This is a genomic window from Thalassospira sp. MCCC 1A01148, assembly GCF_001613795.1.
Lineage (GTDB): Bacteria > Pseudomonadota > Alphaproteobacteria > Rhodospirillales > Thalassospiraceae > Thalassospira.
Window position 1 is genome coordinate 691,156 of record NZ_LPVZ01000020.1, and the last position, 57,671, is coordinate 748,826.

Below are 57,671 nucleotides of genomic sequence, written 5' to 3' on the forward strand. Positions count from 1 at the left end.
GGCAGCGAAGAAGACGACTTCGACTGGAAGAAACGCATCAAGTCGCGTGAAGGCTGGCAGCAGGTCGGCAACCGCTTTGTCATGGAATGGCAGATGGTCTGGCGTGAAATCCTGATTGGTTTCACGATTGCCGGCTTTATTGCGGTCTTTGTGCCTGCCGAATTCTGGCAGACCCTGTTCCTTGCCGGGGACGGCACCGGTAAAGCCGCAGACCTGCCGTTCGTGACCGTTCTCGAAAACGCTCTTGTCGCGCCATTTGTCGCCGCCGCGACCTTTATCGGCTCAATGGGTAACATTCCGTTGGCCACTGTTCTGAGCGCCGGGGGTGTCAGCTTTGCCGGGATTATGGGCTTTATCTATTCGGACCTGATGGTCCCGCCACTGGTCAAGGTTAATGCCCGGTATTATGGCTGGAAAACCGCGCTTTATATCGCGGGGGTCATGTATGCCAGTATCGTCGCGACGGCTCTTATCCTGCACTATGCCTTTGTCGCAATTGGTGCCCTGCCTGAAAGCAGCCGTGACATCGCCGAGGTCAGTGCCTTTGGCGTCAATTATACACTGTTCCTCAACATCGCGGCCTTTGGGCTGATTGGCATCCTGCTGTGGCTTCGTCGCGAAGGTCAGAAAGCAGCACAGCACGACCACGAGCATGATCATGGTGGCCACGACCACGGTCACGATCATGATCACGACCATGGCGACGGGTCTGTGCTTTCCCTGAAAAACGTGATCGTCGGAACGGCACTCACGCTGCTTGCAGGTGGTCTGGTGCTTAAAGCAGCCAGCTTGCTCTAGAAGAAAAAAAGTGCCGCCGGCAAAGCCGAGCGGCACAGGTTTCCCGAGCGGGAATGAAATACTAAGTCAGTGAACTTAATCAGGTCAGATCACGCTGATCATCAATCACCTTGCCGTCATTGGGCAAACTGCCGACCTCTGTGGCCAAAACCGTCCCACGCAGTTTGCAAACACTGGCAAGCGTGTCGGCAATCGCTTCAATCTGGCCGTCATTAATACCCTCGCAGGTCAGGGTCATGATGTCGTTATCGTTTTCCCGGCTAACGACCAGGCGCGCCTTGGCAATATCGCCATGACGTTTGACGATTTCGCCGATCTGTTGCGGATGAACAAACATGCCCTTGATCTTGGTGGTTTGATCGGCACGCCCCATCCAGCCCTTGATACGATGGTTTGTGCGACCACAGGCACTTTCGCCTTCGGCAATTGCCGACAAGTCGCCGGTAGCGAACCGGATCAGCGGATAGTCCATGTTAAGCGTGGTAACGACGACTTCGCCAACCTCGCCCTCTGCCACCGGCTCACCGGTGCCCGGACGGACGATTTCAAGAATGATGTCTTCGGCAACAATCATGCCGTCCTTGGCATCGCTTTCATACGCAATCAGGCCAAGATCGGCACTGGCGTAACATTGCAGCATGGCGATATCGCGTTCGGCAAACCACGACCGCAGACTTTCAGGCAGGGCTTCGCCCGATACCAGTGCGCGCTTGATGGATGAAATATCCGCACCAAGTTCCTCGGCCTTTTCGATCAGGATTTTCAGGAAGGATGGCGTACCGCTATATCCGGTTGGTTTAAGATCGCTGATTGCCTTGACCTGCGCTTCGCTTTGCCCAACTCCGGCCGGAACGACAACACACCCACAGGCACGGGCACCACTGTCAAAAATGAACCCACCCGGTGTCAGGTGATAGGACAGGCAGTTATGAACAATATCGCCGGGGCGGAAGCCAGCCGCAAAGAACGCACGGCCCATCCGCCACCAGTCATCGCCTTTTCCTTGCGGATCGTAAATCGGTCCGGGGCTTTGGAACAGGCGCGCCATCGCCGGGACCGGCGTCGCGTTCAGGCCTGCAAGCGGCGGCTCCTTGGCCTGCGCGTCAATCAGATCCGACTTGCGCGTAAGCGGCAGTTTCGCCAGCGCCTTGCGGGTGGTGACTGTTTGCGGCTCGACATCGGCCAACAGCCGACCATAAGCCAGAGATTGTGACTTGGCATGATGCAAGATACGCGGCAGTGCGGCCATCAGCCCGGCTTCGCGAGTTGCCGGGGTTCGCGTTTCGCGTTCGTCAAAATAAGTCTTTAGCATCATACCCGTCTTTCATTCAAAGGCCGCCAACCACGGACATGGGTGTGGTTGGCGCATTCATCCTAGAGCCAACGTTTGCGGCGCTTATAGGACTTGATGTTCTTGAAGCTTTTGCGTTCTTCAGAACCGCCGCCCAGATAGAACTCCTTGACGTCCTCGTTATTAAGAAGCTCGTCACGGGTACCATCCAGAACAACCTTACCGCTTTCCATGATGTAGCCATAGTCGGCAACCTTGAGCGCAAAGTTGGCGTTCTGTTCAACGATGAGCATGGTGATGCCCTGTTCACGATTGATCTTTTCGATGATCCCGAACACTTCCTTGACCAGAAGCGGCGAAAGCCCCATCGACGGTTCATCAAGCAGGATCATTTTGGGTCGCGCCATCAATGCACGCCCGATGGCCAGCATCTGCTGCTCCCCGCCAGAAAGGTAACCGGCAAGGCCTGTTCGCTCCTTAAGACGCGGGAAGTATTCAAAGACCATCTCGATATCTTCTTTGACCTTGTTGTCCTTGCGCGTATAGGCGCCAAGACGCAGGTTTTCGATACAGGTCATGTCCTCGATGATACGGCGACCTTCCATGACCTGGAACAGGCCAGAGCGCACGATATCCTCGGGATTTCCGTTGGCAATCTGGTTGCCCATGAAACTGATGTCACCACGGGTGACTTCACCGTCTTCGGTTTTCAGCAAACCCGATATCGCCTTGAGCGTTGTGGATTTACCAGCACCGTTCGGGCCAAGAAGGGTCACGATTTTGCCTTGCGGCACTTCCAGCGATACCCCGCGCAGGACAAGGATCACCTCGTCATAAACAACTTCGATGTTATTGACCGACAACATCGGCTCGGCGGTTTCAATTTTGCGGGCGGGCTCAGCCATGGTGTCCCTTTCGAATGTTCGTCTTGTGATCTCCAGCTGCCGGGGGCAAGGCATTTCGCGTCTTTTGCCCTGCCCCCGAACAGTCTGGGAGACATTCGTCTTACTGGATGGTCTTAGTAACCAAGCCAGTCGTCACGACGCGGCAGCGTTACAGTCGTTACTTTTTCGACCGTTGCTTCACCGCCCTTGGCACTACCGTTATAGATATTGACGGTATTGATGCCGCGATGGTCTTCGGCGGTCCAGGTTGCTTCCATGCACACGCCTTCCAGACCGGCAGGTACCCAGTTCTGGCGGGCATACATGCCTGCCTTGATGTTTTCACCGGTGATCCCGCCATTGGCTTTTGCCCATTCCATCGCTTCTTTCATGTAATAGGCAGAGCAAATGCCACGGATATAGTGATGGGTGCGGAACTCTTCGCCAGAACTGTCTGACATCTTGGAGATTTCACGCACCAGTTCCATGCCCGGAACGCCTTCGTCCGTCCAGAAGCTGGTCATCGCCGGGAAGACATAGTTTTCAACATCGCCGATGGTTTTAAGCGTCTCGTAGTCACCCGCCCAAATGTTGGCGAGCCATTTCGGCGTGGCACCAACCGTGTCACAGGATTTCACCAGCGACACAACCGACGGACCAAGGTTGCCAAGGTAACCATAGTTGGTCCCGGCTTCCTTAAGGGTCAGGCACTGTGCCTTGAAATCACCCGGCTTCATCGAAACCACGACCGGCGCGGTTACCTCAAAGCCAAGCTCGGTTGCATATTCCGCACAGGCTTCCTTTGGTGCGTTCGGATACGGATGGTTATCCCCGATATGCGAGAAGATCGGTTTGCCGGAACCGCCCGTGGACTTCCAGTCTTCTGCCGCCCACTGAACCAGTGCACGACATGCATCGGAATAGGATGCACCATAGAAGAAGTTATACGGTGCCGGTTTTGCGGTTTTCGGGTTTTTGCCGGTCGGATCGGTCAGATGACCGGAATAGGACGCGGAATAGACCGGGACCTTGTCCTTGGCAACGAAGCTGATAAGGGCTTCGGTATCACCCGTGCCCCAACCCTGCATCGCAACCATTTCATTGCGCGAACGCCATTTCTTGTAGTTGGCAATCGCCTGCGGAACCTTATAGGCATAGTCAACGGACTCTGAATCCATCACCGTGCCATCGATACCGCCATGGGTGTTGATGTATGACAGCGCATCGCGCACACCATCTGCATAGAATTTGCCGATGAAGCCGGTCGGGCCGGTGATATCCATCAAATGGCCGACAAAGACCATATCGTCATCTGCTTGTGCTGCCGAGAATGACAGGCCGGTCGCAACCATCGCGGTTGCAGCAATTAGTCTCTTCATAACGACGTCTCCCTTGGACGTTTTCATCAAAGATAGCCTCCCGGTCGCCCCGTTTTATCCCCGGCCCTTTTGGTTTTTATAAGCGGGCCGGGTTCGGGGTTTTGATCAGTACGAGAAGGGATAAAGCTTCCAGTACGCCCTGATCTGTTGCCAGCGATGGGCAAGCCCATCCGGCTCAAAGATCAGGAAAAGGATGATGGCCAGACCAATTGCCATCTCCTTGATGTAAGCCAGTCCGTCGGTCACAGCCGTCGAGCTGGCCCATTCAAATACGCTAAGCGCGCTGACACCGCTTTCCATAACTTCGGGCAACAGAACCATGAATACCGTGCCCATCAGGGTTCCTTTGACCGACCCAAGCCCCCCGATGATGATCATGCCCAGGAACTGGATCGACAGCAGAATGGTAAAGCCCTCCGCCGAGACAAAGCCCAGATAATGGCCATACATCGCCCCGCCGACACCGGCATAGAAAGACGAAATCGCAAAGCTCATCAGACGGTATTTCGTCAGGTTGATGCCCATGATTTCAGCCGAAAGGTAATGGTCACGCACCGCGACAAAGGCACGACCATCACGGGTCCGCATCAGGTTGGTGCCCAGCAGATACATCACCACCAGGAAGAACAGCGCGACATAGAAGAAGCTGAAATCATCGTAGATTTCATAGCCAAACACATTGATCGGATTGGCTGCCGCCCCATAGGAACCACCGGTAAACCATTCGGCACGGGCAAAGAAATCTTCAAGAATGAACTGCGCGGCCAATGTCGCAATTGCCAGATAAAGCCCCTTGATCCGTGCCGCTGGCAATCCAAACAGCATACCGACCGCCGCCGTCATCAAACCCGCCAGCGGGATCGACAGCAAAACCGGAATGCCCGTGGTGTTGTTGATCCAGGCCGATGCAAAGGCACCAAAGCCAAAGAACGCGGCATGGCCGAGCGAAATCTGTCCGGTAAAACCAACCAGAATATTCAGACCAAGTGCGGCAATCGCGAAATACGAGATCTGAATGAACAGGTTGACGTAATAGCCATCAAGAACAAACGGGATCATGGCAACGGCAAAGATGCCAAGGATCGCGGCGTTGCGGATATAGGTCGTATCAAAGATGCGGGTATCCTGCCGATAGGTCGTTCGGAAGTCACCGCAAGGACGTATAGAAAATCCAGCCATAGTACTTTTCCTCGTCCCCTAAATCCGTTCGATGTCTTTGGTGCCAAACAGGCCATACGGCTTGATGCACAGGATAATGATCAGCACGTAGAATGGTGCGATCGAGAACAGGTTGCCCCAGTGCAGATACTGGCCATCGACAAACTCTGCGGTGTTTTCCAGAAGGCCGATAATCACGCCACCGACAATCGCACCAACGATCGAATCAAGCCCGCCCAGGATCACCGCCGGGAACACCTTGATCCCGATGACCGAAAGCGCCGATGAAACCCCGTTGACCATGCCGATCACGATACCGGCAACGCCCGATACAAGCGCGGAAATCGCCCAGGACATCGCAAATACGGTTTTGACGGAAATACCAAGACTTTGGGCAACCTGCTGATCAAAGGCGGTTGCGCGCATGGCAAGACCAAGCTTGGAATATTTAAAGAACCAATAGAACCCGGCCATGATGAACAACGAGATCACGAAGCTCATGATATAGGCCGTCTCAATTTGCATGCCGAGCAGGTTAACCGACCGGGTTTCAAACACCTGCGGATAGGTTGCTGTGGTCGCCCCGAAAATCCATTTGGTTGCGGCCTGGAAGAAGATCGAAAGCCCGATGGTCACCATGATGACCGAAATGATCGGCTCGCCAATCATCGGTCGCAACACGACCATCTGCAAGACGACGCCAAACGCCATCATGAACAGCAAGGTAAACAGGAAACCCAGCCAGAAGGGCATTTGCATCTCGACAAGGAATGCATAACACACCCATGCCCCGATCAGCAGGAACTCACCCTGGGCAAAGTTGACGATCTGGGTCGATTTGTAGATCAGGACAAAGCACATGGCGACAACGCCATAGAGTGTCCCGACAATCAAACCGTTCAGCAGAAGCTGGAACAGAAGTTCGAAATTCATGTTGCCATCCCTGTAATGGCGACCCAGGCCTTGGCCCGGGTCACAGTTATGCTGCTGCCTTATTCGGCGGCTTTCGGGGCCGTCTGTGCGGCCTTGTCATTATCAAGATCGACGACCTTCACACTCGTCTGGATGCGGGTTTTTGACCCGTCCTGGAAGGTGATCATGGTGTCGATATCAACCTTGTCATTCCCGGCATAAACCGCATCAATGATGTCGGCATACTTTTCGGCAACCACCCCACGACGCACTTTGCGCGTGCGGGTCAGCTCGCCGTCATCGGCATCCAGTTCCTTGTAAAGAAGCAGGAACCGCTTGATCCGCTGGGCTTCGGGAAGTGTCTTGTTCACTTCGCGAATTTCCTCGGTGATCATGTCATAGACCTGCGGCTGGGCTGACAGGTTGGTATAGTTGGTAAAGGCAATCCCGCGCTGCTCGGCCCATTTTGCCATGATCGAATAGCGGATACAGATCATGGTCGACAGGAACGGCAGGTCCTTGCCAAGAATCACGGCCTCGGCAATGAAGGGCGAGAATTTCAGTTTGTTTTCAATAAACTGCGGCGAATAACGCACCCCGGTCGAGGTTTCCGCCAGGTCCTTCATACGGTCAATCACCACAAGGTGCTTGTTCTCGTCCTTGAAGTATCCGGCATCACCGGTATGCATCCAGCCATCCCGGACATCCTCGTCATAGGCGGACTGGTTTTTGAAGTATCCGGTAAACATGCCCGACGTGCGGGCCACGATTTCACCAACCCCGTTTTCATCCGTGTTGATCACCTTGATCTCGGAATTATCAAAGGCAACGCCAACCGTATCGAAGTCGATGTCTTCGGGCTGATGGATGGTATAGGCCCCGCAAAGCTCGGTCTGGCCATAAAGCTGACGCAGTGGCACGCCCATCGCGTGGAAGAACTTGAAGGTTTCCGGCCCAATCGCCGCGCCACCGGTTGCGGCCGAACGCAGATTGGAAAAGCCAAGCCGGTCTTTCAGCGCATTCATCAGGACGATGTCGGCCATTTTTGAACGACCACCATTGTCCATGGCGGTACGTGCCAGCGCCATTCCGAAATCAAACATCTTTTGCTTGAACGGTGTGGAATCCATCATCCGTGCGCGAACGTCTGCAGCAATGGTTTCCCATACGCGCGGCGCCAGAAGGACAAAGTTCGGGCCAATCTCGCGCAGGTCGGCCATCATGGTTTCCTGCTCTTCAACGAAATTGACGATCTGGCGACTGATCAGCGACTGACCAACGACATAGACCTGCTCCATAATCCACGGCAACGGCAGGACAGAGACATAGTTGTCACCCGGATATTTCGGGTCGGCGCGAAGGTAGGCCGCACAGTGATCAAGGAAATCACCGGAATTAAGCATCGCCATTTTCGGCTTGGATGTCGTCCCTGACGTAGTGCAGAGGATGGCGCATTCATCACCACGGGTGTCGGCGACCATCTGGTCATAAGAACCCGCGTTCTGTTCCTCGAATTTCCGGCCCAGCTCGTAAAGCTTTTCGACATCCATCAAACGCGGATCGTCATATTTGCGCATCCCGCGCGGGTCACAATAAACAATGTGCTCCACGGTCGGAATATCATCGCCAAGCTCAAGAAGCTTGTCGCACTGTTCCTCGTCTTCGGCGATCAGGATACGCGCCCCTGAATAGGTAATCAGATAGGCGACCTCTTCGTGCAGGCTGTCCTGATAAAGGCCAACCGACATACCGCGCAGTGCGTGGGCCGCAATTTCGGCCCAGACCCATTCCGGGCGGTTTTCGCCGATGATGCCGACAACATCACCCTGCCCAAGGCCAAGGGCCCGCATGCCAAGCGTCATCCATTTGACGCGGTCGTTATAGTCCTGCCAGGTAAATTCCTGCCAGATACCGAATTCCTTTTCGCGCATGGCGACTTCTTTGGGCCAGTTGCGCGCGTTATAGGCCAGTACTTTCGGGAAGGTATCAAGCGACTTGATGTCGGCATATTCCGGGATATTGCTGCTCATGCTCAGGCCACCTGCTCGTCTTCGTCCGTTTCGTCGTCTTCTTCGCCGAGATAGGCTTTCTTCACATGCTTGTTGGCCATCACCTCATCTGGCAGGCCTTCGGCAATCTTGCGACCGAAATCAAGGACCATCACCCGGTTTGAGATATCCATGACCACACCCATGTCATGCTCGATCATGACAACGGTCATGCCCCACTCTTCATTGAGATCGATTATAAAGCGCGCCATGTCCTCTTTTTCTTCGAGGTTCATGCCCGCCATCGGCTCATCCAGCAGGATCAGATCGGGGCGCAACGCAACCGCGCGCGCAAGCTCAACTCGCTTGCGCAGACCATATGAAAGCGTTCCGGCTGTTGCCTTGCGGATGTGGGAAATTTCAAGAAAATCGATAACATCTTCGCAGAAGCGACGGTGTTCCAGCTCTTCCTTCTGCGCCCCGCCAAGCCAGTAAAGCGGCCCGTTCACGAAGTTGTTCTTTAGCAGGTGGTGACGGCCAACCATGATGTTATCAAGCACATTCATGTGACCGAAAAGTGCAAGGTTCTGGAAGGTACGACCAATGCCCAGCTCGGCGCGATCATTGGGTTTAAGCCCGGTAACATCCTGCCCCTTGAAGGACACCGAACCCATCGTCGGGGTGTAACGCCCCGATACGCAGTTCAACATGGACGTCTTGCCAGCGCCATTCGGGCCAATGATCGAAAAAAGCTCGCCCGGTTGAACGGAAAAGCTGACATCACTCAGCGCACGCACACCGCCGAAAACAAGCGACACGTCGCTGATCTGTAAAATAGGACCCTGTGACGTCATGCCGTCGCATTCCTCCCTGACTTGGGCCGCAAATACCGCAGAACCGCATTTCGGGTTCTTTCGCGTCAAAATTTGCAAACCGCTGTTCAGTTTCCCTGATGATGTGTCGTTTTATTTTATGACCCTGACCTTACGGAAACCGGGCCTGACACATTTAATAGGCATTTAAGTACCAATTTCAGCATATCGCGTCAATGCAATGATTCTCAACGGGTTGGGACTTTTCTACAAATTTGCAGCGCACAATTATTTGCCTGTATATTAAACCGGTCATTCTACCCTTGATTACGTAGCGTTATCTGGCGGCCTGACCAATTCGGGGCATTTTCAATCGCCGCGTTGCAAAAAATTTTGGCAATCATGCACCGCACAATCCGGACCGGCCCAACATCATCACTTCTTGCTTGATTCGAGTCTTGGCATTCCCAAACGCAGCCGGAGTCGCAACAGCACGCAAATGGGCGGCACCCGAGGTGACGCACTTTGCCTTGTCGCCATCGGCGATCATCAACATGTCATGAAGGACAGACTCCGTGTTGCCGACCATCCTATTGAAAGGTCAAATGCCACGGCACATATCGTTTACAGCTGCTTTAGTGCTTGTTGGACTTTGCCAATACACTGTGATCAACGGGTTTTCCCCAATACCCCTTTTCGGGGTCTGGACTTTCACAGGGAATTGTGGTGTAACCCCGTTGCACATAGATATGTAGCCGTGACCCGCGTCACGCAACACAGATAGCCCACCGCTCGGCGCTCCGACGGTCGGGGTGTCTTGTCACGACAAGCCCTTTAAACCACCTTGAGGAGGGTCTGATGTCCATTTGTGGCAAAGACAACCTGAAAACGCGCCGTACGCTGAAAGTCGGGGACAAGTCCGTCGACTATTACAGCCTCAAAGTTGCTTCCGAGAAATTCGGCGACGTTTCAAAACTTCCGTTCACGCTGAAAGTCGTTCTTGAGAACCTTCTGCGTTACGAAGACGATTTCACTGTTAAAACCGACGATGTCAAAGCTGTTGTTGACTGGCTCAAAGAGCACAAGAGCAGCCACGAGATCAACTATCGTCCGGCCCGCGTTCTGATGCAGGACTTCACCGGCGTTCCCGCCGTCGTTGACCTTGCTGCCATGCGCGATGCCGTCGTCAACATGGGTGGCGACGCCCAGAAGGTGAACCCGCTTTCACCGGTTGACCTCGTCATTGACCACTCGGTCATGATCGACTTCTTTGGCACCGACGACGCACTCGACAAAAACATGGAAGTCGAGTTCGAACGTAACGGCGAACGCTACGAATTCCTGCGTTGGGGCCAGAACGCCTTCAACAATTTCCGTATTGTTCCGCCGGGCGCAGGTATCTGCCACCAGGTCAATGTCGAGCATCTTGCCAAGGTCGTCTGGACCGGCGAAGACGCAGACGGCAAAACCGTTGCATATCCGGACACGCTGGTTGGTACGGACTCCCACACCACCATGGTGAACGGCCTTGCCGTTCTGGGTTGGGGTGTTGGCGGTCTGGAAGCCGAAGCAGCAATGCTTGGTCAGCCGATCTCGATGCTGATCCCGGAAGTCGTTGGCTTCAAGCTGACCGGTTCCATGAAAGAAGGCATCACCGCAACTGACCTTGTTCTGCGCGTCGTTCAGATGCTGCGTGAAAAAGGCGTTGTCGGCAAATTCGTCGAATTCTATGGCGATGCGCTTGACCACATGAGCCTGCCGGACCGTGCGACCATCGGTAACATGGCACCGGAATATGGTGCGACCTGTGGCTTCTTCCCGATCGATGACGAAACGCTGAACTACATGCGTTCGACCGGCCGTGACGAAGACCAGATTGCTCTGGTCGAGGCATATGCCAAAGAACAGGGCATGTGGCGTGACCCGGCACATGAAGCCGAATACACCGCAACGCTTGAGCTTGACATTTCGACCGTCGAGCCGGCCCTTTCGGGTCCGAAGCGTCCGCAGGACCGTGTTCTGCTCAAAGATGCCGTTTCAAGCTTCAACAACACCTTTGCCGAAATGGCACCGGGTGTTGATGCCGATCGTTCCGTCCCGGTTTCGAACGAAAACTTCGAAATGAAAGACGGTAACGTCGTCATCGCCGCGATCACCTCTTGCACCAACACCTCGAACCCGAGCGTTTTGATCGCAGCAGGTCTTCTGGCGAAAAAAGCTGTCGAACTCGGCCTTCAGAGCAAGCCGTGGGTGAAAACCTCGCTTGCACCGGGTTCTCTGGTTGTTGCCGACTATCTCGAAAAAGCAGGCCTTCAGGATTACCTGGATCAGCTTGGCTTTAACGTTGCCGGTTTCGGTTGCACCACGTGCATCGGTAACTCCGGTCCGCTGGCGGCACCGATCATCGACGCGATCGATGGTAACGACATGCTCGTCACCGCCGTTCTGTCGGGTAACCGTAACTTCGAAGGCCGTATCAGCCCGCAGGTCAAGGCAAACTACCTTGCCTCCCCGCCGCTGGTTGTTGCCTATGCGCTTGCCGGTAACCTGAAGATCGACCTCGACAAGGATCCGATCGGCAAGGACAAGGACGGCAATGACGTCTTCATGAAAGACATCTGGCCGACCAACAAAGAGATCGCTGACACCATCGCGTCCTCGATCTCGGCGTCAATGTACAAAGATCGTTACGACAACATCTTTGCCGGTCCGAAACCGTGGCAGGAAATCGAAGTCACCGAAGGCGAAACCTTCGCGTGGGACAACAAGTCCACCTACGTGCAGAACCCGCCTTACTTCGTCAACATGGCGAAAGAGCCGGGTGACTTCGCTGAAGTTCACGGCGCACGTCCGCTCCTGATCCTCGGTGACTCTGTCACCACCGACCACATTTCCCCGGCCGGTTCGATCAAGGAAGAAAGCCCGGCAGGTGAATACCTCAAGGCGAATGGTGTCGCGGTTCGTGACTTCAACTCCTATGGCGCACGTCGTGGCAACCACGAAGTCATGATGCGCGGTACCTTTGCCAACATTCGTATCCGTAACGAAATGGCACCGGGCACCGAAGGTGGTGTTTCGGTTCATTATCCGTCGGGCGAACAGGGCTGGGTCTATGACGTTGCAATGCGTTATCAGGCCGAAGGCACCCCGCTGGTCGTCGTGGCCGGTAAGGAATACGGCACCGGTTCTTCGCGTGACTGGGCAGCCAAAGGCACCAACCTGCTTGGCGTCAAAGCTGTTATCGCCGAAAGCTTCGAGCGTATCCACCGCACCAACCTGGTCTGCATGGGCGTTCTGCCGCTGCAGTTCAAGGATGGCGAAGGTCGTGAGACCTATAAGCTGGATGGCTCGGAAACCTTTGATGTTCTGGGCATTGGTGATGGCATCACCCCGCTGCAGGATGTCACGGTTCGCATCACGCGCAAGGATGGCAGCACCGAAGAATGCATCGCCACCTGCCGTATCGATACCGAGAACGAAGTTCTCTACTACCAGAATGGCGGCATCCTGCAGTTCGTTCTGCGTAACATGATGAAAGCTGCCTGATTTCTTCCTGAAATCTTTGGCAGAGATATTGACACCCCACCGGTTTTCCGGTGGGGTGTTGTTGTTTGGGATGGTTCTTACTGAACAATGCTCAACTGAAAATTGCCAAGTTGATCCAGAACAATTCTTAAGAACGCCGAACCTGCTAGGAAAGGCGCGCACGAGTCACCCTTAAGAATAATAGCGAACAAGAACAATCCAACAGAGCAAACCTGTATGATACGCCCTTCATCCTCAGACGGACGTCCATTTGGGCTGACGGTCGGCACACTTTCACCGGGAACAGTTTTAAGCTGTGATCCGCAGGAGACGCTTGGCGAGGCCATCGCCAAGATGCGACGTGCCAACAGCAGTTCGGTTGTTGTTGTCGTCGCCAACAAACCTGTGGGAATTGTTACCGAGCATGATTTGCTCTCGTTGCCAGCCACGACTGCGGCGGCACTTTCGGAACCGGTTGCGACACAGATGTCAGCACCGGTTCATACGATTTCGGTTCATGCCACGCCGCAATCGGCCATCGTTCGCATGCGTGATCGCGGTGTTCGCCACCTTGTCACCATCGACGCAGACGGCTGTTTGGTCGGCATTATCAGCCAAACAGACCTGATCCGTCATGTCGGCGACAAAAAGCCGTTTATCGCCAATGACGTTGCTGATGCCGTTCGTCAATCCACCGTATTTGCGCACAAGGACATTCGTGTCTGGGAATTGCGTCAACGCATGCATTCCGAGAAATGCGACAGCGCCATCATTTCGGGCTTTGCCGAAGATCTGCCAGCAGAACTAAAAACCGGCATCATCACCGAACGCGATATTCTGCGCCATCTGGCCACTGAGCATGAAAACCTGACAGCCGGTGACATTGCCTCCCGCCCGGTAAAGTTTATCCGTCAGGACATGAACCTTGATGACGCGCGCAACATGATGATGCGCGACAATTTCCGTCATCTTGTCGTTCACAACCACCATGACGAGACCATCGGGGTTTTGTCATTTGCCGACCTTCTGGAATTTATCGAACAGGATTATCTGGTTCATCTCAGCAATCTGGCCGAGGACGGCGGCAGTGAACTGACCAAGGCACGCCAGTCACTGGCACTTGCCAACAAACTGATCGAAAATTCACCCGATTGCGTGATGATTTGCAACGCGCAGTCGGAAATCGAGGCCGTCAATCCGGCCTTCACCCGCGTGACCGGTTATCAAGCCGAAGAAGTCATCGGCAAGACACCCAGCATTTTGAAGTCCGGGCGTCAAAGCAAGGAATTCTATGACAAGCTCTGGGCGGACCTTGCCCGCACGGGGAAATGGGAAGGCGAAATCTGGAACCGCCGGAAATCTGGCGAGATTTATGCCGAATGGCTTTCGATCATGGCCGTGCGCGATGGCGATGGCAATGTGACGCATTACGCATCGATTTTCACCGACATCAGCGGTCGGAAAAAAAACCGCGAAGACGTGCTGCGCATTGCCTTTACCGACGAACTTACCGGCATGCCAAACCGCCGCCGGTTTTCGGAACTGTTGTCTCTTCATATCGGGCGCGCCCGCCGGGTCGGGCGCCCATTAAGCATTGCCATGCTTGATATTGATAACTTCCAGCGTGTGAACAATGCCCTTGGTCACAGCACCGGGGATGACGTTCTTGTTGAAGTCGCGCGCAGGATCAGCCGCGAGCTTGGGCATGATGCGGTTGTTGCCCGTGTTGGCGCCGACGAATTCGCGGCCATTCTGCCACACGTGAAAACCGAACAGGAAGCTGTCAATATTGCCGAAAAATTGCTCAGCCGGCTGGATGAAGCACACCAGACCCGTAAGGGCGAAGATGTCTATCTTTCTGCCAGCGTCGGCATTGCCTCCTTCCCCGAAGATGCCAACGACACCAGCAATATCATTCGCTGTGCCGAACTTGCGATGGCCCAGGCCAAGGAAAAGACAAAGGAACAGGGCAGAAATCGCGTCGGGCTTTATAGTGTCAATCTGCACAGTCAAAAGGGTGCAGACCTTGCCCTTGAAACCGCCTTGCGGCGCGCAATTGACAACCAGGAACTCCACCTTGTCTACCAGCCACAGTTTGACGCAAAGACAGGTGACATAACCGGCGTCGAAGCCTTGTTGCGCTGGACCACGGCCGAAGGCAAAACCATCCCGCCCTCGACTTTTGTGCCGGTTGCCGAGGAAATGGGAGTCATTGGCGAACTGGGCCGGTGGGTCATCCGCACCGCCTGTGACCAGCTGATCGCCTGGCGGCAGGAAGGTCTGTTCAATCTGGGCCTTGCGGTGAATGTATCGGTTCAGCAATTCTATGGCTCGATGGATTTTGCCGATCAACTTCGCGCAATCCTCGTCGAAAAGGGTGTCGCCGCCGAAAGACTGGAGATCGAGGTCACCGAAAGCCTGTTCATGCGCAATATCGACGATATGCGCACCAAACTGCAGCGCCTGCGCAATCTTGGCGTAAGGATCGCCCTTGATGATTTCGGAACCGGTTTTTCCAGCCTAAGTTACCTGCGCACATTGCCGTTTGATGTGATCAAACTCGATCGCAGTTTTGTGCGGGATATCGAAGATGGCCCGGATGGCGCAACGCTTCCGATCACGATTATCAATATGGCGCGCAACCTTGGCAAAACCTGCGTTGCCGAAGGCGTTGAAAACGAAAAACAGCTTGAAGTGCTGCGAAATGCCGGTTGTGACCTTATACAGGGCTACCTGCTTGGCCAGCCGATGCCCGCCAGCCAGGTTTCGGAACTTGCCAAGGCAAAAAACGCCCGCACGTCTTAAAAAAAAGCACAACGGAATCATCGCGCTTTACAGGGTCGCGTGGCTTTCAACGCCTTGTGATTGGCCGGTGAAGACTGTTTTCAGGCATCATCAATGTCATGAAAAACACTCGCCCCCTTTTATGTACCCTTGCACTGACCATTATGATGGTTGCTGGCCCTGCGACTGCGGCTGAAAGTGTATTGCCGCGCGCCGTGGTGGAACTTTACACGTCACAAGGCTGCAACTCCTGTCCGCCTGCCGACAAGGTTCTTTACAACCTTGCCCAGCAGCATGACGACCTGCTGTTGCTGTCCTATCATGTCGACTACTGGAACTATCTTGGATGGACCGATCCATTTTCTGATGCCCGATATAGCCAGCGCCAGCGCGAATACGCCGATCGCATGCGCGAACGCTATGTGTACACGCCACAGGTCATCATCAATGGGGATCACGTCGTCCGCGCAACGGCCCAACAGCAGATTCGGGCAGCCAGCAGCGACCTTGCACCATTGCGTGACGTTGCCGATATCAAGCTGGCCACATCCGACACCGGCCAGGCGGCACGCGGAACTGTTTCCCTGCGCGGCGTTGGCAAACAGGCCGCAGGAAATGGTGGCCAAATCTGGCTGATCGGCTTTGACCGCGAACATGCGCGCGATGTTCTGTCAGGCGAAAACGCCGGCAAACGTCTGGTGCATGCCAATGTCGTGCGTGAAATGATCAGTCTCGGTCAGTGGGATGGCACCACCCGCCAAATTCCGTTTGCCATGTCAGAACCCTATGACGGGGGCATTGCCATTCTGGTCCAGAATGGCCGCGGCGGCCCGATCAGCGGCGCTGCGATGATCCGCTTCGATGACTGACTTCACCGTGCAAGGGTGAATTTGGATTGATTTGAAACAATGCCTTTAAGCCCATTGTCGGTTATTGCATGAATAATGCACTGTAACGCGCTATATCATGACGTGTTGCAGAATGAATTTCAGACAATCTAACGGGTTATATGGCTGATTTTAGCGGTTCTGATCTGACCTGCCTGCGCGGCGAAAGACTGGTGTTTGGTGGCCTGTCCTTTTCGGCCACTTCCGGTGACGCCATCATGCTGCGTGGTCGAAACGGCGCTGGCAAATCAAGCCTGTTGCGCCTGATGGCGGGTCTTCTGGCACCGCGATCCGGCACACTGTACTGGAACGGTGAAAACATTGCCGATGACCGGATCGCGCATCATGGCCGCACCCAGTATCTGGGCCATCAGGATGCCATCAAACCCGTCCTGACAGTCCGTGACAATCTTCGCCTTTGGGGACAGCTGCGCGGAGTCCGTGATCTTGACGCCGCCATTGACCGGGCATTGGATGCGCTTGATATCCATCACCTGGCTAGTGTCACCGGGCGATACCTTTCAAGCGGGCAAAAGCGACGCAGTGCCCTTGCCCGCGTTCTGATCGGGCAAAGTGATCTGTGGCTCCTTGATGAGCCAACCGTCGGTCTGGACCGTGAAAGCTGCGCTGAATTGGCGCAATTGATTGCCAGTTTCCGCAAGGATGGCGGGATCGTGATCTATTCCACCCATATCGATCTTGATGTCAAAAACCCGACCATTCTGGATCTTGATGATTTTGCCGTTCCGATGGTCGAGTGGCTGGCCGAACAAGACGAAATGGATGACGATCAATCGGACAACGCAACAAGCCAGTCATCGCCGGAGGCCGCGCAATGAACGGCTTTTGGGCGATCCTGCAACGTGACCTGCGTCTGGCCATGCGCCAAGGGGCCGATTCCGTGATGGTGGTTGCGTTCTTTATTGTCACGACCACCCTGTTTCCGTTCGGTGTCGGGCCGGAAGCCAACATTCTGGCACGCATTGCATCTGGTGTGATCTGGGTCTCGGCGCTGCTTGCTGCCATGCTGTCACTCGAACGCGTTTTTCAGACCGATTACGAAGACGGTTCGCTTGAACTTTTGACCCTCTCGCCCGTGTCGCTGGAGCTTCTTATATTGGGTAAAGTGCTGGCACATTGGCTGACAACCGGGCTTCCGCTGATCATTGCGGCACCGCTGATGGCGGTGATGCTTAACATGAATCAAGACGGCTTCATCATTCTTATGGTTGCTATGCTGCTTGGAACACCGGCACTCAGCCTGATCGGGGCAATTGGCGCAGCACTCATACTGGGGGCGCGCCGGGGTGGTGTACTGGTTTCACTTCTGGTGTTGCCACTTTATATTCCGGTTCTGATCTTTGGGGCCGGTGCGGTTGAGGCCGCCCTTCTGGGCATTTCAGCGACCGCGCAACTACAGATCATGGCTGCGATCCTGCTTTTGACACTGGCAGCAGCGCCCTTTGCCACCGCCCATGCCGTTCGACAGGCCATGGAATAGAACAAGATACGATACGGGATGACCCTTTGCGGATTTCCGCACCAAGGAAAAGAAAAAATGCATCGCTTTGCCAAACCAAGTGTGTTTTTGAAATTCACAGCCCCGATCCTGCCGTGGCTGTCGGTTTTGACCGCAATTCTGATTGCGGTCGGGCTGTATTTCTCCCTGATCGCATCACCCGTTGATTATCAGCAAAGCCATACCGTACGGATCATGTATATCCATGTACCGGCTGCCTGGATGGGCCTGTTTTGCTATGTCGGCATGGCGATCTGCGGCGCGATGAGCCTGATATGGAAGCACCCGTTGGCTGATATTTGTGCGCGCGCCACGGCACCGATTGGCGCCATGTTCACCGTCGTTTGTCTGGTTACCGGATCGCTATGGGGTGAACCGATGTGGGGAACATGGTGGGTGTGGGATGCCCGCCTGACATCAATGCTGATCCTTTTGTTCCTCTATCTTGGCTACATGGCTTTGGTGAACGCCTTTGACGACCCGGAACGCGGATCAAAGGCTGGGTCTGCGTTGGCACTGGTCGGCGCGGTCAACGTGCCGATTGTCAAATTCTCAGTCGATTGGTGGAATACGCTCCATCAACCGGCATCCATCGTGCGGATGGATGGTCCCACCGTTGATCCAAGCATGCAATTGCCGCTTGCCCTGATGATCCTTGGTTTTACCTGTTACTACTTCGTTGTTCTGATCCTGCGTGTCCGTCTGGAACTCAATGAGCGACGCATTCGTGCCTTGCATCTTTCGGGCATGTTCGACGAACGCAGCAATCCGGCCACTGCCAAGGAACAATCCTATGATGCCGGTCACAATGCGGAGGCCAAGCAATGAGTGAATTCTTCTCAATGGGCGGTTATGGCAGTTATATCTGGGCAAGCTATGGCCTGACAGCTTTGGCCATGATTGCTTTGCTGATCTCGACATTGCGCGGCCTGCGCAGCAGCGAGACGGAACGCGATCAACTCGAAACTGTCTTGCAATCACGACGCCCGCGCCGCACCAAAAAGTCCCCAACGGCATCCTGACCGGAGAACGAACGTGTCACTTTCCCGCGCGAAAATCCGCAAACGCCAACGCATGTATGCCATTGCCGCCATTTTGCTCGCCGTTGGCGGCGCAGCCGCACTCTTGCTGACCGCCTTCGAAGATTCGGTCGTATTCTTCTTCAGCCCGACCGAAATCGCTGAAAAGTCACCGATTGACCCGGATCAGCGATTGCGTGTCGGCGGGCTTGTCGTTGAAGGATCAGTGACCAAACTTGATGACGGCCAGACGATTGCCTTTGTTGTCACGGACATGGCTGAGACTGTTCCGGTGTCCTATCGCGGGATTTTACCCGACCTGTTCCGTGAAGGTCAGGGCGTTGTTGCCGAAGGCCATATGAGCAGCGAAGGTACGTTTGTCGCATCCGAAGTTCTGGCAAAGCACGACGAGAACTACATGCCGCCCGAAGTCGCCGAATCGCTTAAGAAAAGCGGCTACTGGGAAGAAATCGAAGCCAAAAACGCCGAACAGATGCGCAATTAAGCCACATTCTACCGCCATAAAACCCGATCGCACGCAACAAGAACACAACCGCGACCATTGCCTCTTGATCCGCCCCAAGCAGATCAGGCAATAGGTTGCAAGGGAACTTTCTGGGGAAGCCTTAGACGCACATGCTTGCAGAGTTAGGACATTTTGCCCTGCTTCTGATGGTGGTCACCGGGATCGGACAGGCCGTCCTGTTCAGTCCGCTGTGGATCCATTCCTCTCTGCGCATGCTTCGCCCCCAAACCAGTACGGCCACACCACAGGGCAGCCCAGAGCTTCCCGATGACGATCCTGTTGGCGCCACAGGCACGGCGGCGAAACCCGCCAATCTGTTCTTGCTGCCTGCGGTGATCCTTTTGCTTGGTCTTCTGGCCGAGGGGGCATTGCTAAACGCCTTTATCGTCAGCGATTTCACCCTTCCTGTCGTAACCGATGTCAGTCATTCATCCACGCCGATGCTGTACCGGATCGGTGCCGCCTTTACACCGGATGGTGGGGCGATGCTGGTTTGGCTTGTGGCATTGTCGCTGGTCAATCTGCTTCTGGCGCTTCAAATGGGCAAAAGCGCGAAAACCGGTGATGACCACTTTGGCCGTAACGCGCTTTCGATACTCGGGCTTTTGATCGCCGTTCTGGGTGTTGTGACCCTGATTGATGCTGATCCGTTCCTGCGCAGCAGTGTCGCGCCGCTTGATGGTCGGGGCATGAATCCGCAAAGTCAGGACCTGCTAAAAGTTCTGCGTGAACCGTTTCTTTATCTTGGTCTGGCGGGATTGGCTGGTATTTTTGCGCTGACACTGGCCGGGTTGCTTGATCGCAGGATCGACCGGCAACTGGCCGAAACCATGCGATCCTGGACGATTGGATCCTGGGTCTGCCTTGGCACCGCGATCGCGATCAATGCCTATCGCTCCTATAGCGAACAGGCATGGGGCGGCTGGTGGTACTGGGATACGGCCGAAAACAGCCTGCTTTTGCCGTGGCTGCTGGCCACCGCACTTTTGCATTGCCGGGCGGTACTGGAAAAAACCGAAACCCTGCGCGGATGGACAGCCTTTCTTGGCATCACAGCCCTTGCCGTTGGCTGGTTCGGGGTTTACCTGACCCGTTCGGGACTGTTTGTCCCCTTGCCGGAAACCCAGCTTCTGCCCAGCGACAGCACCGGCCTTTTGGTCAGCTTCTGTGCGGTATTTGCAGGCGCTTATTACCTGTTTTGGCGATCCGTTGATCAGATGGCCACCAGTCGTTATTTCGAGGTGATTTCACGCGAAAGTGCGATGTTCCTTAACAGCGTCATGTTGGCATTGGTTGCTGCTGTCGTGCTGATTGGCACCATCTATCCGCTGGTCCTGAAATGGATTACCGGCGACCCCATTACGGTGGGCTCACCGTTCTATCTCAAAGTCCTGGTCCCGATTGTTCTGCCATTGCTGTTCTTGATGGCTTTTGCGCCGGCGCTGCGCTGGCGTCAGGATGAAATATGGATGATCGGACGGCGCATGAAACTGGCCGCCATCCTGTCATTGATCACCGTCCTGTTTGTTTCCATCCGCTTTATCGAGATGTCCCCGGCCCCGCTGATCGGCATTGGCCTTGCGGGTTGGGTGCTAACCGCGTCGCTCAGTGATTTATGGGCGCGGCTTTGGCGTCATCCGGAACATGGCGAAAGCAAGTATCGCAACTTGCAACTTCTTGGACCACGCTATGTCAGCATGACTTTGGCCCATATCGGCCTGGCAATTCTGATTGCCGGTGGATCGGCCAGCAGCATCTGGGAAGAACAGGTTGTCGTCTCGGCACGTGCCGGACAAAGCATTCAGGCTGGCCCCTATAACCTGCAATATGAGGGTGTCTCACTTTTGGCAGGCGAAAACTACGCCACCCGTCAGGCGACCTTTATTCTGTATCGCCACTCCCTGCCTGTGACTGAGCTTTTCCCCGAAATTCGTTACTATCCGACCCGCGGGGTTGAAACCCGCGAAGCAGATATCTGGCATGGTCGCGACGGCGATTTGCATGTTTCAATCGGGGACCGTGCTGATGATGGCGGCCGGGTGGTGACGGTGCATTATTTGCCGATGATGCCATGGGTCTGGGGTGGCATGTTATTGATGTTGATCGGTGGATGTTTCAGCATCCTCACGCGCGTGGTATTGCGCCTTAAGAACACTGGAGTTCCCGCTTCATGAGATTTTCGATCGCCGTAATCCCGCTGGTTTTATTTGCCGCCTTGGCCGGGGTGTTTTTGTTGAATATCGACAAGGATGCCTCCGTCGTGCCATCGGTCCTGATCGACAAACCGGCCCCGGAATTCTCGCTCCCCCCTCTGCCTGGTCGCGAAAAGGGCTTGTCGCGTGCCGATCTGACCCAGGGTGAAGTATCGGTTCTCAACGTCTTTGCAAGCTGGTGCATTCCGTGCCGCGCAGAACACCCGTTGATCAAGCGCCTTTCACGCGAAGCCAATGTTCCGGTCTATGGCCTGAACTACAAGGAAAAGGCCCCGGAAGACGGCGTTAAATGGCTTGATGAACTTGGCGATCCCTATGCCGCCGTCGGCATGGATCTGTCCGGGCGGACCGGGATTGACTTTGGGGTTTATGGCGTGCCTGAAACCTTCATTATCGATGGCAACGGGCAGATAAGATACAAGCATGTCGGCCCCGTCACCGTCGAAGTTCTTGAAAAGGTTCTGCTGCCCAAGATCGCGGAGATAAAGGGATGATCAGACGCTTAAGTATTCTTGTCAGCGCGCTTGCCGTTCTGTTACCGGTTCTGGCAGTCACCCCCGCCTTGGCAGTCAATCCCGATGAAATGCTGTCCAATCCGGTTCTTGAAGAACGTGCGCGCGAGATCAGCAAGGAACTGCGCTGTCTTGTGTGCCAGAACCAGTCGATTGATGATTCTGATGCCGAACTGGCGCGTGATCTGCGGGTTCTGGTCCGCGAACGCCTTGTCGCCGGGGACGACAATCAGGAAGTCATCGACTATATCGTTGCCCGTTATGGCGACTATGTTCTGCTGAACCCGCCGCTGAAACCCGAAACATATATTCTTTGGGCAAGCCCGGCGGTTCTGGTGGTGCTGGCAATTCTGGCTGTTTTTGCCTTTTACCGTCGCAAGAAACGCGATGGATCCCCGGCATCTGCATCGCTGTCAAAGGACGAACAGAAACGGCTGGACGAACTTCTTGGTTCTTCAAAAGACGACGGCAAGTCCTGATGCAACGTGATCGCCTGACATATTATCACCCCACCGGAGGTTTCCTGTGATCTGGGTTGGCTTGGCGGTTCTGGCACTTCTGGCGGGTGCGGCCCTGTATGCAAGCCTGCCGAAATCAGCGGGGCAAGGATCACGTGCGCGCCGCGTTGCCTTTGCCGCCCTGCCGGTTATCACGGCATTGGGGCTTTACGCCATGCTGGGCAGCCCGACCCTTCCGTCACGGCCCTATGCGGATCGTGCTGGCGAACGCAACCTCGCCGCCGCAGCTGCCGTTGCCGATAACGCCACCGATCCCGATTTCAAAACCGAACAGCAGATCAGGAGACTGCTTAATCAGATTGTCGTCTCGCTGGAGGTCAACCCGCGTAACCTTCAAGGCTGGGTCGCCCTGGCACGTGGATCGTTGCGTCTGGGGAATATTGAACGGGCCGTGGCCGCCTTTGCACAGGCCTATGCCCTTTCGGGCGAGAACCCGTTACTTGCCATCGAATATGCCGACACCCGCATTACCGCCCAGGACGGACAGATCGACAGCACGTCGCGTGATCTGGTCTTGCATGCGCTGGGCCAAATGCCCAACCATCTGCTGGCGCGCTACTATTACGGTATGATGCTAAAACAGAACAATAAGCCCGATCAGGCGCTGCGTGTTCTAAGTGATCTTTATCGCGACCTGCCCAATGACGATCCGCTTGGCAATGCCACCCAAAGCGAGATCGAGGCCCTGCAATCCAACGCAGATGCTGACTAAGCGCTGTACTTGGCGCTGAACTAGGCCGCAAACAGATACAACGTTCCCAACAGCACAGCAACGATCAGCAACAATGTGCCGCCCAGTGCGACCAGCTTCATGACAGGATGAAGACTTTCAAGTTCCCCGAACGGACGCTCCGTTTCATCACCCGTTTGGTTGCCATGCCCCTCACCAAACCGGCGCAGGGCTTCCTCCCCGCTCATGGGGGGCATCTTGATACTATCAAGGACCGTCCCCTGATCCGGGGTACGGTCCTTGTCAGTTGTTCTGGACTTTTGCGGGCTGTCGCCGTTATTGGCTGTCATCGCAGGTGCTTGATGCTTAACGCTGCGCTGTCAGGCCGCGCTCTGTGTCCTGATCCTGCGGCTGATAAGTTGGCCATTCGCCAGCAGCCAGAAGATCAAGCGACGGCGTTTCCTGACCGAACCGCGACCGATACATCCAAAGGTTTGCCATCACGCGTTCGATGAACAAACGCGTTTCACGCGACGGGATGCTTTCGATGAAATAAAGCGGATCGACATTGTCCTTAAGCGCCTTCTGCCAGCGACCAAGATTACCAATGCCGCCGTTATAGGCCGCCATCAACTGCAAGAAGCCGTTATCAACACCATTCTGCTCAAGCAGGTGATCAACATATTTCTGTCCAAGCGACAGGTTGATTTCCGGCTGATACAGCTCGGCGCGTTTGGCACCACGGTAACGGGTGTTGCCAATATAGCTTGCCGTGGCCGGCATCAGCTGCATCAAACCACGCGCACCGGCATGGCTGCGCGCATCGGTGTTGAAACCCGATTCCTGACGCATGAAGGCATAAATCACCGCACGGTCAACTTCATAGCCACCTTCCGGTGCCCATGGCGGAACCGGATAAAGTGCGTTTACAAACACATCACCGGTCTTTTGCGCGATATAACTGCCAAGACGCATGGTAAGTGATGCGAAATTCGCGGTATCGGTCAGGGCCAGAACAGCGCGACGCAGCGAATCGTCATCCTTTGCCGCTGCCTTGCGCAATTCGCGTTCGGCTTCATCGCGCAGACCAATCTGCAACAGCGAAAGTGCGCGACGGCCATGCGGATCAAGTTTCAGCTTGTTGGCACGGTTTTCATCAAGCTCAAGGCTGTCCCAGTCAAAAACGTCATCACGTCCCAGTGCGCGCATCGCCAACTGACCATAGAACGAGCGCGGATATTCCGCCGCCCGGTTCAACATGGCATCGGCTTCGTCAAATCGACCTGCGGCCAGATCAATACGACCGGCCCAGAACGCACCTGCGGTCCGGGTCCAGCTTGAAGCATATTTGTTTGTGCTAAGGGCTGCAAAATGGGCGTGCGATTCATCCATCTTGCCCAGACGCCAAGCGGTCAGACCCGCAGTCCAGTGCGCCTGCGGCAGGTATTTTCCCGACCGCTTAGCTGCTTCACTGGCATATTTCAGTGCAAGATCAGGTTTGCCAAAATAATAGTAACCCGATGCAATTGCGGCCTTGGCATGGTCTTGCTCATAGGCATCAAAAATACGCTGGGCCTCGTCGCTGTTAAGAACTTCAAGCGCGCCGGTCGGCCAGCCATTTCCAATGCGATGGCGAATACGACGTTTCAGGGTCGAAACGCGCGAACGTTGCTTGGATGACAGCTTCTTGGTCGATTTGTGATAATAGGGCGTGATGTTCTCGTAATCATAACCGGCACCCGAAACATAGCTGCCCACAGGCTTTTTCGGATAATTGGCAGATCCGCGACGTGTCAGCGCAAGCTTGTAAATGCGCGGCGCCTGCGGGTGATCGGCATACTTTGCAAGCCAGCCCTTCAGCTCCTTGTAACGCGACCGGTACGCCGTCGGGTGCAGATAGCGCTGCGCCATCACATGCCCCATCAGGACATCATCAGACAGGCGCGAAATCAGGCGGTCGGCATCGTCCCAGCGACCTTGCTCCTGTACGGCAAAAATCTGTTCGTAAAGTTCGGCATCACGTTCGGAAAGTGGCTTTGGGATCAGGGTCGAAAGCGCGTCGTCCAGAACAGGGCTGCTCAGGGCGGCCTGTTCCTGCGTGCTGGCAGCAGCAGGCGACATGGCAGCCATGACCGTCATGGTGCCCATAAACGCAAAGAAAAGTCCCTGCCTTACGGTGCGTTTTACACCGGGCAGGCGTGTTCTTATTGCTTCGATCAAAATCAGTTTCCCCAACGAGGCTTGTTTTCAAGCCGCGTGTTTATCCCGAAGCAGTTTGGTCTCGCAACCCGTTGCCTGCGGTGTTCCCCCTCGTGCAACGGCGTGTCTTATAGCAGAAAACACCCAAACCGCGAAATCATTTATCTGGAATCAATCACTTGGCGCGGACCGCGCAAAGCACCCGAAACGCTTGCATATCTCCCATGCATACGCCGATATTATCGCCAATTCCTTAAAGCTTTTGCGCAATCGCACGCAAATCACGCCAGGCAAGACGTTTTTGTTCCGGCGTCCTGAGAAGATAAGCCGGATGGAACATTGCGGTCAGGGCTGCATTTTTGCCATCGGCAAAGGAAATTTCCTTCCACGTGCCGCGCAAACGCGTAATGCCGCGATCTTCTTCCATCAGGGTTTTGGCCGAACTGCCGCCAAGACAGACAACCACCTTCGGACCAATCAGCTCAAGATGACGTCGGATGAACGGTTCGCACACCGCAACCTCGGCTGTGGTTGGCTGACGGTTTCCCGGCGGTCGCCATGGCAGGATATTGGTAATATAGGCCTCTTCACGCGCCAGTCCGATGGACCGCAACATGGCATCAAGCAACTTGCCGCTTGGCCCGACAAACGGAAGGCCCTGACGGTCCTCTTCGGCGCCCGGTGCTTCGCCGACCAGCACCAGATCTGCTTCGACATTCCCGGTGCCAAAGACCGTATTGCTGGCGGACTTTTTAAGGGCGCAGCCTTCGAACTTTTCAATAGCGGCCTTGAGTTCATCAAGGCTGTTTGCCGCAGCGGCTGCATCGCGTGCGGACTGGCGCGCCTCGTGCGGCGTATCAGACAACAGGAACCCGCCATCCCCGCCAGCCGGAATCGGCGCAGGACCAGCAGTTCCAGCCGACTGAGCAGGCCGTGCCGACGCCCCTGCAGGACGCTGCCCCCCTGGGCGACCATTCGCGCCAAATCCCTGACGATTGGCCGCATTCTGGCGCAGGCTTTCAGATGCCTTGAAACGGTCAAGCGGCTCGTCGGCGATGGCCTCGTCCGCGCCCATCTCAAACTGCCAGACAAGGGCCTCGAACGGGTCGAGATTATTTACATCAAAGTCTGTAATTGGTTTGCTCATCTACACAAAGGCGATGTATGTTGCACCGCAATCAGGATCGCGGGCACTGCTTGGGAAGACCTTATACGATTTTGGGTCCTTTGTGCCAGAGTACAAACGCGACACAGGTTATGACTATGGATTGTCAACCGATGCCATGATCGCTATAGCTTAACCACGCAAGAACTATCTGAGAAATCAGGGCTTGGGCGAGACCCTGAACGGTGAATACCGGCTCACGATCAACGAACGGAAACAGTTCGACAAGATCGCCAGCCAAAGGAGAGAGGCCAAATGGAACGGGAATCCATGGAATTTGACGTGGTCGTCGTTGGTGCCGGTGTGTCCGGCCTGTCGGCTGCCATCAAGCTAATGCAACTCGCCCAGGAACAGGAAAAAGAAATCACCGTCTGTGTGGTTGAAAAAGGTTCCGAGGTCGGCGCACACACCCTTTCAGGTGCCGTGATGGAGCCGCGCTCGATCAATGAACTTTTCCCTGACTGGCAAGAACGTGGCGCACCATTAAACGTGCCCGCTGGCGAAGACCAGTTCTTGATGCTGAGCGAAACCGGTGCCAAAAAGCTGCCGACCCCGCCGCAGATGCACAACAAGGGCAACTATATCGTCAGCCTTGGCAATGTTTGCCGCTGGCTTGGCGAACAAGCCGAGGCCCTTGGCGTCGAGGTTTATCCGGGCTTTGCCGCCGCCGAAGTTCTGTTTAACGATGATGGTTCGGTCAAAGGCATCGCCACGGGTGATATGGGCCTGCAGCGTGATGGCACGCCGGGCCCGAACCACGAACCGGGTATGGAACTGCATGCCAAATACACCTTCTTTGCCGAAGGGTGCCGTGGCTCGCTGTCCGAACAGCTGATCAAGAAGTTCGATCTGCGCAAGAACTCCGATCCGCAGACCTATGGCATCGGGATCAAGGAACTCTGGGAAGTCGATCCCGAAGTCCACAAGGAAGGCCTGATTCAGCACACCGTTGGCTGGCCGCTTGACAAGAACACCTATGGCGGGTCGTTCCTGTATCATCTTGATAACAATCAGGTGGTTGTCGGTTTCGTTATCGGTCTTGATTACGAAAACCCGCATCTCAGCCCGTTTGATGAATTCCAGCGTTTCAAGACGCATCCGGAAATTCGCAAGATTTTCGAAAATGGTCGTCGCATCTCGTACGGCGCACGTGCGCTAAACGAAGGCGGTTTCCAGTCGATCCCCGATCTTGTCTTCCCGGGCGGCTGCCTGATCGGCTGTTCGGCCGGTTTCATGAACGTGCCAAAGATCAAGGGTTCGCACACCGCGATGAAGACCGGCATGCTGGCCGCCGAGGCTGCGTTTGAGGCCCTGACTGCCGACGAAACGCCTGCACAGATGGACAGCTACCCGCAGCGTCTGAAAGACAGCTGGGTCTATCCGGAACTGCACAAGGTGCGTAACATCCGCCCGAGCTTCGCCAAATGGGGCTTCTGGGGTGGTATGGCGTACAGCGCGGTCGATACCTATCTGTTCGGTGGCAAGGCTCCCTGGACCTTCAAAAACCACGAAGACCATTCCTGCCTGAAGCCCGCCGCAGAAATGCCGAAAATCGACTATCCGAAACCGGATGGCAAAATAAGTTTCGACAAGCTGTCATCGGTCTTCCTGTCAAATACCAACCACAGTGAAGATCAGCCGGTCCATCTGACGCTTAAGAATGACACCGTTCCGGTAAACACCAACCTTGCCGTCTATGACGGGCCCGAAGCCCGTTTCTGCCCGGCCGGTGTTTATGAGTTTGTCGAAGATGAAGAAAATGGCGGCAACCGCCTGCAGATCAACGCGCAAAACTGCGTGCATTGCAAGACCTGCGACATCAAGGACCCGACCCAGAATATCGTCTGGGTCGTGCCCGAGGGTGGCGGCGGACCAAATTATCCGAACATGTAAGCCTTCCGGCTTTCATCACACAAAAAGGCCCGTGTCATGCGGGCCTTTTTCTTTTGGTCTGATGATTGGATTTCTGCCGGTCAAAGCCGCATATAAGTTTTCACTTGTTTCAATTTCAATCTGTGCGTTCAATACCGGCCCTTTCCAACGCGCAGGCAAGAACAACATGAGAATCGCAATTGTGACCCTTGAAGGTTTCAACGAACTCGACAGCTTCGTCGCTTTGGCGATTTTAAACCGCGCCAAGGCCGATGGCGTCCATGCCGAAATCGTTGGCACCGGCGACACCGTCACATCAATGAACGGTGTTTCTGTCTCGGTGCAAAGGCCTCTGTCCTTTGCACAGGAAGCCGACGCGGTCTTGTTGGGCAGCGGCATTCATTCACGCGATCACATCAATGATCCGGATATCATGAAGCAGCTGTCGCTTGATCCGTCCCGGCAACTGATTGGCGCACAATGTTCGGGCATTCTGTTTCTGTATCGCATGGGCCTGCTGCCCGCGACCGTAACAACAGACAACAAAACCCGGCCCTTGATAGCACGCACCAAAGCCGTGATCGAAGACCGCCCGCTGGTCGCACAGGGCAACATCGTCACCAGCGGTGGCTGCCTGTCGTCAAGCTATCTTGCCGGCTGGTTCCTTGCCAAGGCGGTCGGCCTGGATAAGGCCATTGCCGTGCTTGAGACAGTCGCCCCGGTTGGACAGCGTTCTCAATTTGCCAAACAGGCCCGCGAAATCATTGGCAAACAGTTGGATATCCCGGCCAAGCGTCCACTTTATTGCTAGCCAATATGATGCTTTTGCCCGCTGCTTTCGGCACTTTGCGGATCATTACTTTATTGTGATGGTCTTTGCGCATGGTTCCGTGTTGCAAATGCTTTGCCTTATAATTGCCGACTGAGTAGGCTAAACCCGAAATTCACTATGGCGATGCATACGACCTTACATCTCCGAACCCGAATTGCGGACGCAGGAAAAGCCTTTGAAACGTAAACTGTTACACCTCCTCATCCCGATGACGGCTGTTGCACTTTCGGCCTGTGGCACCATGCCGCAACAAAGCGACGACACCGTTTTCGAGTATCCGCAATCCAACGGTTTTTCGGGCAACTTCCTTGCAGGCAAGGCCGCACAGCTTGAAAGCCAGTCGGGCTATGCTGCGCAGTATCTTTTGCGTGCCCATAACCTTGATCCCGATAACGCAGAACTGCGCCGTCGCGCTTTCCTCGCGCTGATCAGCGACGGGCGTATCAGTGATGCAGTCGATATTGCCAAACAACTGCAGTCGGAAAACGATCAGGATCTGTTTGCGGCCCTGACGGTCATGGATGCCGCCATTCGCGAAGATCGCTATCAGGATGCGCTTGATATTGTTTCAAGCCTGCCCGAACGCGGCATCAACGCCCTGATTGCACCGCTGGCAAAGGCATGGCTTTATACCGGCCTTGATCAGAAGGCCGCAGCCATGGCCGCACTTGACGGCATGCAGGGCAATGGTTCGCTGAACCCGCTTTCGGAATATCATCGCGGCTTGATACTTGCACATTTTGGCGATTTTGATGCTGCCGAACGCGCCCTTGCCAGCGCCTATGGCGACCCGGCTGATGCGCCACTTCGCGCGGCAGAGGCCCTTGGTGCCGTCTATGAGCGCAAAGGACAGGTGCAAAAGGCGTCCCTTCTTTATGAAAGCTACATGGACCGGCATCCGCAATCGCTTGCCATGCCCTTCCATTTGGCGCGCCTTGATCGCGGCGAACCGCCAATCGCGACCATGCTGACCCCGGCAGAGGGTCTGGCAGAGGCCTATCTTGATATCGCCACCTTGCTCAGTCAGGAAAACGCAGTTGATCCATCCTTGTTGATGGCGCGCTATTCGTTGTCGCTGCGCCCTGATGATGACATTACCCGTCTTCTGGTTGGCGAAGTCATGGAAATCCAGAATCGCTTTGAAACGGCAATTGACGTTTACGGCGCCATTCCAGTGTCTTCACCGCACAGCTGGAATGCGCGACTGCGCATCGCATCCAGCCTTGAGCAAATTGGCCGTGCGGACGAAGCAATTGATATCCTTGAAGACATGGTTGGCGAACGCCGGGACCGCCCGGACGCCCTGATCCAGCTTGGCGATATCCTGCGCTTCCAGCAGGAATATGGCCCTGCTGCCGATGCCTATGACAAGGCCATAGAACGTCTGGGCGGCAAGACCCAGGTTGGCTGGCGCTTGTTGTATCGTCGGGGCATCGCAAACGAGCGGGCGGGCGACTGGGCCAAGGCCGAAGCAGACTTCCTTCAAGCGCTCGAAATCGAACCCGAACAGCCTTATGTTCTGAACTATCTCGGCTATAGCTGGGTTGATATGGGCATGAATTTCGATCAGGCCGAAGACATGCTCAAACGTGCCGTCGAATTGCAGCCTGATGACGGCTATATCGTCGATAGCCTCGGCTGGGTCTATTACAAGCTGGGCCGGTTCGATGATGCGGTTGAACAGCTTGAAAAGGCTGTCGAACTGAAACCTGACGACCCGACAATCAATGATCATCTGGGGGATGCCTATTGGCAAATCGGGCGCTATCACGAAGCCCGTTTCCAGTGGCACCGCGCCCTGTCATTCAATCCGACCGAAGACCTGCGCAGTACCGTAGAAGCCAAAATCAATGGCCAGGTACCAAGCGTGGCCCCGATTGTCGTGAACTGACACATTTGGGAAGAAACGTTCATGTCTGCGACCTATCGCCAGCAGGCACCTGCCAAGGTTAACCTGTTTTTGCATGTCACCGGCAAACGCGATGACGGCTATCATCTGCTTGAAAGTCTGGTTTGCTTTACCGCAACCGGTGATGTCCTTAGTGGTGAATTGCGCAGCGATGACCAGATCACGCTTTCAATCACCGGGCCCATGGCGGCCACCCTTGCCCAGAATGACATCAACGAAAATCTTGTCATGCGGGCCGCAAAGCTGCTGCAAGACACCTGTGCGCCCAAACAGGGGGCGGATTTGATCCTTGATAAACGCTTGCCGATTGCATCTGGCGTTGGTGGCGGATCGGCGGATGCAGCTGCGGCCATCCGGTTGCTGCGCGAAATGTGGAAGCTTGATCTTGATGCGCATACTTTATCGCACATCGCCCTGTCGCTGGGGGCGGACGTTCCGGTTTGCCTGCACGGCAAAACCTGCGTGATGTCGGGGATTGGCGAAGAAATCACCGAACTGCCTGACCTGCCGCCCGTACCGATTGTCTTGATCAATCCGGGCAAAGCGGTTTCAACACCCGAAATTTTCAAGGCCCGCGCTGACGAGGGGTTCAGTCCCACGGGCGCATGGCAAGGCAACCAGACATTCCAAAGTGCGGCATCGCTTGCCGATGCGCTGTCGGAATGCGGCAACGATCTGACTTTGCCCGCAACGGGAATACTTCCGGAAATTTGTGATGTGCTCAATGCACTCGCGCGTGAAGACGGCTGTTTGCTGGCCAGAATGTCGGGCAGTGGTGCCACCTGCTTTGGCATATACGACACAACCAGTCAGGCCGAACGTGCCGCCCATGCCATCGCAACACAGAACCCGGACTGGTGGATTTCACCCACGCATATCCTCTCGGAAAAGACCCGCGAGCAGGCCGAAATCGGCGCAGCCTTTCCGGACTGAACAGCCGGGGCAGGACCGGATAAAAAAACCTTCAAATAGAGGGTTGCACTCTGCGCATGGGGGCGCTATTTTCCGCGCCACACACGCTGATGGGGCGTGGCCAAGTGGTAAGGCATCGGTTTTTGGTATCGTGTATCGTAGGTTCGAATCCTACCGCCCCAGCCAAGACAAACCGCTTTGAGGTTTTCCTCAAAGCGGTTTTCTTTTTCCTGCCTTTTGCAGGTCGGCAGCGCGCGAACGTGCCACCCTTATTTTCGTGCTCAGGACTGCTTTGACTGATGCATGGCAATGTTTGCCCGCGATACCAGTTTGGCAAGGGTATCCCCCGGCTCGGCAATGCCAAGACCAACGCTTAGGGTCAGAGCGGGATATTCATTTCCTGCCTGAAAGTCCTCTGCCCCGACATGATCCGTCAGACGCTGCAGATAATTCAAGGCCCCTGCCGCCCCGGTTTCCGGCATCAGGATGATGAATTCCTTATCACTCCAGCGCGCGATCACATCGGTTTCGCGCATCATATCCGATGCCACCTTGGCAAACAGCTTCAATGCCGCGTCACCAGCAGCATAGCCAAGGCTTTCATTCAGGCTCTTGAGGTTGTCAAAATAGACCATCCCGACAACGACCGCATTGCCATAACGGTTTGAGCGCTCAAGCTCGGTGCGCAGGATGCCTTCCATGTAACGCCGGTTATAAAGCCCGGTCAGCGGATCGGTATTGGCAGTGCGTTCAAGATCTTTTCGCGCCTGATCCAGCGCCTTGCGATCATGAATATGGGCAACGGTCTGGCCAATTGAGTCAGCAAAAAGCTGTACGAGATCAATGTCATGCTTGCCAAAGGGTGTCACCGGATTTGGGCTGCCAAATGCAAGCGTTCCGATGCATTCGCCTTCAACCACAATCGGCGCACCAAGATAGGCGGCAAACCCAAATTTTTCGCCAGCCGGATGGTCGCCCAGTTCGCTTTCACTGACATCATGAAAGGCAAAAACCTTGCTGGCTGAAATCACATGACTGCAGAAAGTCTCATCAAGGTCGAACGCCATGCCCGGCGTCAGGGCATTTTCCGGGTGGAAGACCTGCCGAATTTCATAGGTCTCTTCGCCAATGGCACTGAAGATCCCAACAGGCAGGCCAAACTGCTCAATGCCGAGCTTCAGGATCGCCTCAACACGCTGTTCGAACATTTTGGCCATTTCTGCCTGATGATCGGTCTCAAACTCGGTCGTCATGATGTTTCCCATATTGTGACCGGCACGGTTTTCCCCCGACACGCCAGCCATAAAGTCTTGTTATACTGCAACATTTAAAACCCTTGGTCGCACAGGGCAAATTCTAAACGCTTAGCATACCAAGGCATAGGCCATTCTTCTGGCTGAATAATATTTTTCTGATATGACCGGATCAATCAACGCGTTTTCGGGCGCGCCGGCATGTGATGAAGCAAGGCGGCCCCACGCAAGCCGCCATCTCGGACAAAGGCGCCCGGGACCACCAGCGGCGTATCATATCGACCAAGAGCCTGCTTGCGGACCCGTACATCAATCTCTTCGATCAATGCAGTTTCGGATGCCAGACCGCCCCCCACGGGAATGCAATCAGGATCAAGAACATTGACCATCAAAGCCAGTTCACGGGCAACCAGATCGCAGTAAATGTCGATGGCCTTGGCAGCCAAAGCCTCATTGGCGTGCCAACCTGACGTAATGTCTTCGCTGGCCCGTACCGCGCCGCCAATCTGGGCATAAATGCGTTCAAGGCCACGGGCCCCACCCCAGGCATCAAGACACCCTGTACGCCCGCAGCCACAGGCAATCGGGGCAAGGCCATGCTTGATCAGGGTTCCGGTGACATCATTTCCATGCCCCCATTCACCACGAATACCACTATTGCCGCCGACAAACTGCCGATCAACGACAATGCCACCACCGACACCCGTACCAAGGATGATGGCGAACACGATGCTGGCATCCCGGGCGGCACCACTTGACGCTTCGGCCAGAGCAAAACAGTCGGCATCGTTTTCAACCAGAACCTTGCGCCCCAGAACATTGGAAAGTTCCGCAGCCAGCGGCCAATCCTTGATCGCCGGAATATTAGCCGAAATCACGGCACCGGTTTTCGGATCAATCCCGCCTGCCAGGCTGATGCCGATATCCTGCGACTGACCGTATTTGGCATCGGCGTCACGGATGCATTCGGACAGGATGGCAATAAAGGCGCCGCGATCTTCGCGCGGTGTCGATGCCTTGCGATGATCAACGAACGATCCGTCCGCATCGAAAACCCCGAACTCAATGTTCGATCCACCGATATCAAAGGCATATTGCATACTGCACGTTCCCCAATCCTGACTGTTAACGGGATACACCAGCCAAGGCAGCGCAGCAAAAAGAAACGGCACCTGCCCGACTGGCAAGTGCCGCTCCGATACGTCTCGATGCGCTGTCAATTAACTGCGCAGGCGTGCTGCCACATCGTCATAGGACGGCATCTGATCCACAGGACCAAGCGCCGTAATGGTCGGCTTGCCATCAAGCAGCGCCTTACCGGATCGGCGTACGCTTTCAAGATCAACCGCGTCGATCTTGCCAACGATTTCTTCCATGCTTTGCGGGCGACCGAAAATCTGGATCTGGCGTGCGAGTGTTTCACAGCGACCCGAATTGCTTTCCATCGCCATCACCACCGATGCCTTGAGCTGCGCACGGGCACGTGTGACTTCTTCCTCGGAAAGGTCTTCGGTCGCACGAACCAGTTCATCGCACATGACCGGCATCAATTCGCCAATGTCATTGGCTCCCGTCCCGGCATAGATCGAGAACAGGCCACCATCCACGTAATGCGACGAAAAGCTATAAACCGAATAAACCAGCCCGCGTTTCTCGCGGATTTCCTGGAACAGGCGCGAGGACATGCCGCCACCCAACAGGGTGTTGAACACCTGCAGGTCATAGAAACTGTCATCGGTGTAGGACACGGTCGGAAGACCAAAGATCACATGCACCTGTTCAAGCTTGCGGTTTTCGATCCGGCTGCCGCCTTCGTATCTGAGCGGCTCCATCTCGTGGTCTTCATGAGCCGGAAGGCTGTCGAACTTTTTGGCGACCATATCGACCACGCGGTCATGCTCAACCTTGCCTGATGCTGAAAACACCATGCGCTTCGGGCTGTAGCGGCGCGACATGTAATCAAACAAGTGATCGCGGCTGAGCGACGATACATTTTCCGGGCTGCCGAGGATCGAGCGCCCCAATGCCTGATTTGGCAGGGCGGTTTCCTGGAAGTAATCGAAAATGATGTCGTCGGGCGTATCGTTGGCCTGACCGATTTCCTGCAAGATCACCTGACGTTCGCGTTCAAGTTCCTTCGCATCCAGTGTGGAGTGCTGCAGGATGTCGGCAATCACATCAATCGCCAGTTCCTGATCTTCATGCAGGACCTTGCAATAATAGGCCGTGTTCTCGCGCGAGGTATAGGCATTCATCTGCCCGCCAACTGCTTCGATTTCTTCGGAAATCTGAAGTGCGGAACGACGACGCGTGCCCTTGAACGCCATATGTTCAAGCATATGGGAAATGCCGTTGATGTCTGGCGTCTCGTTACGCGCCCCAACATCAACCCATGTGCCCAAGGCAACCGACTCTACGTGATCCAGACGGTCGGTCGCGACAATCATTCCATTGTCAAGCCGGGTGAGCTCGACTGTCATATAGCATTACTCCTGTTTCGCATTTCAGGCCCAATCATGGCTTGTCTTCAGGCGGCACGTCGGTTTTTACGAACGTGCGCCATCAAGGCGGCCACATCATTGGACATGGGTTCGACCTTTTCAGGTCGGTCATATAGATCGGAAAGACGCGGCGGCAAGTCCGGGTAAATGCCCGACGCCTGCTTGACCGCATCCGGGAATTTCGCCGGATGTGCCGTTGCCAGTGCCACCATCGGTACGGATTTGTCCCGATTGCACTGACGGCCGGACACAATGCCAATCACGGAATGCGGATCAACCAGTTCGCCGCTGGTTGCCAGCACATCCTTGATTGCGGCTTTGGTTTCTTCGTCATCCAGTCGATAACCGTCAAAATGTTCACGCGCACGGCCAAACTGGCCCTGCGACATTTCCATAACACCGGTTTCACGGAACTTGGTCAGCATATCGGCAATCGCAAGCCCGTCACGATCATAAAGATCAAACATCAGACGCTCAAAGTTTGAGCTGACCTGAATATCCATCGACGGACTAAGCGATGGTTCAACGCCTTCCATCTTCATGGTTCCGGTTTCAAAGAAACGGGCCAGAATGTCATTGCGGTTGGCACCCACCACAAACTGTTTGATCGGAAGGCCCATCTGCATGGCGGCATAACCGGCATAAACGTTGCCGAAGTTGCCCGACGGCACCGAGAATGAAATTTCACGTTCCGGCGATCCAAGCTGCACACCCGCCCAGAAATAATAGGCGATCTGGCACATGATGCGTGCCCAGTTGATCGAATTCACCGCCGACAGGCCAACTTCGTCACGGAAGCCATGGTCGTTAAACAGTGCCTTGACCAGATCCTGACAATCATCAAACGATCCTTCAACGGCGACGTTATGTACATTGTCCGACAGGATGGTCGTCATCTGGCGACGCTGGACTTCTGAAACGCGGCCCTTGGGATGAAGGATGAAAATGTCGATATTTTCACGATCACGGCAGGCCTCGATCGCAGCAGATCCGGTATCGCCCGATGTCGCACCGACAATCGTAATGCGTTCGCCGCGTTTGGCCAGAACATGGTCAAACAGGCGACCAACCACCTGAAGCGCATAGTCCTTAAACGCCAGCGTCGGGCCATGGAACAGCTCCATTACCCAGTCATTCGGGCCAAGCTGTTTAAGCGGTGCGACCGCTTCGTGATCAAAGCCCTGATATGTATCTTCAAGAATGGCCTTAAGGGCATCGTCATCAACCGTGCCCGCCACAAACGGCTGGATCACCTTGAACGCTACTTCGGCATAGGTCAGAGTTCGCAGTGCACGAATGTCATCCTTGGAAAAGGTCGGCCAGGTTTCGGGAACATAAAGCCCCCCGTCACGGGCCAGACCGGCAAGAAGAACTTCATCGAACTGCAAAACGGGGGCGCTTCCCCGCGTGCTGACATAGCGCACTAGACCTGCTCCTGCGTAAGGCGAATACCGGTTCCGTGCCCACAGGCGCAGTACGCCCCCATAAACACGGCAAGGCCTGATTTAGTGAGGGTTTGCGCCGCTATAGTCAAGGGTCAATACAACAGGTCTGGCACGCATCAGCGATAATACGCGATCAACACCAGCCATCGCTGCAAACATCCGTGATGACTTAGCTATCAAGCGGGATGTCATGTTCCTTCAACTTGGCTTCCGCAAGAGCAGCGCGACGGACAACGGTGCGGTAATTGCCCAGAAGGATTCGCAAGACCGCCTTGATGAACCGGTCCGAGCCCGACATTTTCTTCTCGAACGTCTGGCGATTGATTGCGATCAGAACGGTACGTTCCTTGGCACGGGCGGATGCCATCCGGGGCTGATTATCAACAAGGGCAAGCTCGCCAAACAAACCACCGGCCTCAATCGTTCCCAGAACGACTTCTTTGTCTTCGCTCAGCGTCTTGTAGATTTCGACCTTGCCTTCCTGCACGACATAGGCGGCATTGCCGGGCTTGCCTTCGCGGAAAATGACCTGATCGATGGCAAAGACCTGTCGGTCCATGACCTTCTTGTTGCCGTCAGTTATGCCCATGTCTTTGCAGTGCCCATGTAAATTAGCCGGGATTCTGCCCCCGATCATTGATGGCAGCGTATATCACCAATCCATCAATCAATGCTAGCAGATTGCCCGATCCATTCAATTGAATTTACTGGCCATACCTATTCTCAAGATGGGCCTTGAATGCATCAACGCCAAGGGCCTTTCCTGTTGCCGCCTCAAGGATCGCGTCGGTGGATTTGCTCGACGCCTGACCATGTATGTTTTTGCCAAGCCAGCGCATCAACGGGGCGAAATCACCGCGTGAAAGTGCGTCTGGAATTTCAGGGTTGGCTTCCCTGGCAGCGGCAAAGATCTGGGCTGCGGCCATCGCACCCAACGTATAGGTCGGGAAATATCCCCACGCCCCGGCAGGCCAGTGGATATCCTGCATGCAGCCATTGCGGTCATCTTCGGGCACAATGCCCAGAAGTTTCTGCATCATTTCGTTCCAGGCCGATGGCAGGTCGGCAAGCTTCATGTCACCTTCGATCAATGCACGCTCGATGCGATAGCGCAGGATCACATGGGCGGGATAGGTCACCTCGTCGGCATCAACACGGATCAGCCCCGGCTCAACCCGGGTATAAAGGCGATGCAGGTTGGCGGGCTTCCAGGCCGAACTGTCGCCCCCAAAAGCCGACTCAAAAACCGGTCCGGCATAGGTCAGAAATTCTTCTGACCGGCAGGCCTGCATTTCAACCAGAAGCGACTGGCTTTCATGCATGGTCATGCCACGCGCCTTGCCAACAGGCTGGTTTTGCCAGTCGGCTGGCAACCCGCGCTCATACATGGCATGGCCGGTTTCGTGCAGAACCCCCATGATGGCGGAGGTAAAATCATCCTCGTCATAGCGCGTGGTCAAGCGTACGTCTTCGGGGATGCCACCACAGAACGGGTGATGCGAAATATCCAGACGTCCGTGATCAAAGTCGAAACCAACCGCCTTCATCAGCTCAAGGCCGATCTGGTTTTGTGTTTCAACCGGGAACGGCCCTTTCGGTTTCAGCGGCTTGTCTTCGGCTTTTTGACGCTCGATGACATCGGCAGTGAAATCAGGCAGGAAGGATTCCAGCTCGGCAAACAGGGTATCAATCCGGTCAGAGCGCATCATCGGGTCATACTGATCAAGCAGCGCATCATAAACGGACGTCCCAAGTGCCTCTGCCTTGGCTTTTCCGGCCTCAATCGACAGATCGAGAACTTCTTGCAGTTGCGGCAGCAGTCCCTTGAAGTCATTTTCAGCCCGCGCAGTACGCCAGGCGACCTCACAGCGCGTTCCAGCACGTGACATCTTCTCGACCAGTTCGCCCGGAACAGCCGTGCCATGAACCCATGCGCGCTTCATTTCGGCAAGGTTGGCCTGTTGCCAGTCATCAAGGCTTTCGCCCTCGGCACTGGTGATCAGATCCCCCAGATCCGGTGCATTGATCAGTTCGTTTTCCAGAACACTCAGTGTTGCCAACTGTTCGGAGCGGGCATTTGCACCGCCGCCCGGCATGATCACTGCCATATCCCAATGCAACATCCCGCCAATGCCCGACAGGACACTCATGCGGTGAAAACGGGATTCAAGCTTTTTGTATGCTTCAGTCATGGGGGCTCCTGCGCGGTCTGGTTGGTCACAGTCCGCATAAAAAACAGTCAAATTCGGCAAAGTGCAATCAGGACGTCGTGTTGTTTTCCTTATCGCCAGACGGACGGCGATGATACAGGACAAACATCACGATCAGGGTCAGTGCAAGACTGTACCAGGTGATGGCGTATTGAAGATGGTTATTGGGCAGTTCAACTTTCGCCTGACCACCAATCGGCAAGCCACCCGGGACCTCGGAATCATCGAGTTCCAGATAATATGGGCTTGCTAGCTCCGCCCCGGAATCTTCGGCCATGTGATCGACATCGACGTAAAACCACTGATTGCGCAAGGCATCGTTTTCTGGCTGCGCCCAATGCTTTTCGCGCGGCAGACGCAGAACGCCAGATACCTGCACAGGGCCCTCGATCAGGCTTTCCGGGCGAGTTTCAGGGTCGCGGTAATCCTGGGGCACCCAGCCGCGATTGACCAGAATGATACGGCCATCTTCCTGTTCAAGCGGTGTGATCAACTGAAACCCGACATTGCCGCGACGGGTACGCGCCATCAGGTATTTTTCCTGATCGTTCAGGTACACACCTTCGGCATATGCCGCGCGGAACGCCATATCCGGATCAAAGGCCGTGTCCGTCGGCACCGCGATTGGGGCCATTTGCGCCTGCGCCTGGCGGCTTTCAATCAGGTTTTGTTTCCAGAACAGTCTGTCAACCTGCCAGGAACCAAGCCCCAAAAGGATCACCAAAGACAGCCCGGCGGAAATTTTCATCGCCAGACTGGGACGCGTTTTAAGAAGTGGCATGAAGGGTCAGTCCTGTTCGGATGTCGATCGGTGACGATATTGCAGCGCCACCATGATGCCTTTGAGCGGCCTTAGCAAGACCAGTGTCAACCCGATGATCACCGGGCCCCACATAACGGCATGAAGCCATAATGGCGGCATATAGGCCATTTCGACCCAAAGCGCCATGGGCACCACCAGAAATCCGAGAATAAAGATGATGAAAACGGCCGGGCCATCACCGGAATCATGACCGCGCAGATCCAGTCCGCAAACCGCACAGGTTTCGCGCACTGTCAAATAGCCCGAAAACAACTTTCCCCCACCGCAGCGGGGGCATTTGCATGCCAACCCGGTACGAATGGGGGAAAGGTTTGGATAATAATCATCCATGATCTTGTTTGTGCCCTGACGGCGGCTTATTCGCCGCCCCAGATGTAAACAGCAAAGAACAGGAACAGCCAGACAACGTCAACGAAGTGCCAGTACCAGGCTGCTGCCTCAAGACCGAAATGATGATCCTGCTTGAAGCCATCTTTCATTGCACGCACAAGGCAGACCGCCAGGAACACCGTCCCGACAAACACGTGGAAGCCGTGGAAACCGGTCGCCATGTAGAAGGTCGAGGAATAGATGTTGTCCGAGAAGCCGAATGCCGCGTGGCTGTACTCATATGCCTGAAGGAACAGGAAGATAACGCCAAGACCAACGGTCAGTGCCAGTCCCTGAACAAGGTCCTTTTTCTTGCCTTCAAGGATGCCATGATGCGCCCAGGTCAGGGTGCAACCCGACAGCAGCAGGATCAGGGTATTCAGGAACGGCAGATCCCAGGGATCAAGTACTTCGACACCGGCAGGCGGCCATTCGGTCACACCCGGGCTGAAGATCACAAACGCGTTGTGGAAGAATGCCCAGAAGAAGGCGACAAAGAACATCACCTCGGATGCGATGAACAGTGACATCCCGTAACGCAGGCCGATCTGAACGACCTTGTTATGATAGATGTGTGATTCACTGATCACGTTGCTCCACCAACGGAACATCACAAACAGAATGCCTGCAATGCCGATCGCCGCCAGCCAGAAGTCAGCCGGCGCACGGTCCGAATGCATGAACATGACCATGCCACCGGTAAACAGACCAGCAGATGCCGCAGCCACCAGCGGCCACGGGCTCGGGTCTACCAGGTGGAACGGATGCTTTTGTGCATGATCACTCATTCCTTGCCCCCCTCAATCCTTACAAAAGAAACTCTAAGTTCGCTTTGTTAACCAAAGACTGGACATGCCACCAAACAGTGGATTGTCAGCCTCCATGATCTTCGTTCCCGCCAACTGCTTCTACCGATGCCTCGGATTTGAAGAAGGTGTATGACAGGGTAATTGTCTTCACGTCTTGGGTATTGATGTCTTCGGCAATGGCAGGATCAACATAGAAACTGACCGGCATGTCTACGCGCTCGCCCGGTTGAAGGGTTTGCTCGTCAAAACAGAAACACGCGATCTTGCTGAAATACTGCCCTGCTTTTAGTGGTGTCACATTATAGACCGCCTGCCCGGTAATCGGTTTGACGGCCATGTTTTCGGCCACGTAATAGGCCAGATTATCTTCGCCCAGACGCACCGTAATTTCACGCTGTTCGGGCTTGAACTGCCATTGCAGTCCCGAATTCACATCCGCGTTGAAGCGGACCTTGATGGTCTTTTCCGACACTTCAACGCCGGTATCCTTGCCCACTTGTGGCGTTCCGCCAAAACCGGTCACCTGACAAAACAGTTCGTAAAGCGGGACAGATGCATAGGACAGGCCGATCATGCCGCCAACGACGACAACACAGCTGAGCAGCACACGCTTGTTGCGTGCCTTTACAGTATCTGTGTGTTTTTGATCAGCCATGGCTTCCTAGCTCATCTTCAATATGGTTATCGCAAAAAACAGGATAATCAGGCTGCTCAGGATCGCCAGAAACACCCAGTTCTTCTTTTTGCGCTTGGCATAAAACGCTTCGAGTTCGGCTTTGCTCATTTTAGGGGACTCCGTCATGCGATCACCCCTGCAAGCCAGACATCTGCAACCATCGCCCCGAACAGGACAAACAGATACAGGATCGAATATCCAAACATCTTGTGCGGGGCGCGTTCCTCGGCATTGCGCAGAACACGAACCGCGTGGCGCAGGAACCACAGCCCGGTCAGGGCCGCCGTAACGCCATAAAAGACACCAAGCAGACCAGTCGCAACCGGTACCAGCGTGATCGGCAACAACAGAAGCGTGTAAATCAGCATCTGCTTCTTCGTCGCCGCCTCGCCGGCAACCACCGGCATCATCGGCACGCCGACCTTGGCATAGTCGCCACATCTGAACAGGGCCAGCGCCCAGAAATGCGGCGGTGTCCACATAAAGATAATCATGAACAGCGCGATAGAATTAAGATCAATCCCGCCTGTCACCGACGCCCAGCCGATCATCGGGGGGAAAGCCCCGGCGGCACCGCCAATGACGATATTCTGTGGTGTGCTGCGTTTAAGCCACATGGTGTAAACGAACACGTAAAACGCAATCGACACCGCAAGCAAAACAGCAGCTGCAATATTGATGGCAACCGCCATCACGGTTACCGAAACAATCGACAATGCAATGCCAAGCGACAATGCTTCGTCCGCTGGCACGCGCCCTGCCGGAATTGGCCGGTTCTGGGTGCGTTTCATGTGGATGTCGATATCGCGATCATACCACATGTTGATTGATGCGGCCGCACCACTGGCCACAGCAATACAGGCAATTGCGACAAGTCCGAGGAACGGATGGATTGTTCCCGGCGCAATCAACAGACCAACTGCACCGGTGAAAACCACAAGCGTCATGACGCCGGGTTTGAGCAACGCGATATAGTCACGCACATCCGAAACCGGCAGGGATACTGCGTTTTCAAGCGCTAGGGTCTGATCTGCAACCTGCTTGGTCATTGAACTCTGGTCTTCTCGTTTGGGGCGGTAGGATGCCCCCCGCAAACCGGGGCCTGCGGGGGACTTAAACCAGGATCACTTACTTGATACGTGGCAGTTCGTCAAAGGTATGGAACGGCGGCGGAGAGCTGACGGTCCATTCCAGTGTATCTGCACCTTCCCCGTACGGGTTTGCTTCGGCCTTCTTGCCACGGATGAAGGCATGCGCCACCACACCAAGGAAGAAGATCGTCGCCGCAAACGAGATATAGGCACCATAAGACGAAACCATGTTCCATCCGGCAAACGCATCCGGGTAGTCGGCATAACGACGCGGCATGCCGGCAAGACCCAGGAAGTGCTGCGGGAAGAAGGTCAGGTTGACGCCGATAAAGAACAGCCAGAAGTGGATCTTCGCACCGAGATCGGAAATCTCGTAGCCCGACATTTTGCTGAACCAATAGTAGAAGCCAGCAAAGATCGAGAAGACAGCGCCAAGCGACAGAACATAGTGGAAGTGCGCCACAACGAAATAAGTGTCATGCAGCGGCAGATCCATGCCCGAGTTCGCCAGAATCACACCTGTCACACCGCCCACAGTAAACAGGAAGATGAAACCGATTGCCCAAAGCATCGGAGCCCGCAAGGTGATCGAGCCCCCCCACATGGTCGCGATCCACGAAAAGATCTTAACCCCGGTCGGCACCGCAATCACCATCGTCGCTGCGGTAAAGTATGCACGGGTATCAACATCCAAGCCCACCGTGTACATATGGTGCGCCCACACGATGAAGCCGACAACACCGATTGCCACCATCGCATAGGCCATCCCGAGATAACCGAAGACCGGCTTGCGCGAGAAGGTCGAGATGATGTGGCTGATGATGCCAAAGCCCGGCAGGATCATGATGTACACTTCTGGATGACCAAAGAACCAGAACAGGTGCTGATACAGGATCGGGTCACCGCCACCGGCCGGATTGAAGAAGTCCGTGCCAAAGTTACGGTCGGTCAGAAGCATGGTGATCGCGCCACCAAGTACCGGCACCGCCAGCAGCAGCAAGAATGCCGTCACCAGCATTGCCCAAGCAAAAAGCGGCATCTTATGCAGGGTCATGCCCGGCGCACGCATGTTAAAGATGGTGGTAATGAAGTTCACCGCACCAAGGATCGAGCTGGCACCGGCAAGGTGAAGGGCAAAGATCGCCATATCCACCGAGGCATCCGGATGGCCAAGCACACTTGAAAGTGGCGGATAAACCGTCCAGCCGGTGCCGGCACCACTGCCAACCACGGCTGAGAGCATCAGCAGGATAAAGGCCGGAACAATCAGCCAGAACGAAATGTTGTTCAAACGCGGGAACGCCATATCCGGCGCGCCAATCATGATCGGAACAAACCAGTTGCCAAAGCCGCCAATCATCGCGGGCATGACAACAAAGAACACCATGATCATGCCGTGTGCGGTCACAAGCACGTTAAAGAATTGCGGGTCATCAATGACCTGGGTTCCCGGTTGTGCCAGTTCCATACGGAACCAGACCGAAAACGCACCACCGATCAAACCGGCAAGCACTGAGAAGATTAGATAAAGAGTCCCGATATCCTTGTGGTTGGTCGACAGGAACCAACGGGTAAAGAAGCCGGGGGTATGATCGTGATCATGTGTTTCAGCGTGAGCCATCAATCTCTCCCTCACTCTGCCGATGCCACTGATACCGCAGACGGCAGATCAGCAGATGCGAACTGTTCTTGAGCCTCGGCGACCCAGGCTTCGTATTCTTCCATGGTAACGGCCTTAACCGCGATCGGCATATATGCGTGGTTCACACCACACAGTTCCGAACACTGACCATAGAATGTCGTACCGGCATACTCAGCTGGAATGCGGGTCCAGGTTTCGTTCAGTCGGCCGGGAACGGCATCAAGCTTGATGAACAGCGACGGCATCGCCCAGTTATGGATCACGTCGTCTGACGTCATGATCAGACGGATGTTTTGATCAACCGGCAGGACAACGGGATTGTCCACATCCAGAAGGCGGTTCAAGCCTTCGGCAACAGCAGTTTCCTGATCGATCATAAGAGAATCAAAGGTGAAGTTGCCGTTATCCGGATACTCATAGGTCCAGTACCACTGCTTGCCAATGATCTTGAGCGTAAGATCGGCGTCCTCAACACGGTCTGCAAAATACAGCAGGCGGAAAGACGGGATCGCAATAACAAGGAGGATCAGGACCGGAACAACAGTCCAGACGACTTCAAGAAGCGTGTGGTGGGTTGTTTTCGACGGTACCGGATTGCGTTTCGCGCTGAAGCGGAAAAGCACGTAGAGCAACAAAGCCAACACGATCACGGTAATGATCGTCATCAGCCATGTAAGCAAATTAAAGAATTTCTGGCCTTCAACAGCCACAGGCGAAACCGGATCCTGCAGCCCAAGCTGCCACGGTTCGGGTTGACCAACAGCCGCAATCGCTGCGCCATCAACCCCGGTAAGTACCGCCAATCCCAACAAAAGAATGGGAAATAGCTTCTTGATCGACATGCGAATCTGCCCCCTCGCATTACATCTCAAGGCGATATGCCTCACTCTTCCCCACCCCCGCTGGGCTTTGGTGACTTGGTGTATCATCCCCTTCTTGGGATGATCCCAACCTCAACCAAAGATTAAAGTACAACGGGCCGGAGCATTTCCTCTGACATATCTTATTCTTAAATAGCCTGCACATGAAAGTACATTGGTAACGCAGGCAAATAGCGTATCTTCGACACCTGTTCCAGAAAAAACCTCGCTGCGTTGCACAAAAAATGTATTTGATAACAAATCAAATTAGCGCCCCGGTTTTAGCTGAAGCCGTTCTAAATACCCACCCTTGGATAGAAAAACCGCCATTCCTCTCGGCCGATTTTCGCTTCGCCTGCGTTTGCTGCTTTGCAATATATGCGCAACAGACCTTAGAATCACTTCAACCAATGGCTAAAGCCGTTTTCTCATCCGTCCTACGCAGCCGACATCCGTGCGGATCAACTCAACGCTACGTCACATTGATGACATCGCAGGATGCCCCGATTTTGACCGGGCATTGCCGAAAAAACCTTTCAGGGAACGATTCGGTGCATACTTTGAGGCGCTTCGATCCTACATGCAGCAAAATTATGGTCCAAACCCTTTAACTGCGTTGGCTTTTCCCCAATATCACGGATAGAAATTCGGTTGGATATATCAGCTTTGCGGACTATTCTACCATCACGTATGCATTCCCGATGTTCCGTGCAAGATGGTCAAACCGGCCCTTGTCCGATGCTGACGGTTCAAAGACAGAGGTTCGTCTATGGCACGCTCAGGAAGTAAAAGACTATTCACCGCAGAGATGCGGTTGCTCAACAAGCTCGAAACCATGAGTGACATGGTCGCCCTGCCGACCGAAATGCCGACCGACACGGGTAGTGCTGCAGGCAGCGCTGACATTTCAAGCCTGCACACCGCAATCGAAGAGCTCAAACTTGAACTGTTGTCCGACATCCGCTTGATGATCGACGAACAGAAAAAGGCGAACGCGGCAGCAGCCCCGGACGATGACGAACAGGCAGATGCCCGCAAGGAACTGCGCCTGGTCAAGAACGAAGTCCGCGCACTTGCCAATTCCATTCAGGAAACGAAAAAGGAAATCGCTGCTCTTTACACCGCTCCCGAAGACGATAGCGGTACACGCCTGAATATCGTGAAGGGCGAACTTGATTCCGTTGTCGCCGCGACCGAGGACGCAACGGCGAACATCCTTGAAACCGTCGAGAAGATTGATGCGGTCGCGCACAATATTCGCTCAGCTGCCACGGATGACTACACGCAGGGGCTGGCAGATGACATTGTCGAGCTTGTGGTCAAGGTCTTTGAATCCTGTAACTTCCAGGACCTGACCGGGCAGCGGATCACCAAAGTCGTCAACACGATGAAATATATCGAGGAACGTGTGAACCGCGTGATCGAGATTTGGGGCGAAGACGACTTTGGCGACTTTGACCTGCCGCCAGATCCCAAGGGCCTCGACAATCTGGACAAAACTGTCACCAAGGCCCCGCAGAACGCCAATCGCGTGTCTCAGGATGAAGTTGACCAGATCTTCTCACAGGAAGAAATCGACGCCCTGTTTGATTGATCCGCATAATCCCGCGCAAAACAAAAGCCTGCCAGATTGGCAGGCTTTTTCTTTTGGCAGTTTGTGAAAATCTGTGCCTCAGGCGTGTCCGGCTTCACCCGACAGCAGTTCGGGCGCAAATCCAAGCCGCGAGAACGCCTGTTCCCACTTGTCTTCGCAATCGGTGTCAAACAGCAAATCTGCATCCGCATCGACATGAAGCCAACCGTTGGCCAGAATCTCACTTTCAAGCTGACCACTGCGCCACCCGGCATAGCCAAGGGCCAGAATACGGCTTTGCGGGCCTTCGCCCACGGCAATCTGTTCAAGGACATCAACCGTCGCCGTAACCGATACACCACGATCGACGTGAAGTGTCGCTTCGTTGGAGAAATCGGTTGAATGCAGAACGAAGCCACGGCTGCTTTCGACCGGGCCACCGAAATGCACCTGAATGTCTTCGATGGTGGGTGCCGGACGCGCAATGCCAAGCTGCTCAAGGAGTTCGGGGAAGGTGATGCTGTCGATCAGGCGGTTGATGACAAGCCCCATCGCACCGTCTTTGTTGTGCGCACAGATATAGACCACACTTTGCGAAAAGCGCGGATCACGCATTCCCGGCATCGCTACCAAAAGCTTCCCGCCAAGATAATCGCCAGTGTCTATACCTTCACCCATCTCGAAAACTCTCTTTATCCAGTTTCATCAAGCCTAACGCGAATGCCTTTCCATTACCATCAAGAACCCCGGAAACCGCGACAATTTGTCGTTTGACATTGCTCCATCCCATATATCGTATGTAGGTGCAAACGCCGTGCTCTGCCATTGGGCGGCATTACAGTTGTTCTGGATCAGGCCAAGGCACAGCGGTTTTGTGGTACTGATAGACCGTTCACACAGTCGTGGCTTGATTTGAACACGGGCTCGAACTACGCCTGTTTTGTGCCACAAGTCTGGCTCATACTGCGCCAACCGTTTTTCGTGCTTAAGGAACAACACGTGTTTCGCCACCTTATCGCCCGTTTGACCCTGTTATTTGCCCTCTGTCTTACGATCATCGGCACAACGTCCGCCGCAATGGCGGCGTCGAACACGGCCACCAACTGGTTTGACGAAGACTTTGCCTCGGTGCGCCTGATCAGTGCACAGACCGAAACCGGCGGCAAAGAAGTCCTGCGGTTGGGTCTTGAATACGAATTGCAGCCGGATTGGAAAATCTACTGGCGCAGTGCGGGTGATGCCGGTTTCCCGCCGCAACTTGACTGGACCGGGTCCGAAAACATTGGCGAGGCCGAGATGCTTTGGCCCGCGCCATACCGGTTTTCGATCTTCGGGCTGGAGACCTTCGGCTATAAGGACCACATCATTCTGCCGATTGATGTCGCGATCATGGACCCGGCTGAACCAGTCGCGATCCGCCTTGGTGTCGATTATCTGGTTTGCAGCGACGTCTGCATTCCAGCGACGGCAACCTTCAATCTCGACATCCCGGCGGGCAGTTCCGGCAGCGCTGGCGGATCAATCACCAGCGCCCACGCCCATCAGATCGAAAAATTCGTTTCAAAGGTGCCGCTGACTGGCGCAGGCCTGCCGATCCAAGTCACCAGTATCAGCAGCGTAAATAACGGCGATGCGCGCAAATTGCGCCTTGGGGTTCACGGGCTTGATGCCGCCGGGGTAGAGGTCGAAGACATCCTGATTGAAAGCGACCTTCGTGCAGGCTATGGCCTGCCCAAGCCTGCTGGATCTTCCGATGATCAGGCCGACGATATCCGGTATTTCGACATCGCAGTCATGGGATTGGCACAGGACCAGTCGTTGATTGACCAACCGCTTACGGTCACGGTCATCGCTGGTCCGCTATCTGTTGAACAAGACCTTGTCGTTGGCGCAGTCAGTGACGGGATCGCACCCAAGGCCGCCCCGGCCAGCACCGGCGCAAGCGCTGGCAACAGCTTCTGGATGATCGGCTTGTTTGCCTTGCTTGGCGGGTTGATCCTGAACATCATGCCGTGCGTCCTGCCCGTCTTGTCAATCAAGGTGATGTCTGCACTCAAGGCAAACGCACAGGATACCAACCGCGTACGCATCGGATTTCTGGCCAGTGCGGCCGGGATCATCACATCCTTCTGGGTGATTGCCGCGGTCCTGGTTGGCATCAAACTGGCCGGCGGCACAATCGGCTGGGGCATTCAGTTCCAGCAACCACTGTTTTTGACCGTCATGACGATCATTCTGGCCCTGTTCGCGCTGAATATGTGGGGCCTGTTTGAGATTTCCGGCCCAGATCAGCTTGGCAATGCCGCCAATGATGCGATCACACGCAGTGAAAGTCACGGCCGCCATATCAGCAGCAATTTCCTGACCGGCATGTTTGCAACCTTGCTGGCAACACCGTGCTCTGCGCCGTTCCTTGGCACCGCTGTTGGGTTTGCGCTGGCAGGCAGTGTCTTTGATATTTTCTGGATCTTCACGCTGCTTGGTATCGGATTGGCAATACCGTATTTCGCCATCGCCATTCAGCCACGCGTCGCCCGCATCCTTCCCAAACCGGGTCGCTGGATGAACGGTGTAAAATTCGTGCTGGGCCTTGCCTTGATCGGCACGGCGATCTGGCTACTCGGTGTGCTTTCGGTTCAGGTCGGATTGACCGGTGCAATTGCAGTCGGACTTGGCCTGATTGCTGGTGGCGTCTTTATCTGGGCGCGCAAACGCACATCAAACCTGCGTCCGCGCCTTGCCTTTACCTCTTTGGCAGTTCTGGGTTTCCTGATTGCGTTGTTTGCGCCCGGATTTTCCAAACCACCGTCATTGCCCGGCACGTCATCTGGCAACGGCACCCTCACCTGGCAGCCCTTTGCGCCAGAGACAATCGATACGCTGGTTGCCGACGGCAAGACTGTCCTGGTTGATGTGACGGCAGAATGGTGTGTGTCCTGTCAGGTCAACAAGAAGCTTGTTCTGGAAAAAAGCAATGTCCGCACGGCACTGACGCAGGACAATATCGTGCTGATGCAGGCTGACTGGACCCGCCCGGATCAGCAGATTGCCGACTATCTGGCATCCTATGGCCGCTTTGGTATTCCGTTTAATGCCGTGTTTGGACCCGGTGCACCGGATGGCATCCTGCTTTCGGAGTTGCTTGGCGTGGACGAAGTTCTTGGTGCGCTTGATGATGCAAATGGTTCCGCCAGCCTTGCCAGTTCGGCAGAGTAATCACATCTGATTGAGGATGCGTATTCCAACCGTCCCGATTTGCATCCCCGCTTTTGCAGGAACAAGGGCGGGGATGCCAACGTTACAAGTTAACCAGATGAAACCTGTTAAAAACTCTGCGTGAAAGCATTGAATGCCAAACAGATATGGTGTTTGATTCCGGCATGCGATCCAGCGCGCAGTCAACGGGATTGCGCCAAATAACGGAGATACCAATGACCATTAAAGTCGGTACTGAACTCCCGGAAGTCACCCTTTTCCGCGCAACCAGCGATGGCCCCGAAGCCATCAATTCCAAGGAATTCTTTGCAGGACGCAAGGTTGTCCTGTTTGCGGTGCCGGGTGCCTTTACCCCGACATGCTCGGCAAAACATCTGCCGGGTTTTGTAGCCAAAGCCGATCAGATCAAAGCCAAAGGTGTCGACGAAATCGCCTGCCTGGCATCCAATGATGCTTTTGTTCTGCATGCGTGGGCAGATGCCGAAAATGCAGAAAACATCACCATGCTGTCAGACGGTGACCTTGCATTTGTAGATGCAACGGGTCTTGAACTTGATTTGACCGGACGTGGCCTTGGCAAACGTGCCAACCGCTTTGCCATGATTGTGGAAGATGGCAAGGTTACCGAGCTTGCCGTCGAAGAACCCGGCGCCTTTGAAGTATCAAGTGCCGAAGCGGTGCTGGAAAAACTCTAGGCCCGCGATAAATTACACGCACAAGCGCTTAAAGCTCCGCAAACTGATGCGGAGCTTTTTGCTTTTCAGATACATCTTTGCGCACAGGATCAGCGCGGCAGCAAAACCGGTATCGGGTCTTCCTTGCTGTCGTAGTCGCATTCAAAGGTCGGGTTGGTGTGTTTGGCAATGAAATGCACAACACCTTCCCGGAAGCTGCCCTTAATCGGCGACCAGCTCATATAGACCCCGCCGCGGGTATCATATTCGCGAATATCGGGATCGCGCATCAGTTCAGAAAAACTGTGTCCAAGATCCTCTGTCGCACCTGCCACCAGCCACGACGGCTTCAAGCCGCCATGCCACAGCAAGTAGACGCCACCGACATTATTCAGACCAAGTTCAGAAATGTCATCGATCATGAAAAGACGGTAGTAATCCCCACGCGGGCTTTTTCGCCATTTGATATCTTGCGCCTTAGGCTGGCGAATAGCACCGAGAGACCAAAATCCCATAGTAACCTCCAAGCACGCCAAAACACGTGCAACCGAATGTCACACGCATCCCAACATAGCTTCTTATTCTTATAGGTAAGAACTTACCTTAGCATATGTAAACTTTTGGTTGACGAAAGACAGCGCACAAAACGCTATCATTTCGCCTAGCGAGTTCAACTGTGTAACGCTACTACCTAATTAACCCGACAAAACCAAGCATTTTTCGAGTTATTCGAATAACTTATCGATGTCGTCCTGGCTGATACCCTCGCCATCAAGCTGCGGACCATTCAAAAGGTCTGAATCTTCGGGCCGTGCTTCTTCTTCAACTTCAGGGACCGGCAGTTCGGCGAAGGCGTCTTCACCCCAGATCGAGATCATGTTGTGGACGCGCTCTTCAACGAATTCAAGGGTACTAACCACCTTGTTGATGCGCTGGCCGGTAATGTCCTGGAAGTTACAGGCTTCAAAAACCTTGGTCACGATGAAGGCAATCTGCTCGACGTGATCAGCAACAAAATCGCTGGGCGCCGAGTTCTTGAGCGCCATGGTCAGATCGTCGATCTGCTCAGCCGATTCAAGAATGGTGTGGGTCGCCATTTCAGTGTCTTTGACGATCGCATCAAGTTCCGAAGCAGCACTGACAAGACGGTCGTCCTGCGCCTTGGGATGGCGCAATGATGCAATCTGCACCTTGGCCTTGTGAATGTGCTCGTTCATTTCTTCGATCTGGGTGCGGATCAGTTCCAGATCGTCACGATCAGGCTCTGCTGCCCCCGGTCGATTGGAGTGGGTCGGATTGCTTGTAACCGGCTCAGGCAATTCATCCATCGGTGCGTCGTTCGACGCAACGGGTGCTCCGACATCGCTTGGTGCCACCCCACCGGACGCCACGGCCTGACGGAGTTGCGAAACTTCACTGCGCAACGCGCGGATTTCATCAAGAACCGCCTGGGAAATTCCGGAGTTATCCGGAACACTCGCCGCCGACGGCAAAGAAGCCGGCATCGGTTCGCCTGCCCCCATCCCGCTTTCCAGCGTCGGATCGAAGAAGGAATCCGACCAGTCTTCAACAACACCACCTGTCCGTTCTTTAAGACGACGTTCGGCAGTGAATACTTTTTGCACGCGACGAGACATGACTTGTTCCAAACCTCCGGAACGGACGGTAGTCCGATCACTAAATCCCCAAAACGCGTCTTTGATGACGTCGTTCATTACAATTCTGACAAGTATAAGGGTGCAGATTGCGACAAGTCCAATGGGTTTCAAGTACAAGTCTTTGAAAAAGAACACCCCGGTCAGATGACCGGGGTGCCCTAAACAGTCAGGTTGCTTGGGTTATCAAGCTGTTTCAGGTTTCCAGCGCAAAACCGGCTTGCGCGCAGCCGCAGTTTCATCAAGGCGTCTGCGCGGTGTCAGGTACGGTGCATTCTTGAAGAATTCGGCATCGCCCGACTCGGCTTTGGCCACAAGGGACAGAATCGCATCACAGAATTGATCGATCGATTCCTTGGTTTCGGTCTCGGTCGGCTCGATCAGCAATGCCCCATGGACCACCAGCGGGAAGTACATCGTCATCGGGTGGAACCCTTCGTCGATGATTGCCTTTGCCAGATCAAGGGTCGAAACACCGGTATCCTTCAGGAAGCTGTCATCAAACAACGCTTCATGCATGCAGTATCCCGGGAAGGCGACACTGAGCTTGTCTTTCAGACGCGCCAGCAGATAGTTGGCATTCAGCACCGCATCACCGGACGCCTGACGCAGACCATCCGCACCGTGGCTTTTCATGTAGGTCAGCGCACGAATAAACATGCCCATCTGACCATGGAAGCCCTTCAGACGGCCAAACGGCTGCATGCCGTCTTCTTCGTCTGCGGTTTCAACCAGATGGAAGCCATCGCCTTTTTTGACGACATACGGGATCGGGGCAAACGGTGCCAGTGCCTCGGAAAAGACAACAGGCCCGGAACCCGGCCCACCACCGCCATGCGGGGTCGAGAAGGTCTTGTGCAGGTTGATATGCATCGCATCAATGCCAAGGTCTGCCGGACGCACCCGACCGACAATGGCGTTGAAGTTCGCACCATCGCAATAGAAATAGCCACCCGCTTCATGCACCAGATCGGCAATCTTGCGCACGTCACGTTCAAACAGGCCACAGGTGTTCGGGTTGGTCAGCATGATACCCGCCACATCGTCGCCAAGCTTGGCTTCGAATGCGGCAAGGTCAACACGGCCATCCTCGGTCGCCGGGATTGAATCAACCGTAAAGCCACAGGCTGCTGCTGTCGCCGGGTTGGTCCCGTGTGCGGATTCCGGCACCAGAACACGACGACGGTTTTCACCGCGTGCATCAAGGGCCGCACGAATGGCCATCATGCCGCAAAGCTCGCCCTGCGCACCCGCTGCCGGGGACATGGAAACGGCCGGCATGCCGGTCAGGACCAGAAGCCAGTGTGCACACTGATCAATCAGTTCCAGCGCGCCCTGAACGGTGCTTTCGGGCTGCATCGGATGCAGATCGGCAAGACCGGGCAAACGCGCGACCTTTTCATTCAGGCGCGGGTTATGCTTCATCGTGCATGAACCAAGCGGGAAGAAACCGGCATCGATGCCATAGTTCTTCTGCGACAGGCGCGTGAAGTGACGCACGACCTGCGGTTCGGACAGTCCGGGAAGGCCAACTTCGCTATCACGATCAAGTCCGCCAAGACGGGATTTCGTGCCCTTCGGTTCGGGCAAATCAACGCCGGTTCGGCCGGGCTGACCCTGCTCAAAGATCAGTTGTTCTTCAATAACAAGGCCGCGGTTGCCGGTATGGGTTGTAAAATTCATGCCAGCGCCTCCTTCAATGCGTCCGCAAGGGCCGCGATATCCTCGTCCGTGTTGGTTTCGGTTACCGCGACCAACAGGTAGTTATCCAGATCCGAACGGTTCGGATACAGGCGCGACAACGGCACACCGGCAAGAACCCCCTTGGCCACCAGCGTCTCGACCACGTCAGCAGCCGGTTTGGTCAGCTTGACGGTGAATTCGTTAAAGAAGCTGTCATTGACCACCGATGCCCCGTCAACGGCATCAATCGCATCTGCCGCCTTGCAGGCATTTTCATGGTTCAATGTCGCCAGACGGCGATAACCGTCTTCACCAAGCAAGCTCATATGCACCGTAAAGGCTAACGAACACAGACCAGAGTTGGTGCAGATGTTCGAGGTCGCCTTTTCGCGACGGATATGCTGTTCGCGGGTCGACAGCGTCAGGACAAAGCCACGCTTGCCATCCTGATCAACCGTTTCACCACAAAGACGGCCCGGCATCTGACGCACCAGTTTCTGCGTGGTGGCAAACAACCCGACATACGGCCCACCGTAATTCAGCGCATTGCCGATCGACTGGCCTTCGCCGCAAACGATGTCTGCGCCAAAGCTTCCCGGCGATTTCACCGCACCAAAGGCAACCGCCTCGGTAAAGACCACCACCAGAAGCGCACCCTTGGCATGACAAAGATCAGCCAACTGGGTGTGATCCTGAATGCGGCCAAACACATCTGGATACTGCACAACCACACAAGCGGTCTGGTCATCAATCAGATCGTTGAGTTCCTCGGCAGTTGCCTGATGTTCGGGATGACCATCGCGACCTGCAACTTCGGTATCGCTGTACTGGCAATATGTCTCGGTCACTTCGCGGTAATGCGGGTGCAGACCACCCGACAGGACCGCCTTTTTGCGACGGGTCGCACGGCATGCCATCAGAACGGCCTCGGCACAGGATGTTGCACCATCCCACATCGAGGCATTGGCAACATCCATCCCGGTGATCGAGGCAACCTGGGTCTGGAATTCAAACAGATACTGAAGTGTCCCCTGTGCGATTTCTGGCTGATACGGGGTATAGGCGGTCAGGAACTCACCGCGCTGGATCACGTAATCAACCGTCGCCGGAACATGGTGGCGATAGGCACCCGCGCCAAGGAAGCTGGGCACGCTTGAGGCACCCATGTTTTTCCCGGCAAGGGCCAGCATATCGCGTTCGACCTGCATTTCGCCAAGGTGGGATGGCAAATCAACAGGTGCATCAAGCAACGCACCTTCCGGAACGTCACCGTAAAGTTCATCAACAGATGATGCCCCGATGGTATCGAGCATCGCAGCACGATCAGCGCGTGTCAGTGGGAGATAGCGCATGCTTAAAGGCCTTCGACGAATTCTTTGTAAGCTGCTTCATCCATCAGCTCATCAAGCTGGGATTCATCAGCAAGGGACATTTTAAAGAACCAACCTTCGGCTTCCGGTGCTTCGTTCACCAGCGCGGGATTGGCATCAAGTTCTTCGTTGATTTCGACGATCTCGCCATCAAGCGGGGCGTAGACGTCGCTTGCGGCCTTGACCGATTCAACAACCGCTGCGTCGCCATCCTTGGTAAGCTTCTTGCCAACTTCGGGCAGCTCGACATAGACGATATCGCCCAGCGACTGCTGCGCGTAATCGGTAATGCCGACGGTCGCCACACCATCTTCGAACTCGATCCACTCATGTTCCTGCGAAAATTTCTTCGTCATTTCCCTTTGTCCCTCTTGATCAATTCAATGCCAATGCGGCGTTGGCCGCTCTCTCAAAAATTTCTGGTACTCAACCGCGGAAGTAGCGATGCGGTGCAAACGGAAGCTCAACCACTTCGGCCGGGCGCGCCTTGCCACGCACCATCAGGTCGATCTTCGTCCCCGGTTCGGAAAACTCTATGGCAACATACCCCATTGCAATCGGGCCATCGATGGTCGGGCCAAATCCGCCCGAAGTGATTTCGCCGATTTCTTCGCCGTCGGAATTAAGGATCTGGGTATGTTCGCGCGCTGGTGCCTTGCCTTCGGGCTTGATGCCAACACGCTTGCGGTCCGCGCCGTTTTCAAGCTGATCAAGGATCACATCCGCACCCTTGAACCCGCCTTCTGCGCGGCGACGTTTGTTGATGATCCAGTTCAAATCCCCTTCAACCGGGGTCGTGGTGGTATCAATGTCATTGCCATACAGGCACAGGCCCGCTTCCAGACGCAGCGAATCACGCGCGCCCAGTCCAATCGCCTCAACCTCTTCTTCGGCCAGCAATTTACGTGCAAGTGCCTCTGCATCCGCATTCGGCACCGAAATCTCAAAGCCGTCTTCACCGGTATAGCCCGAACGGGTGACAAAGCACGGACTGCCAGCGATTTCGATCTCGGCAAAGCTCATGAATTTCAGATCGGCAACGGCTGGCGCAAAGCGTGCCAGCACCTTGGCCGCATCCGGGCCCTGCAACGCCAGAAGCGCGCGATCGTCAATTTCTTCAAGGGAGACGCCGTCACCCAGATTGGCGCGCATGTGAACGATATCGTCATCCTTGCACGCCGCGTTGATCACCAGAAACAGGCTGTCTCCGGCGTTGGTGATCATCAGATCGTCAAGGATCGTGCCATCATCCTGGGTAAACGCGGAATAGCGGGTGCGACCGGGTTTAAGGATGGCGATATCACCGGGCACAAGTTTTTCAAGCTCTGCCACACGGTTTTCGCCGGTCAGGCGCACCTGACCCATATGAGAGACATCAAAAAGGCCGGCTTTGGCGCGGGTATGAAGATGTTCGCCTTTTACACCAAGCGGGTACTGCACTGGCATCGCATAGCCAGCAAACGGTACCATTTTGGCACCGAGTTCCACATGCAGGTCATAAAGGGCTGTTTGAAGCAGTTCGGTCTGTTGATCCACT

Annotated in this window: 51 protein-coding genes and 1 tRNA gene (2 of these 52 only partly in view); 21 read left to right on the forward strand and 31 right to left on the reverse strand. The window is 54.9% G+C overall.

Annotated elements, in window-relative coordinates:
• Positions 1 to 798 carry the 3' portion of a permease gene (locus AUQ43_RS12750; protein ID WP_062956633.1) on the forward strand. 465 nt of this gene lie to the left of the window's left edge, so 798 of the gene's 1,263 nt are visible here — the last part of the coding sequence; the start codon falls outside the window, past its left edge; it ends in the stop codon at positions 796 to 798.
• A 79-nt stretch (positions 799 to 877) separates the two neighbouring features.
• On the opposite strand, the gene AUQ43_RS12755 is transcribed toward AUQ43_RS12750, so the two are convergent.
• The 7 genes from AUQ43_RS12755 to AUQ43_RS12785 form a co-directional block, all read right to left on the reverse strand.
• Positions 878 to 2,113 carry a phenylacetate--CoA ligase family protein gene (locus AUQ43_RS12755; protein ID WP_084272096.1) on the reverse strand — a complete coding sequence of 412 codons (1,236 nt, stop codon included), beginning with the start codon at positions 2,111 to 2,113 and terminating at the stop codon, positions 878 to 880.
• A 59-nt stretch (positions 2,114 to 2,172) separates the two neighbouring features.
• Positions 2,173 to 2,994 (reverse strand): ABC transporter ATP-binding protein, encoded by an 822-nt coding sequence (locus AUQ43_RS12760; protein WP_114129775.1) that lies wholly within the window; start codon positions 2,992 to 2,994, stop codon positions 2,173 to 2,175.
• 113 nt (positions 2,995 to 3,107) lie between these two features.
• The gene (locus tag AUQ43_RS12765; protein ID WP_062956634.1) at positions 3,108 to 4,352 is read right to left on the reverse strand and encodes an ABC transporter substrate-binding protein; all 1,245 of its coding nucleotides are present in this window, start codon (positions 4,350 to 4,352) and stop codon (positions 3,108 to 3,110) included.
• Between the two features lie 105 nt (positions 4,353 to 4,457).
• Positions 4,458 to 5,531 (reverse strand): branched-chain amino acid ABC transporter permease, encoded by a 1,074-nt coding sequence (locus AUQ43_RS12770; protein WP_062956635.1) that lies wholly within the window; start codon positions 5,529 to 5,531, stop codon positions 4,458 to 4,460.
• A gap of 18 nt (positions 5,532 to 5,549) precedes the next feature.
• Positions 5,550 to 6,443, reverse strand: coding sequence for a branched-chain amino acid ABC transporter permease (locus AUQ43_RS12775; protein ID WP_044827699.1), 894 nt, complete (start codon positions 6,441 to 6,443; stop codon positions 5,550 to 5,552).
• Positions 6,444 to 6,502: 59 nt separating this feature from the next.
• Positions 6,503 to 8,452: a long-chain fatty acid--CoA ligase gene (locus AUQ43_RS12780; protein WP_062956636.1), complete on the reverse strand. Its 1,950-nt coding sequence runs from the start codon at positions 8,450 to 8,452 to the stop codon at positions 6,503 to 6,505.
• Between the two features lie 2 nt (positions 8,453 to 8,454).
• Positions 8,455 to 9,264 (reverse strand): ABC transporter ATP-binding protein, encoded by an 810-nt coding sequence (locus AUQ43_RS12785; RefSeq protein WP_062956637.1) that lies wholly within the window; start codon positions 9,262 to 9,264, stop codon positions 8,455 to 8,457.
• Positions 9,265 to 10,080: 816 nt separating this feature from the next.
• On the opposite strand from AUQ43_RS12785, the gene acnA reads away from it, so the two are divergent.
• From acnA to AUQ43_RS12850, 12 genes are all read left to right on the forward strand, one after another.
• Positions 10,081 to 12,768 carry an aconitate hydratase AcnA gene (gene acnA / locus AUQ43_RS12795; protein WP_062956639.1) on the forward strand — a complete coding sequence of 896 codons (2,688 nt, stop codon included), beginning with the start codon at positions 10,081 to 10,083 and terminating at the stop codon, positions 12,766 to 12,768.
• Between the two features lie 216 nt (positions 12,769 to 12,984).
• Positions 12,985 to 15,552 carry an EAL domain-containing protein gene (locus tag AUQ43_RS12800; protein WP_084272097.1) on the forward strand — a complete coding sequence of 856 codons (2,568 nt, stop codon included), beginning with the start codon at positions 12,985 to 12,987 and terminating at the stop codon, positions 15,550 to 15,552.
• 98 nt (positions 15,553 to 15,650) lie between these two features.
• A complete protein-coding gene (locus tag AUQ43_RS12805; RefSeq protein ID WP_062956640.1) occupies positions 15,651 to 16,400 on the forward strand; it encodes a thioredoxin family protein in 750 nt (249 codons plus the stop codon).
• Between the two features lie 140 nt (positions 16,401 to 16,540).
• The gene (gene ccmA / locus AUQ43_RS12810; protein ID WP_062956641.1) at positions 16,541 to 17,257 is read left to right on the forward strand and encodes a heme ABC exporter ATP-binding protein CcmA; all 717 of its coding nucleotides are present in this window, start codon (positions 16,541 to 16,543) and stop codon (positions 17,255 to 17,257) included.
• The gene (gene ccmB / locus AUQ43_RS12815) at positions 17,254 to 17,919 is read left to right on the forward strand and encodes a heme exporter protein CcmB (protein WP_062956642.1); all 666 of its coding nucleotides are present in this window, start codon (positions 17,254 to 17,256) and stop codon (positions 17,917 to 17,919) included. The genes ccmA and ccmB overlap by 4 nt, the downstream gene beginning before the upstream one ends.
• A gap of 57 nt (positions 17,920 to 17,976) precedes the next feature.
• Positions 17,977 to 18,765 (forward strand): heme ABC transporter permease, encoded by a 789-nt coding sequence (locus AUQ43_RS12820; protein WP_062957291.1) that lies wholly within the window; start codon positions 17,977 to 17,979, stop codon positions 18,763 to 18,765.
• Positions 18,762 to 18,959 carry a heme exporter protein CcmD gene (gene ccmD / locus AUQ43_RS12825; protein WP_062956643.1) on the forward strand — a complete coding sequence of 66 codons (198 nt, stop codon included), beginning with the start codon at positions 18,762 to 18,764 and terminating at the stop codon, positions 18,957 to 18,959. The genes AUQ43_RS12820 and ccmD overlap by 4 nt, the downstream gene beginning before the upstream one ends.
• 13 nt (positions 18,960 to 18,972) lie before the next feature.
• Positions 18,973 to 19,461, forward strand: a complete 489-nt coding sequence (gene ccmE, locus AUQ43_RS12830; protein ID WP_084272099.1) for a cytochrome c maturation protein CcmE — start codon at positions 18,973 to 18,975, stop codon at positions 19,459 to 19,461.
• 131 nt (positions 19,462 to 19,592) lie between these two features.
• Positions 19,593 to 21,656: a heme lyase CcmF/NrfE family subunit gene (locus tag AUQ43_RS12835; protein WP_062956645.1), complete on the forward strand. Its 2,064-nt coding sequence runs from the start codon at positions 19,593 to 19,595 to the stop codon at positions 21,654 to 21,656.
• Entirely contained in the window at positions 21,653 to 22,189 is a 537-nt protein-coding gene (locus AUQ43_RS12840; RefSeq protein WP_062956646.1) for a DsbE family thiol:disulfide interchange protein, read from the forward strand. The genes AUQ43_RS12835 and AUQ43_RS12840 overlap by 4 nt, the downstream gene beginning before the upstream one ends.
• On the forward strand, positions 22,186 to 22,686 hold the full coding sequence (locus tag AUQ43_RS12845) for a cytochrome c-type biogenesis protein (RefSeq protein WP_062956647.1): 501 nt from the start codon (positions 22,186 to 22,188) through the stop codon (positions 22,684 to 22,686). The genes AUQ43_RS12840 and AUQ43_RS12845 overlap by 4 nt, the downstream gene beginning before the upstream one ends.
• A 46-nt stretch (positions 22,687 to 22,732) precedes the next feature.
• A complete protein-coding gene (locus tag AUQ43_RS12850) occupies positions 22,733 to 23,437 on the forward strand; it encodes a hypothetical protein (protein WP_062956648.1) in 705 nt (234 codons plus the stop codon).
• Positions 23,438 to 23,457: 20 nt separating this feature from the next.
• On the opposite strand, the gene AUQ43_RS12855 is transcribed toward AUQ43_RS12850, so the two are convergent.
• From AUQ43_RS12855 to AUQ43_RS12865, 3 genes are all read right to left on the reverse strand, one after another.
• Entirely contained in the window at positions 23,458 to 23,745 is a 288-nt protein-coding gene (locus AUQ43_RS12855) for a hypothetical protein (protein WP_062956649.1), read from the reverse strand.
• A 16-nt stretch (positions 23,746 to 23,761) separates the two neighbouring features.
• Positions 23,762 to 25,615 (reverse strand): lytic transglycosylase domain-containing protein, encoded by a 1,854-nt coding sequence (locus tag AUQ43_RS12860; protein ID WP_062957292.1) that lies wholly within the window; start codon positions 25,613 to 25,615, stop codon positions 23,762 to 23,764.
• Positions 25,616 to 25,847: 232 nt separating this feature from the next.
• Positions 25,848 to 26,741: a uracil-DNA glycosylase family protein gene (locus AUQ43_RS12865; RefSeq protein WP_062956650.1), complete on the reverse strand. Its 894-nt coding sequence runs from the start codon at positions 26,739 to 26,741 to the stop codon at positions 25,848 to 25,850.
• A 273-nt stretch (positions 26,742 to 27,014) separates the two neighbouring features.
• Here AUQ43_RS12865 and AUQ43_RS12870 point away from each other — a divergent pair, with 273 nt between their 5' ends.
• The 5 genes from AUQ43_RS12870 (at position 27,015) to AUQ43_RS12890 (ending at position 32,470) form a co-directional block, all read left to right on the forward strand.
• Positions 27,015 to 28,652: an electron transfer flavoprotein-ubiquinone oxidoreductase gene (locus AUQ43_RS12870; RefSeq protein ID WP_062956651.1), complete on the forward strand. Its 1,638-nt coding sequence runs from the start codon at positions 27,015 to 27,017 to the stop codon at positions 28,650 to 28,652.
• A gap of 166 nt (positions 28,653 to 28,818) precedes the next feature.
• On the forward strand, positions 28,819 to 29,442 hold the full coding sequence (locus AUQ43_RS12875) for a DJ-1/PfpI family protein (RefSeq protein WP_062957293.1): 624 nt from the start codon (positions 28,819 to 28,821) through the stop codon (positions 29,440 to 29,442).
• Positions 29,443 to 29,638: 196 nt separating this feature from the next.
• Positions 29,639 to 31,354, forward strand: coding sequence for a tetratricopeptide repeat protein (locus AUQ43_RS12880; protein WP_062956652.1), 1,716 nt, complete (start codon positions 29,639 to 29,641; stop codon positions 31,352 to 31,354).
• Positions 31,355 to 31,375: 21 nt separating this feature from the next.
• A complete protein-coding gene (locus AUQ43_RS12885) occupies positions 31,376 to 32,305 on the forward strand; it encodes a 4-(cytidine 5'-diphospho)-2-C-methyl-D-erythritol kinase (RefSeq protein ID WP_062956653.1) in 930 nt (309 codons plus the stop codon).
• Between the two features lie 90 nt (positions 32,306 to 32,395).
• A tRNA-Gln gene (locus AUQ43_RS12890) sits at positions 32,396 to 32,470 on the forward strand.
• A 95-nt stretch (positions 32,471 to 32,565) separates the two neighbouring features.
• Here AUQ43_RS12890 and AUQ43_RS12895 read toward each other — a convergent pair.
• The 14 genes from AUQ43_RS12895 to coxB form a co-directional block, all read right to left on the reverse strand.
• A complete protein-coding gene (locus AUQ43_RS12895) occupies positions 32,566 to 33,537 on the reverse strand; it encodes a sensor domain-containing diguanylate cyclase (protein ID WP_181838524.1) in 972 nt (323 codons plus the stop codon).
• A gap of 176 nt (positions 33,538 to 33,713) precedes the next feature.
• Entirely contained in the window at positions 33,714 to 34,637 is a 924-nt protein-coding gene (locus AUQ43_RS12900; protein ID WP_062956655.1) for an ROK family protein, read from the reverse strand.
• A gap of 120 nt (positions 34,638 to 34,757) precedes the next feature.
• Entirely contained in the window at positions 34,758 to 36,017 is a 1,260-nt protein-coding gene (locus tag AUQ43_RS12905; RefSeq protein ID WP_062956656.1) for a pitrilysin family protein, read from the reverse strand.
• Positions 36,018 to 36,064: 47 nt separating this feature from the next.
• Complete coding sequence (gene thrC / locus AUQ43_RS12910; RefSeq protein ID WP_062956657.1) at positions 36,065 to 37,462, reverse strand: threonine synthase; 1,398 nt, start codon at positions 37,460 to 37,462, stop codon at positions 36,065 to 36,067.
• A 190-nt stretch (positions 37,463 to 37,652) separates the two neighbouring features.
• Positions 37,653 to 38,072: a cyclic nucleotide-binding domain-containing protein gene (locus tag AUQ43_RS12915; protein WP_062956658.1), complete on the reverse strand. Its 420-nt coding sequence runs from the start codon at positions 38,070 to 38,072 to the stop codon at positions 37,653 to 37,655.
• Positions 38,073 to 38,187: 115 nt separating this feature from the next.
• Complete coding sequence (locus tag AUQ43_RS12920) at positions 38,188 to 39,675, reverse strand: carboxypeptidase M32 (RefSeq protein ID WP_062956659.1); 1,488 nt, start codon at positions 39,673 to 39,675, stop codon at positions 38,188 to 38,190.
• A gap of 67 nt (positions 39,676 to 39,742) precedes the next feature.
• Positions 39,743 to 40,474, reverse strand: a complete 732-nt coding sequence (locus AUQ43_RS12925) for an SURF1 family protein (protein WP_062956660.1) — start codon at positions 40,472 to 40,474, stop codon at positions 39,743 to 39,745.
• 6 nt (positions 40,475 to 40,480) lie between these two features.
• On the reverse strand, positions 40,481 to 40,846 hold the full coding sequence (locus AUQ43_RS12930) for a DUF983 domain-containing protein (protein ID WP_062956661.1): 366 nt from the start codon (positions 40,844 to 40,846) through the stop codon (positions 40,481 to 40,483).
• A gap of 26 nt (positions 40,847 to 40,872) precedes the next feature.
• The gene (locus tag AUQ43_RS12935; RefSeq protein ID WP_008889200.1) at positions 40,873 to 41,673 is read right to left on the reverse strand and encodes a cytochrome c oxidase subunit 3; all 801 of its coding nucleotides are present in this window, start codon (positions 41,671 to 41,673) and stop codon (positions 40,873 to 40,875) included.
• An 85-nt stretch (positions 41,674 to 41,758) separates the two neighbouring features.
• Positions 41,759 to 42,349: a cytochrome c oxidase assembly protein gene (locus AUQ43_RS12940; RefSeq protein ID WP_062956662.1), complete on the reverse strand. Its 591-nt coding sequence runs from the start codon at positions 42,347 to 42,349 to the stop codon at positions 41,759 to 41,761.
• A gap of 6 nt (positions 42,350 to 42,355) precedes the next feature.
• Positions 42,356 to 42,478: a hypothetical protein gene (locus AUQ43_RS20635; protein ID WP_255356119.1), complete on the reverse strand. Its 123-nt coding sequence runs from the start codon at positions 42,476 to 42,478 to the stop codon at positions 42,356 to 42,358.
• 14 nt (positions 42,479 to 42,492) lie between these two features.
• Complete coding sequence (gene cyoE, locus AUQ43_RS12945) at positions 42,493 to 43,419, reverse strand: heme o synthase (RefSeq protein ID WP_181838523.1); 927 nt, start codon at positions 43,417 to 43,419, stop codon at positions 42,493 to 42,495.
• Between the two features lie 79 nt (positions 43,420 to 43,498).
• A complete protein-coding gene (ctaD, locus tag AUQ43_RS12950; protein WP_062956663.1) occupies positions 43,499 to 45,082 on the reverse strand; it encodes a cytochrome c oxidase subunit I in 1,584 nt (527 codons plus the stop codon).
• An 11-nt stretch (positions 45,083 to 45,093) separates the two neighbouring features.
• The gene (gene coxB, locus AUQ43_RS12955; protein ID WP_062956664.1) at positions 45,094 to 45,945 is read right to left on the reverse strand and encodes a cytochrome c oxidase subunit II; all 852 of its coding nucleotides are present in this window, start codon (positions 45,943 to 45,945) and stop codon (positions 45,094 to 45,096) included.
• 787 nt (positions 45,946 to 46,732) lie between these two features.
• Here coxB and AUQ43_RS12960 point away from each other — a divergent pair.
• The gene (locus AUQ43_RS12960) at positions 46,733 to 47,557 is read left to right on the forward strand and encodes a hypothetical protein (protein WP_232310670.1); all 825 of its coding nucleotides are present in this window, start codon (positions 46,733 to 46,735) and stop codon (positions 47,555 to 47,557) included.
• Between the two features lie 78 nt (positions 47,558 to 47,635).
• On the opposite strand, the gene AUQ43_RS12965 is transcribed toward AUQ43_RS12960, so the two are convergent.
• Positions 47,636 to 48,214, reverse strand: coding sequence for a YqgE/AlgH family protein (locus tag AUQ43_RS12965; protein ID WP_062956666.1), 579 nt, complete (start codon positions 48,212 to 48,214; stop codon positions 47,636 to 47,638).
• Positions 48,215 to 48,535: 321 nt separating this feature from the next.
• Here AUQ43_RS12965 and AUQ43_RS12970 point away from each other — a divergent pair, with 321 nt between their 5' ends.
• Together AUQ43_RS12970 and AUQ43_RS12975 are read left to right on the forward strand one after the other, a co-directional pair.
• Positions 48,536 to 50,752, forward strand: coding sequence for a protein-disulfide reductase DsbD (locus tag AUQ43_RS12970; RefSeq protein WP_062957295.1), 2,217 nt, complete (start codon positions 48,536 to 48,538; stop codon positions 50,750 to 50,752).
• Between the two features lie 215 nt (positions 50,753 to 50,967).
• The gene (locus AUQ43_RS12975) at positions 50,968 to 51,447 is read left to right on the forward strand and encodes a peroxiredoxin (protein ID WP_062956667.1); all 480 of its coding nucleotides are present in this window, start codon (positions 50,968 to 50,970) and stop codon (positions 51,445 to 51,447) included.
• Positions 51,448 to 51,536: 89 nt separating this feature from the next.
• On the opposite strand, the gene AUQ43_RS12980 is transcribed toward AUQ43_RS12975, so the two are convergent.
• From AUQ43_RS12980 to gcvT, 6 genes are all read right to left on the reverse strand, one after another.
• Positions 51,537 to 51,941 (reverse strand): hypothetical protein, encoded by a 405-nt coding sequence (locus AUQ43_RS12980; RefSeq protein WP_232310671.1) that lies wholly within the window; start codon positions 51,939 to 51,941, stop codon positions 51,537 to 51,539.
• Positions 51,942 to 52,151: 210 nt separating this feature from the next.
• Positions 52,152 to 53,063 (reverse strand): protein phosphatase CheZ, encoded by a 912-nt coding sequence (locus AUQ43_RS12985; RefSeq protein WP_062956669.1) that lies wholly within the window; start codon positions 53,061 to 53,063, stop codon positions 52,152 to 52,154.
• Positions 53,064 to 53,267: 204 nt separating this feature from the next.
• The gene (gene gcvPB / locus AUQ43_RS12990) at positions 53,268 to 54,764 is read right to left on the reverse strand and encodes an aminomethyl-transferring glycine dehydrogenase subunit GcvPB (RefSeq protein ID WP_062956670.1); all 1,497 of its coding nucleotides are present in this window, start codon (positions 54,762 to 54,764) and stop codon (positions 53,268 to 53,270) included.
• A complete protein-coding gene (gene gcvPA, locus AUQ43_RS12995) occupies positions 54,761 to 56,116 on the reverse strand; it encodes an aminomethyl-transferring glycine dehydrogenase subunit GcvPA (protein ID WP_062956671.1) in 1,356 nt (451 codons plus the stop codon). Before gcvPA ends, gcvPB begins: the two co-directional genes overlap by 4 nt.
• Before the next feature lie 2 nt (positions 56,117 to 56,118).
• The gene (gcvH, locus tag AUQ43_RS13000; protein ID WP_062956672.1) at positions 56,119 to 56,490 is read right to left on the reverse strand and encodes a glycine cleavage system protein GcvH; all 372 of its coding nucleotides are present in this window, start codon (positions 56,488 to 56,490) and stop codon (positions 56,119 to 56,121) included.
• Positions 56,491 to 56,560: 70 nt separating this feature from the next.
• On the reverse strand, positions 56,561 to 57,671 hold the 3' portion of the coding sequence (gcvT, locus tag AUQ43_RS13005; protein WP_062956673.1) for a glycine cleavage system aminomethyltransferase GcvT. It continues 32 nt past the right edge of the window; the window shows 1,111 of its 1,143 coding nt (coding positions 33-1,143); its start codon lies beyond the right edge, outside the window; it ends in the stop codon at positions 56,561 to 56,563.

Excerpts from the sequence above, each read along its gene's own strand:
- AUQ43_RS12755 (WP_084272096.1), bottom strand. The coding sequence starts at position 2,113 with ATGATGCTAAAGACTTATTTTGACGAACGCGAAACGCGAACCCCGGCA.
- AUQ43_RS12760 (WP_114129775.1), bottom strand. The coding sequence starts at position 2,994 with ATGGCTGAGCCCGCCCGCAAAATTGAAACCGCCGAGCCGATGTTGTCG.
- AUQ43_RS12765 (WP_062956634.1), bottom strand. The coding sequence starts at position 4,352 with ATGAAGAGACTAATTGCTGCAACCGCGATGGTTGCGACCGGCCTGTCA.
- AUQ43_RS12770 (WP_062956635.1), bottom strand. The coding sequence starts at position 5,531 with ATGGCTGGATTTTCTATACGTCCTTGCGGTGACTTCCGAACGACCTAT.
- AUQ43_RS12775 (WP_044827699.1), bottom strand. The coding sequence starts at position 6,443 with ATGAATTTCGAACTTCTGTTCCAGCTTCTGCTGAACGGTTTGATTGTC.
- AUQ43_RS12780 (WP_062956636.1), bottom strand. The coding sequence starts at position 8,452 with ATGAGCAGCAATATCCCGGAATATGCCGACATCAAGTCGCTTGATACC.
- AUQ43_RS12785 (WP_062956637.1), bottom strand. The coding sequence starts at position 9,264 with ATGACGTCACAGGGTCCTATTTTACAGATCAGCGACGTGTCGCTTGTT.
- acnA (WP_062956639.1), top strand. The coding sequence starts at position 10,081 with ATGTCCATTTGTGGCAAAGACAACCTGAAAACGCGCCGTACGCTGAAA.
- AUQ43_RS12800 (WP_084272097.1), top strand. The coding sequence starts at position 12,985 with ATGATACGCCCTTCATCCTCAGACGGACGTCCATTTGGGCTGACGGTC.
- AUQ43_RS12805 (WP_062956640.1), top strand. The coding sequence starts at position 15,651 with ATGAAAAACACTCGCCCCCTTTTATGTACCCTTGCACTGACCATTATG.
- ccmA (WP_062956641.1), top strand. The coding sequence starts at position 16,541 with ATGGCTGATTTTAGCGGTTCTGATCTGACCTGCCTGCGCGGCGAAAGA.
- ccmB (WP_062956642.1), top strand. The coding sequence starts at position 17,254 with ATGAACGGCTTTTGGGCGATCCTGCAACGTGACCTGCGTCTGGCCATG.
- AUQ43_RS12820 (WP_062957291.1), top strand. The coding sequence starts at position 17,977 with ATGCATCGCTTTGCCAAACCAAGTGTGTTTTTGAAATTCACAGCCCCG.
- ccmD (WP_062956643.1), top strand. The coding sequence starts at position 18,762 with ATGAGTGAATTCTTCTCAATGGGCGGTTATGGCAGTTATATCTGGGCA.
- AUQ43_RS12835 (WP_062956645.1), top strand. The coding sequence starts at position 19,593 with ATGCTTGCAGAGTTAGGACATTTTGCCCTGCTTCTGATGGTGGTCACC.
- AUQ43_RS12840 (WP_062956646.1), top strand. The coding sequence starts at position 21,653 with ATGAGATTTTCGATCGCCGTAATCCCGCTGGTTTTATTTGCCGCCTTG.
- AUQ43_RS12845 (WP_062956647.1), top strand. The coding sequence starts at position 22,186 with ATGATCAGACGCTTAAGTATTCTTGTCAGCGCGCTTGCCGTTCTGTTA.
- AUQ43_RS12855 (WP_062956649.1), bottom strand. The coding sequence starts at position 23,745 with ATGACAGCCAATAACGGCGACAGCCCGCAAAAGTCCAGAACAACTGAC.
- AUQ43_RS12865 (WP_062956650.1), bottom strand. The coding sequence starts at position 26,741 with ATGAGCAAACCAATTACAGACTTTGATGTAAATAATCTCGACCCGTTC.
- AUQ43_RS12870 (WP_062956651.1), top strand. The coding sequence starts at position 27,015 with ATGGAACGGGAATCCATGGAATTTGACGTGGTCGTCGTTGGTGCCGGT.
- AUQ43_RS12875 (WP_062957293.1), top strand. The coding sequence starts at position 28,819 with ATGAGAATCGCAATTGTGACCCTTGAAGGTTTCAACGAACTCGACAGC.
- AUQ43_RS12885 (WP_062956653.1), top strand. The coding sequence starts at position 31,376 with ATGTCTGCGACCTATCGCCAGCAGGCACCTGCCAAGGTTAACCTGTTT.
- AUQ43_RS12895 (WP_181838524.1), bottom strand. The coding sequence starts at position 33,537 with ATGACGACCGAGTTTGAGACCGATCATCAGGCAGAAATGGCCAAAATG.
- AUQ43_RS12900 (WP_062956655.1), bottom strand. The coding sequence starts at position 34,637 with ATGCAATATGCCTTTGATATCGGTGGATCGAACATTGAGTTCGGGGTT.
- AUQ43_RS12905 (WP_062956656.1), bottom strand. The coding sequence starts at position 36,017 with ATGACAGTCGAGCTCACCCGGCTTGACAATGGAATGATTGTCGCGACC.
- AUQ43_RS12915 (WP_062956658.1), bottom strand. The coding sequence starts at position 38,072 with ATGGGCATAACTGACGGCAACAAGAAGGTCATGGACCGACAGGTCTTT.
- AUQ43_RS12920 (WP_062956659.1), bottom strand. The coding sequence starts at position 39,675 with ATGACTGAAGCATACAAAAAGCTTGAATCCCGTTTTCACCGCATGAGT.
- AUQ43_RS12925 (WP_062956660.1), bottom strand. The coding sequence starts at position 40,474 with ATGCCACTTCTTAAAACGCGTCCCAGTCTGGCGATGAAAATTTCCGCC.
- AUQ43_RS12930 (WP_062956661.1), bottom strand. The coding sequence starts at position 40,846 with ATGGATGATTATTATCCAAACCTTTCCCCCATTCGTACCGGGTTGGCA.
- AUQ43_RS12935 (WP_008889200.1), bottom strand. The coding sequence starts at position 41,673 with ATGAGTGATCATGCACAAAAGCATCCGTTCCACCTGGTAGACCCGAGC.
- AUQ43_RS12940 (WP_062956662.1), bottom strand. The coding sequence starts at position 42,349 with ATGGCTGATCAAAAACACACAGATACTGTAAAGGCACGCAACAAGCGT.
- AUQ43_RS20635 (WP_255356119.1), bottom strand. The coding sequence starts at position 42,478 with ATGAGCAAAGCCGAACTCGAAGCGTTTTATGCCAAGCGCAAAAAGAAG.
- cyoE (WP_181838523.1), bottom strand. The coding sequence starts at position 43,419 with ATGACCAAGCAGGTTGCAGATCAGACCCTAGCGCTTGAAAACGCAGTA.
- ctaD (WP_062956663.1), bottom strand. The coding sequence starts at position 45,082 with ATGGCTCACGCTGAAACACATGATCACGATCATACCCCCGGCTTCTTT.
- coxB (WP_062956664.1), bottom strand. The coding sequence starts at position 45,945 with ATGTCGATCAAGAAGCTATTTCCCATTCTTTTGTTGGGATTGGCGGTA.
- AUQ43_RS12960 (WP_232310670.1), top strand. The coding sequence starts at position 46,733 with ATGGCACGCTCAGGAAGTAAAAGACTATTCACCGCAGAGATGCGGTTG.
- AUQ43_RS12965 (WP_062956666.1), bottom strand. The coding sequence starts at position 48,214 with ATGGGTGAAGGTATAGACACTGGCGATTATCTTGGCGGGAAGCTTTTG.
- AUQ43_RS12975 (WP_062956667.1), top strand. The coding sequence starts at position 50,968 with ATGACCATTAAAGTCGGTACTGAACTCCCGGAAGTCACCCTTTTCCGC.
- AUQ43_RS12980 (WP_232310671.1), bottom strand. The coding sequence starts at position 51,941 with ATGGGATTTTGGTCTCTCGGTGCTATTCGCCAGCCTAAGGCGCAAGAT.
- AUQ43_RS12985 (WP_062956669.1), bottom strand. The coding sequence starts at position 53,063 with ATGTCTCGTCGCGTGCAAAAAGTATTCACTGCCGAACGTCGTCTTAAA.
- gcvPB (WP_062956670.1), bottom strand. The coding sequence starts at position 54,764 with ATGAATTTTACAACCCATACCGGCAACCGCGGCCTTGTTATTGAAGAA.
- gcvPA (WP_062956671.1), bottom strand. The coding sequence starts at position 56,116 with ATGCGCTATCTCCCACTGACACGCGCTGATCGTGCTGCGATGCTCGAT.
- gcvH (WP_062956672.1), bottom strand. The coding sequence starts at position 56,490 with ATGACGAAGAAATTTTCGCAGGAACATGAGTGGATCGAGTTCGAAGAT.